Origin of the sequence: Bacillus sp. AFS098217, assembly GCF_002551815.1 — a bacterium.
Classification (GTDB): Bacteria; Bacillota; Bacilli; order Bacillales; family Bacillaceae_G; genus Bacillus_A.
Genome location: NZ_NVPR01000164.1, coordinates 1 through 57,671, shown reverse-complemented (window position 1 = coordinate 57,671; position 57,671 = coordinate 1). Strand labels below are relative to the sequence as shown.

Sequence of the window (57,671 nt, the reverse complement as noted above, 5' to 3'; positions counted from 1 at the left end):
ATAGAGAATATGAATCTAAAAGATTAACTAATTCAACTGCATGGAAATATATTTCTATTATCATTATTGTTGTAATCACATCATTTTATGGAGTACAGATTTATAAAAGTGCAACAAATTATAATGGCAAACTTGCATGGTTTATAGAAAGGGTAAAACATGAAAGATCAGTTAAATTTAAACATAATAATATATATGAATCTGGAGTAGAAGGTATTTTTGAAGATATAAATAAAAAATATACTTTGCCAAAGAAATTATATATGGCAACTGATTTTGATCTTACATTTCGTTCAGATGGAACAATCACAGTGTTTGATACATTTGTTTATGGGAAAAATGCTGATGGGAAAGAGGAAACTTATTTAATATCTTATGATAAGAAGAAATCAGAAGATATTACTGTAATACGAGACGGGTATGCAAATCCTGATTATGATGATGATAAACTAGTAGAACCTCTAATTAAAACGGTTAAGGCTATTCCAGTTAAGCAAACAGTTAGTAAGTGGAATGAAGGTAAGTACGGATTGATTTATTATGGGAAAAGGAATTGGGGATATAATACAGAGGGAGTTATTAATATTAATGAGGATGGTAAGGAGCATAATCTTGAAGAAGCGACTTCTGAAATCATTGGATATACGGTGTCTATATTTGTCCCTGGAAAAGAGAAAGAGGTAGTACCTGCTAGATATAACTTAATATGTGACGCAAATTGGAGTAAATCAAAGACTCCTCCAAATAAAGATAGGTCTAAAGAGAAGAAACAAGATTTAACGAATGATAAGGAACAGTTTTTCCTGTCAAAGGAAGTTGGTTATAAACTAAATATGACAGAAAAAGCATTAGGTAGCGCTTTTTATTCACTAAGCAAGACTAGTGATGGAGGTAAAACATGGGAGGTTATCAATACAGACCCATTCAACGGAGGAATTGGTAGTGTGTCAGGAATTACTTTTATAAATGGTAAACTTGGGTTTTTAGGAGCAGTTAGACCTTCTGGTAATGAGGGAGGGTTATATCGTACAGATGATGGAGGCCTATCTTTCAAAAAGGTAAATTATCCGCCGCATGAAGTGAAATTAGATCATACACAGTCTATAATAAGTCCTTTTGATTCTCCAGGTATGCCTTATGAGAAAGATGGAGTCTTTAATATGTTAGTTGGGCAAGGGGCAGATGGAGATTATAATGGTAATAGTAGCGCACTTTATCAATCAAAAGATAAAGGAGAAACATGGGGATATGTGGAGGAAGTTAAAAAATAGTTAAAGTTAGTACTAAAATTACATAATATATATTTATGTGTGCCAATGAAAATATCTAAAAAAAGTATTAACGCTAGTATTATGAAATAAATAATTATATATTGAAAAAATAAAATGACCTCTGTTGCAGGTATAACGGTGAACCGTATTATAAGTAAATGAGATTTAAAAATAAATACCTAATCCCTATTACAGTGAAGCAGTATATGTAACGGGGTGAGATGTAAATATAAAAAGAAGGGGTGCATGTTAATCATGCACTCCTTCTTTTTCATACTATCCCATTGTGGAAACTAATCCTGCAGGATATTTCCCCATGTTACATTGATCGCAGGAACGAACTTTATATGAAAAAAATATTTGAACACATAACGTCTATATTTTTTGTACTGTTTGCAAGTGTCACCACTGTTGAACTTCTTTTTGATTAGGGCTTTATTATTTTTTCCAACAGAATCAGTACAGTTTGGTGTTAATAATAGTAGTATAATAGTGAATGGGGTGTTAATAGAATGGAAGATATAACATTAGGCTTACTTCTAGATGTCGTTGGGGAATTATTTTCAGATGAAATTTCAATTGCCGTTTCTAATACAAAAGAATATATCTACTATCGGCCAAGTAAACGAATTGATTTAAAAATTAGTGTCGGGGACCCTATAAAGGAAGGAACGATTGCTCATAAAGCAATAGTGACGGAGCAAAAGGCCTCTGAGTTTATTGATCGGAATGTTTTTGGTATTCCTTATCATGGAATGGCCGTACCATTTTTAAATAATGGAAAGCTTGAGGGTTGCGTGACGGCAATTTATCCCGCTTTAACGGATGGAAAATCGGTCGTTACCTTAAAAACAACGGACGGCTGGATTCCACTTCCTTTTTCAAAGGTCATTTATTTAGAGGCCAAAGATAAAAAGACGTATGTGAATTCAGAAGAGTTATCAGGAACACATAAATACTCTCTGCAGGAATTCGAATACTTGCTTCCGAAGGATTCATTTATTAGATGTCACCGTTCATTTATTGTAAATGTTAATCATATTAAAGCGATTTATCCTGATACTCATTCTACCTTTTTACTTTCGATGAATAATAATGAGAGGATACCAGTTAGTCAATCATACGCTAGTTATTTTCGGAAGCTTCTAGGATTCTAGATTTTTTCTGCTTTAGAGTCCGGATTCGCTATTTTATCCGAATTTTCGGTATCGTATACCAAAAACCCTATTTTGATGGTGTTAATGTGTAAAATAATTATGAATATTCATTAAGAGAGGGATTAATTATGGAGAATAATTTGGATAGAATCAGGGACCATCGTCTAAAGGAACGGGTCGTTACACCTGAAGAAGCGGCTTCCTGGATTCAAAATGGAATGACTTTAGGCTTAAGTGGGTTTACACGTGCAGGTGATGTGAAAGCAGTTCCGTTTGCGCTGGTGAACCGCGTTAAGAATGATGAATCTTTTAAAGTAAATGTATATACTGGAGCTTCCTTAGGCTCGGATGTGGATAAATTATTTGCTGAAGCAGGAATTTTAGGAAAAAGATTGCCTTTCCAAGCCGATGCGACTATGCGAAAAGGAATTAATAATGGAGACTTTTTATTCGTGGATCAGCACTTGTCTCATACAGCAGAGATGATTCGTGCGGACGTTATGGATATAGATGTCGCTATTTTGGAAGCGATTGCAATAACTGAGGACGGAATGGTTATTCCAACCACTTCAATTGGAAATTCCATGGCGTTTGCTCTAAATGCTAAGTCCATTATTATTGAAATTAATATGGCTCAAGCTACACAACTAGAGGGGCTACATGATTTATATGAACCTGGGAAGCAAGGATCAAGGCTTCCAATTCCGCTTGTTAAAACGGATGATCGAATTGGAACTATCGGTATTCCGGTTGATGTTGAAAAAGTGAAGGGTATTGTGTTTACGAACCAGCTTGATTCGCCATCGACGATTGTTCCTCCAGATGAAGAAACGGTTATTATGGCACAGCATTTAATCGAGTTCCTTCGAAAAGAAGTGAAAGTAGGCCGATTAACGGAAAGTTTAGCGCCATTACAATCGGGAATTGGTTCAGTGGCCAATGCAGTACTGCATGGAATGTTAGATTCAGAGTTTCAAGATTTAGAAGTTTATTCCGAGGTGTTACAGGATGCGGTCTTTGATCTTATAGATGCTGGGAAAGTAAATTTTGCTTCCTGTTGCTCTATCACGCTTTCCGAAAAGAAAATGCAGCAGGTATTTTCTAACTTTGAAAAATATCGCAACAAATTAATAATGCGCCCGCAAGAGATTTCTAATCATCCTGAAATCATTCGCCGCCTTGGATTAATCTCGATTAATACTGCTTTAGAATTAGATATATACGGAAATGTTAACTCTACTCACGTTTTAGGTACGAAAATGATGAACGGTATTGGTGGTTCTGGTGATTTTGCAAGAAACGCACGCCTAGCTATCTTTGTTACTAAATCCATTGCGAAAGGTGGTAACATTTCAAGTATCGTTCCTTTCGTCTCTCATGTAGACCATACTGAACACGATGTAGATGTTATCGTTACTGAGCAGGGATATGCTGACTTAAGAGGACTGGCGCCAAGGGAAAGAGTAGAACTGATTATTGAGAATTGCGCACATCCAATGTATCGTGACCAGCTACGAGCTTATTACCAAGAAGCACAAACAAGAGGTGGACAAACTCCTCATGTGTTAGAAAAAGCTTTTTCTTGGCATACGAATTATGCTAAAAATGGAACAATGCTTGAAAAGGTATTAGAAACCGTATAGGTACGTATCACAAATAAAGAGAAAATAGAAATAGCCCATGAAGAAAACCTTCATGGGCTATTTATCTACTTATATAGTAAGGGCAATATTAATAGCTTGTATCAGCCTTAGGGTTTGTATCATTTTCTCAGTACATGAGCCTGGTAGCTCTCCAACTTCCGCCATTCATAATGATGAATCCAAAATTTTTTCAACTCATACACGTACCAACCTTTATTGCCGTTATTAAATTGAGCTCAAATAAAATATCCTCGGTAAATACCGTAATCATTTACTAGCTGCATAGGCGATCTATATAAACTCATTTTAATCTTTCAACATCTAAATCCCTGCTATGCAGAATAAAAAGTAACCTACACTTTTACTTCGTATGTGACAGAAAAAGGCCCTGACCGCTTCTATGCATGAATAGATGCTCTCTCCCATCTAAAAAAGGGGGTTATGTCGGTTTTTTAATTGCTGTATATATATTCATAGTATTAAGATTCCACTTTTCCCTCTTCTAGTAATATTGTAAGCTAGTATATACAGATTAATAAAAAGGGGATACGTATATGAAGTCCTTAATTAGAGGGGAAAAGGTCAAGTTATCAGATTACACTTCATGTAAAGAATTACAAGTTGAGATTTCGATACAATCTAGCTTAGAAATTGATATTACTTGTTTTGGATTAAATGCAGACAAGAAAATAGTAGATGATCGATTTGTCGTTTTTTATAACCAATTACAATCTCCAAATAGAGAAATGTGTCTTACATCACATGGTAATGGATACAGCAATTTTTTAATCGATTTATCACATGTTCCGCTTTCTACTGTCCAGAATTTAGTGTTGACAGCAACGATTGATAACAATGGAACAATGTCTATGATTTCTTCAGGATACATGCTAGTAAAAGCAAATGGACAGCCAATCCTAAAATACGAATTTACAGGAAATCAGTTTGAAAATGAAAAAGCGATCATTATTTCAGAAATTTACTATAAGTCAATGTGGAGACTTTCTGCTGTTGGACAAGGATTTAATGGTGGGTTAGCTACATTACTAGAGCATTTTGGTGGTGAGGTTGCGGATAAGCAAGAAGCACAAAATACCGTAAATCAACAGATGCCTATTCCAATCGTAAATAGTAAAAAAATTTTACTAGAGAAAAAAATGGCCAAGCAGGCTCCGAAATTACTCGATCTTTCTAAAAAGGCGAAGATTTCTTTGGAAAAGGTTGGGTTGCAAAATCATGAAGCGAAAGTGGCCCTTTGTTTAGATATTTCTGGTTCCATGTATGAGTTGTATAGATCTGGAAAGATTCAGGAATTTGCTGAAAGGATATTAGCACTTGGAACTAGGTTTGATGATGATGGGTCAATCGATATCTTTTTGTTTGGACAATATGCTCATGATGCTGGTGAATTAACGATTGATAATTTTGATGGTTTTGTTAATCGCATGATTCGTCGCTATCCTCTTGAGGGCGCTACCTATTATTCCGATGTTATGAAAATGGTTAGGGAACATTACTTTGGTTTCGCTCAAAGACGCAGGGAGCCATTATCCAAGGAAACTCCTGTATATGTTATGTTCTTAACAGACGGCGCAGCCTTTGATGAAACCCGTACGATTGGTGAAATAGAAAGCTCCTCATATGAGCCTATTTTCTGGCAGTTTATGGCGATAGGTGAATCAAATTATGATGCCTATGGTAACTATCAAAACGTTGGCAATTTTGGTTTCTTAGAAGAGTTAGATAACTTAACAGGGCGTTTCATTGATAACGCAAATTTCTTTCATGTAGCAGATCCTGCCGGGATACCTGATAATCAGCTATATGATTTGCTCATGACCGAATATCCAGGCTGGGTTAAACTTGCTAGATCTAAAGGATTGATCTTACAAAAAGTTGGAAGCAGAATGTAGTGAATTTATTCTTTATTACTTTAGATGATCTGCAGAATAAGGTAAATGAAAAAAGCTCCTTCAGGCTAAGAAGGAGCTCCTTCAAATTAAGCAGATTGTCTCTTTGCTTTTTCAAGCAAACTAGCCAACACATGCGTACGATAAGATTCTAGTTTTCTGCCTTCGTAGTAACGGATACCTAATTTCTTTAATTCGCTTACATACCAACCTTTGCTTCCGAAATACATATAATCTCTCCCCTTCATGTTTGGTGTAGTTTATTTGTTCTGATTGTTACTTGGAGGTACGGGAAATAGGCGAAGAAAATGAATTTCGTGTGAAAATGGTTAACTTCGGTGTAAAAGACATATATACTAAAGGTAGTATATAACGAGGTGGACAAGACGTGATTATAGAGAAGCACGAAATTCAAATTGACCAAATTACGAGCGGAAAGGTGAACATATTTACTTTCTACCGAAATAAAAAGCAAATTGACGATCCGTTTTTAAAATTGCAAGAACCATCGCTTACGGCAAACTACTTTTTCCATTTTCATTTGGATGCAGAAAGCCTTAGTCTTCTGCAGGAAGAGTTCCAGGGCGTATATCCGTACGACGGGAATGGAACCATTCACGACTGGACGGAAAAGATGAAAGATGAATTGCAGCGCCAAATTCAAGCTGGAGAGTGGAATCGGCGCGTGCGTCTTGGAAATCGTATTCTAGATGTGGTATTTACGTGGTGTGATGAAGATATGGAATGAAAAAGAAGCGGATGACGCTTCTTTTTTTAGCGCTGGAATAAAACAAGCTTTCCTGCTGAAGATGTGCAGCGATGTGTTTTTTCATACAATCCTTTTTCTCGTAAAATAGATTCACCCTTTGATTTCGCCTCTGCTTCTGTTGTGGCCTCGAATGATTCGTCTAATGCTTTTGAACCATCTTTTTCAAAGACTGTTAGAACGTATGCTCCCATAAAAAATCCCCTCCAAATTAAAATCAGAATCTTATAACTATTTTGTCATAAAACGATAGAATATGCAAAGAAATATGTGACATGATTGGTAATAAGTAAGATGGCTTTTGTATCTATTTTATTTTTGAAGGGAAAGAGGGGCTATGATTTCATTCTAATTAATTTGTATATATATCGGTTCTTTTTATGTTCTTTCTCGGTATTAAATGGTACAAATAATGGATACATTTCGCTTTATATGTAAGGAGATGAAGGTTCCCCCCCCATCTCCTTACATACAGCAAGTAAACACAAAAGCTGGCGGGATATTCCAGTTTGTTTTTTTAATTTCAATATTTGTAAAGAAAGATCGGAAAAATTGTTGTTTAAGACGTGTATATTGGAAAGTAATAAATTTTCCATCCTCCCCTAACAGTTCTTTTGTTACCTGTAATATCTTTTTAGACGTATCCAGGGATAAACTGGTAAAGGGTAATCCTGAAACAATATAATCTACTTGAGGAATTTTATATTGCTGAATATATTTTTCCGTATATTCGGCAGAGTCATGAATAATGTACACATTTTTCATGTCTGCATATTTATTTTGAAGTATATCGTAAAATTGTTTATTGCTCTCAATGATTAGCAATACTGTGTCATTATGTTTATGTTGAATGAGCTGCTTTGTAAACACTCCGGTCCCTGGTCCATACTCAATAATGCATTTTGCTTGTTCAAAATTAATAGGAGATATCATTTGTTTTGCAAGTTTCTTAGAACTTGACAAGATTGCTCCTACAGTTCGTGGGTGTTTTATATATTCGCTTAAAAAATGTAGTATATGCATCGTTTTCTTCCTCTTTCCTTGTAGGATACAAGGTATACTCTACTAAAAAAACATTAAAATACGATGAGAACAATATAAGATATTCTTAATGTCCCCCTAAATACAAAAGAAACTTATCCGAAAAATAACTTTCATGCTTTTTACTTTTAAAAGAACTTTATTATGTTTTAAACATCTTTTTTATTTTTTTACACCGTCAGAGTAAAGAATCAGAATGTTGTAGCTACTACGTCCAAAAACGAGCAATTATGCAAAAGAAATATGGGATATATCGTGCTAAAATAAAACTAAGTATGACGGAGAAAGGGCGTTACATTGTGAAAGAAGTAAAGTTTATTCATGCGGCCGATTTACATTTAGATAGTCCGTTTAAAGGGATGGAAATGAATGTGCCAGCAGCTGTTTGGGAAAGAATGAAGCAAAGTACGTTTCAGTCGTTTGAACGTATTATCGATAAAGCCATTCAAGAGCGCGTTGATTTTGTACTGCTTGCAGGGGATTTATATGATGGGGAAACGAGAAGTTTGCGTGCGCAGGTGTTTGTGAGGGAGCAGATGAAAAGGCTTGCGCAGTATGAGATTCCTGTGTATATGATTCATGGCAATCACGATCATTTAGGCGGAAGCTGGGCGGCAATTGAGTTTCCAGAGAATGTTCATGTGTTTACAGAGCCATATGTAGAAGAGAAGTCATTTTACAAAGATGGTGAACTTCTTGCATCGATTTATGGATTTAGTTACTTACAGCAAGCCGTAACCGATAATATGACGGCGCAATATACAAAAATGAGCGACGCGCCTTTTCATATTGGGATGCTTCACGGAAGTGTGGAAGGCGGCGATGCGGAGCATAATCGTTATGCACCGTTTCAAATTCGTGAGCTGAAAGAAAAACAGTTTGATTACTGGGCTCTTGGCCATATACATAAGCGCGAAATTTTAGCAGAAGAACCATATATTGTTTACCCAGGGAATATACAAGGGCGTCACCGAAAGGAAACGGGAGAGAAAGGGGCGTACCTTGTTGAGATAACAGAGCAAGGTACGAATTGTTCCTTTTTCGGTGCGTCGGATGTTATTTGGGGAGAAATAGAAATTTGTATCGATGAACTAGAAACCGTTGATGATCTTATGACAGCTTGTACGAAAGCGATCAATGAGCGGCGCAAAGCTGAGGAAGGAACGTTTTTAACAGTCGTGTTTACAGGGCAAGGACCGTTGTCTCCTTATTTACGTGATGAAAAGCGAGTGGAAGAGATTTTTCATATTTTAGCAGCGGGGGAAGAGCGAAGAGATTTTGTGTATGTCATCAAGTGGAAGAATGAGACGATTTCATTTGCGGAAATCGAGCGGTTAAAAGAGGAGAATCATTTTGTTGGTAATGTCCTGCAAGAGTTAGAATCATTTACGAATATGGATGCGGTGCTTCGAACGATTTGGTCATCTCCTGTTGCCCGTAATGTCATTGAGTCTTTTTCAGAAGAGGAGAAAGCAGAGATTCAAAAGGAAGCAGAAAATATTATATTAGAGCAATTATTCCAGCAAGAGAGGGATAAAAAATGAGAATTGAAAAACTCCATATTTATGGCTATGGAAAATTAGAAAATGTGGAAATAGATCTTTCATTGCTGACGGTGTTGTATGGTGAAAATGAAGCGGGGAAATCGACGATTCGTTCATTTATGAAGAGTATTTTATTCGGATTTCCTACGAGAGGACAAAAGCGTTATGAACCGAAAGAAGGCGGGAAATATGGTGGTGCGATAACGGTGATGACGAAGCAGTATGGACGCCTGAAAATCGAGCGTCTTCCGAAAACAGCTGCTGGGGAAGTAACGGTTTACTTTGAAGATGGAACAACAGGCGGCGAAGAAGTTTTACAAGATATCGTAAGCGGGATGAATGAGAGCTTGTTTGATTCTATCTTTTCATTTGATATGCATGGTTTGCAAAATATTCATCAGCTCGGTGAAGCGGATATTGGCAATTATTTATTTTCAGCAAGTGCAGTTGGAAGTGATGCATTATTACAGTTAGATAAAAAGCTGGAAAAAGAAATGGACCAGCGCTTTAAACCGAATGGCCGTAAGCCTGAAATTAATGTATCACTGCAAGAAATGAAGAAGCTTCAGGAGAAACTTAGCGAGTGGCAAGGAAAGATTGGTACGTATGAAAAACAAGTGAAGCAGCTAAAGGAAAGCGAAGAGCGCCTTCTTCATATTCGCACTGAAAAAGAGCTGGCAGAACAGCGAAAGCAAGATTATGAAATCTTATCGGCGCTTGAGCCTCTTGTAATTGAAAAACGAGCTTATGAAAAGTTATTAGAAGAGCAGAAAGGACATTTTCCTGTTCGAGGTACAGCGCGTTATGAAACGATAAAAGCAAAGATTGAACCGCTTGGTGTCCAGCTAGATACGCTTCAGAAAAAGATGGAGATGGTGCAATCGGAAGTGGATGCGCTTGAAATAGAAGAAGCGCTTCTGCAAAAAGAAAGCTATGTAGAAGAACTTCGCATGCAGCATATGTCATATGAAAATGCGCGCCAAGAAATGCGTGATATTACTGGAAGTATTGGTAATATAAAAGAAGAAATAGAAGAATTGCAGCATCAAATTGGTACTCGTTTTGAAAAAGAAAGTGTTCTGTCCTTTGATACAAGTCTTGCGGTAAAAGAATTGATTACGCAAACTGTGCAAAAAGCAAGGGAGCTAGAAACGCGAAAAGAACAGCTGGATGACCGTTTTAAGGCAGCCCAAGAGCAATTAGAAGAACAAGAAGAGAACGTAAGGCACATTCAGAAGCAAATGTTATCAGATGAAGAAAGACAGGCATTTGCCGAAAAGGAAAAAGCGTTTCAAGATAAGGGCTTTGTTGGTACAGGTGTTGAGCGGATTCAGCATAAATATGAAGAAAGAACGAAAGCCGCGCAGCAAAAGAAAAAGCGTTGGCAGAGAATTTGTCTTCTTTTGTTACTTATGAATACAGGGATTTTGCTGACGAGTTTATTTTTAGATAACCGCGCTTTGTTATTTACAAGTGTTATCGTTTTTGTCTTCATTGTACTGTCGCTTGTTTTGTATAAAGATTCTTCTACTGATGGTTTGCAAGCGGAACTGCTTACATTACAGCAGAGCGCTGGAGGACGTCAAAGCGAAGAGGCACTGTCCATTCGCTATCAATTAGAAAAAGATGAAGAGATGCGCAAAGTATTTGAGCGAGAGTCTTATAAATTGCAGCAGATGGAAAGAAGTTATGATAAAGTTGTTTCGGCATATGAAGAATGGGAGAGAGATACGTTTCGTATAGCGGAGCGCGTAGATGTATACAAGGGGCAATATTTATTTCCAAGCTTTTATACACATGCACACGTATTACCGGGGTTTGAACGTATTGAAAAAATACAGCAATTATATCGTGAATTAGGGAAACAATTAGAGCGAAAAGATGCATTATATGAAATGATTTCTCAGTTTGAACATAAACTAGAGAATGTTATGAAAGATACAGGCTTTGATACCCTTCATATGATTCGTGATCGCATTCAGCAGGAAAAAGAAAAGAGACAGCTATATAAGCAGTTGCAGGAAAAGCTTGCTGAGTGGCAGGAAGAATATGAATTATTACAGCACCAAATGAAGCAACTTTTGTCAGAAAGAGATGGACTATGGAAAATGGCAGGAGTTTTGGATGAAGAAAGATTTTTAGAAGCAGGGGTGCAGGCTGAAAAGCGTGAAGATGCAGAGAAACAAGTGCAGCGCTTATTACCGCAGATTGATATGCTAGAGCAGCGTTTAACAAGTTTATCATTAGCTGAGAACTACCAAGCAGAAGGCTATGAAGAGAAGCTGAAGCAAGAAGCGGGGCGTATACAAGGTTTTCTTTCCAAAGAGAAGGAACTAACTGAGCGTATCGCGGAGCACCGCGTAGAAATTGCGAATTTAGAAGAAGGTAGTACGTACGGTGATTTATTACATGAATGGGAAATGAAAAAATCGCATGTGCGTGAACAAGTGAAAAAGTGGGCAGCGTATGCAGCGGCAAAAACGGTGCTAACAAAAACGAAGCAATATTACCATGAAGTACAATTACCGCGCATTTTACAAAAAGCGGAAGAGTATTTTGTATACTTAACAGGTGAGAAGTACAGTAAGATTTTTTCACCGTCAGAAACAGAGCCATTTATCGTTGAACGCAGCGATGGTATTCGTTTTTACAGTCATGAGCTAAGTCAGGCGACAGCGGAGCAGTTGTATTTATCACTAAGATTTGCACTTGCTCATACTTTTGAACATGATTATCCCTTTATTATTGATGATAGCTTTGTGCATTTTGATGCAATAAGAACAGAACGAACAACCCAGTTAATTAAAGAGATTGCGAAGGATAGACAGGTTATCTTCTTTACATGTCATGCGCATTTATTATCGTTCTTTACAGAAAAACAGATGATAAAATTACCGCGTAGACATAAAGAAAATCAGGTGTAGTGTGCTATACTAAAAGTACTTAAGTTGGTGGAGGAATTAGGATGAAAAAGAAAATTGCAGAGTATGAAGTTGGTGAACAAGTCGATATCTTCTTGTTAATTAAGACAGCGACAAAAGGAATCGCGAGTAACGGGAAGCCGTTTTTAACAGTAATCTTACAGGACCAAAGCGGCGATATTGAAGCGAAGCTATGGGATGTATCGCCAGAAGTGGAGAAGCAATATGTAGCGGAAACGATTGTGAAAGTAGCTGGGGATATCCAAAATTATAAAGGACGTATTCAACTGCGTGTGAAACAAATTCGTGTTGCGAATGCGAATGAAGTGACAGATATCTCAGACTTTGTAGAAAAAGCACCAGTGAAAAAAGAAGATATGGTGGAAAAGATTACACAGTACATATTTGAAATGAGAAACTCGAACATTCAGCGTCTTACAAGACATTTATTGAATAAACATCAAAATGAATTTTTAGATTACCCAGCAGCAACGAAAAATCATCATGAATTCGTATCAGGACTTGCTTACCACGTTGTATCCATGCTTGATTTAGCGAAAGCAATTTCTACGCTGTATCCATCTTTAGACAAAGATTTACTGTATGCAGGTGTTATTTTACATGACCTTGGTAAAGTAATCGAATTGTCTGGCCCAATTTCGACAACGTATACGTTAGAAGGAAATCTACTTGGTCATATTTCCATCATGGTAAACGAAATTGGAAAAGCGGCAGATGAGTTAAAAATTGAAGGCGAAGAAGTATTGCTTCTTCAGCACATTGTTTTATCTCATCACGGAAAAGCGGAATGGGGTAGTCCAAAACCACCATTAGTAAAAGAAGCAGAAATTCTGCATTACATCGATAATTTAGACGCGAAGATGAACATGATGGATCGTGCACTTGGACGCACGAAACCAGGTGAATACACAGAGCGTGTCTTTGCGCTTGATAATCGTTCATTCTATAAGCCTTCTTTTCATAACTAACTAACTAAATAAAATCTTATGAGGCAAGTGGTTTTAGTGTATAGCTGAGATCACTTGCCTTTGTTATTTGAAAAAATCATTGTAATGATTGGTAGATGTATGGACATGTTGCTTAGAAAATAAAGACTATCGTAACCCACGATTTCAATTATATAAATGCATTTTCATTTTTCGACATCCAAGTTGCTGCTATGCAGAATATAACATGACCTCTTTGTTCACATAACGTTCAATTGTTTTGTGTAACCAAATATTATATAATTATAATAAAATTGGAAAAAATGAGCTATTATAACATAACTCCTGAGAAATTAGGAGTTTTTGCTATATAACTATCATGATTTGAAAATACAATAGGAATTTACGAATCAAAAATGATAACAACATTCCGCATATTCAGCGTTGTCGTATGGTTCATTTGGATAATTTCCTACATTACTGAATTTATATATGAATTTTATATAAATCCATTTTAATGTTTCGACATCTACATCCCTGCTATGCAGAATAAAAAGTAACCTACACNNTACACTCGTTTGCTCTTTCTGTGTTTACTTCGCATGTGGCAGAAAAAACCTGACCGCTTCTATGCATGGCCAGATGCTCTCTTCCATCTAAAAAGAGGATCTTTATGTCGTTTTTTTAATTGATGTATATATAAATACCAAGACATCAACATTAATCATTCTACTTTAGGAGGTATATGATGAAAAAATTATATAATGCATCGTTTACATATTTAATTATCGGTTTATTATCAGGTGTATTTGCTAGAGAATATGCAAAAGCAAAGGGCATTCTAGGATCTACTCTGCTGAACCTTTTACACACACATACGCTAGTACTTGGATTTTTATTCTTTTTAATTGCCTTAGCACTATCAAAATCATTTGCATTTCATGAAGTGAAAAGTTTTGATATGTGGTTTATCGTCCATAATATTGGATTAATTTTAACACTTTCTTCACTGGCAGCCCGAGGACTTCTTCAACTAAATGGGGCTGATTTTAAAGGATTAACCTACATAGTAGCAATCTCTCATTCTATCATCGGTTTCAGTCTTGTTTGGTTTATGATTCTATTAAAAAAATCATGCAAAGATAGCTTTATAAAATAGTGATGTTTTTGTGAAGGTAAATAAGGCATTTCCATTCTACGGATCACGAATTCAAATATAGTAAGGAAGCCGTCTCTTATGAGTCGGCTTTTTTGTTGTGCATTTAATCGTTAATATTCTGACAATTATTTCTCAACTAATTTAAAAGAGGAGGTTTATATATAATTTGTATAATTATGTTAATATTGAAATAATTACAAATAAAGGGAAAAGGGGGATGGATTGCTGTGAGTGCACATGTAGTAACAAAAGAACAACTTAAACATTCATTAGACGATTGGTATCGATCGATGTTGCACAAACAAGTGTTAAAAGCAACAAATTTAAAGCGGGAAGTTGATGAACAAATCAACATTTTTAAAACTAAAGAAAGCACAGAACTACAAGACTCAAATTTGCTATTGTACTACTATCTATTAGATTTCCGCTATAAGTTGTTAACAAATAGTACATGTATTTCTCTGGACGAACTTGAAACACTTAATAAAAAATCAATTGATAATGGTTTATCGTATTATTATCATTTTTATAAAGGAATTCATAATACTATGTTAGCTAACTATATGGAAGCTAGTGAACACTTTGGAAAAGCAGAACAACTTTTAATGCACGTTCCTGATGAGATCGAAAAGGCAGAGTTTAATTATAAACTAGGGGTGCTATACTACCACATTCACCAACCTTTATTAACAATTAAACATGCACTTAAGGCAAAAGAATTATATGAGAAGCGATCAAGTTATGAACTTAATCAGTTAGAATGTGACGTTACTTTAGGACTAGCAAGTATTACCTTAAATCAGTTTGAACAAGCTGAAGAATATTTTATAAAAAGTCTAGAATCGGCTAAGAAGCAAAATCATGAAAATTTAGTTATGTTGATTCGCTACAATTTAGGTTTTCTCTATGCAAAACAAAATTTATCAGAAACTGCTATCCGTTACTTAACAGATGTTTATAATAATGAAAAACCATACCATAAGACATTATTCTTGTTAGCGCAGGAACACTACAAGATAAATCAAATTGAGAAAGCTAAAACTTTTTTAGAAGAAGGTATTAAGATAGCCGATACGGAATATATACACCATTTCCGCATAATACAGGCTTTATATGATGTGGAATATAAGCAGAACCTAGAATCTGTTATTATTGCAGGTATTAGTTACTTTGAAACACAACAACTATATGGTTTTATTGAAGAATACGCAGGATATCTTGCAAAACGCTTCTACAATGAGGAGAATTTCGAAAAGGCTAGTAAGTATTTTAATACTGCATATGAAGCAAGACAAACACTTAAACAAAGGAGTGCATTGAAATGAAAAAATTGTTAGTTGGTACTGTTAGTTTTGTATCTGTTTTGGGGATAGGTCTTTTTACGAATTCATATTCATCACAAGCAGACCACGGACGCCCGCCGGCACCTAGCTATGCACCTGCATATGGACATGGGGAAACTTGGATTTCTGATGGACACACTGGTGGTATTGCAGTAGCAGACAGTCACGCAGACTTCCCAGCACCACAAGAAAATTAAGTAAATGTACAGCAAACAAAGAAGAACGGTTACCCTCACTAATAGGCGTTCTTCTTTGTTGTTGCTTCTTTATTCTTCATCTTCAAATTTACCACACTTATATTATTGTCAAAAGGCATTGCACTTGATTTTAAAATACGTACAAAAGATGTGTGAATTTTATCTCCACCGCCATGCGATAGCTGTATCTTCAATGTGAATAGCTGGAAGAGCGATTCCTAAGTATGTACCTTCATTTTCATCGAAAACTGACCAATTCCTTTCATCTGAAAATTCTGGATCTGTGCTTTCAAAATCAAATTCATGCTCTTCATCAATCATCCCGCGAAAATATTCTTGAAATGGCTTACTATTTTTGTTTAAGTGAATAGTCCCATACATCCACGGTGTATCTGTGTGCACTTCTGTAATTTCACCTAATTCAATATCTTTAAAGTAGAGTTTCATATGAGCACCTCTTTACTATTTATTGAAGATTGTTACATCCTCATATTCTTTCAAAGGTTTGTCCTCTAGAAATTCAATTATCATCTCATTAAAAATATCCCGGCGCATCGTATTTAATGGATCGAATGCATGTTTAAATAGTACGAGCTTAGCATTCTGAATATGGTTGAAAATAATGCGGGATCCCTTTCCTTCATCAACGCCAATCATTATTTTTCCCTCACCACCCATTACAAGTGTAGGCGACTGAATTCGATGCAGTTGATCGGTATGTGTTGGAAATGGCGCTTTCTTCATTGCAAGCAGCATGTTCTTATCAATCGAAAAAGAATTTCTTAAAATACGCTGTGTATAAGGGTCATCCTTATAATGTTTCATCATGAGATTTATAATCATACGGTATGGAAGCAGACTGAATATAAAATTCGATATCGACAGCACCCAATCGGCTGCCATTGTAGGCATCTCACTATAGCTATTAGATATGACAAGTTTATCTACGTATGCTGGATATTTTATCGCAAGCAGTGTAGCCAATTGACCGCCTTGTGAGACGCCTACGACATGAATTTTGTTGATTCCAAGTGCATCTAGAAAGCATTTGATGTCCTCCACGATAACGTGATGGTCATATTTGTTGTTTGGAAATTCCTTTGTCGTATCACCATGTCCTCTATAATCAGGCATAATCATATGATAATGTGAAGAAAATGCTTCGAATTGCGGCTCCCACATTTTCCATGATGATCCGCTACCGTGCAAAAATAGTATGGGAATTCCTTGACCTTTAACTTCGTAATGAATAGTGATACCGTTCGCAGTAACTTTTGGCATAATATATCCTCCTATTTTGTGTTACTACCTTTTCGCTCTTCCCACTGAACTAAAATTTGCTCCGTCTGCTGGATAACAAATTCAAAAAATTCGATACTTTCATCTATCGTTGATACAGCTTGATCCTTGAGTACTAGATTCTTAGCTCTACGCAAATATTGTGTCATCATGGCGCTCTGTGCAATACTCGTATGCAAAGTCGATGTCCATGCATCTGAATGCAGTTGGTAGAAATCTCGTTTGCTGCCAGGAACCCCAACCTTGCGAAATAAAGAAATTTGGACACCTTGTCGAACGGACAATGACGCCATACCCTTGCTAATGTGCAAATCGTTTACCATGTCATCAAGAGATTTTGGAGTACCTGATATCAATAAGTAGCCCCATATTTTGCCGAGGGACCTTGCACCGCCTGAAGATTCTATATAGGTTCCAAAATCCTCAATCAATAACTTCTGATCTTCGTTTAATATTAAGTTTTCCATTTTACAGCCCCTTATTGTTTAATGTGTTTAATATATATTAAACACATTAAACGTGTGTTTGCAAGAGAAGGGAAAAGAATCTTTAAAAAGAATGTTAAAATTTTTAATCATAAATCCAATCTTCCTTTCATACAGTGAAACTAACAAGGCTTGTCTTAGGAAAGGAAGGAAATCAAGTGGAAACTTTACCATGGTGGATTTATCTTATTATTATTGGGATTGTTGTAAGTGGCTACATGGTTTTATATACTTCGAAAAAAGAACAAGAGATGGATAATGAGTTTATCGAAAAAGAAGGAGAAGTATATATGAAGCGTTTAGAGGAAGAACGTGAGAGACGTAACCAAGATAGTGATAAAGACTCGGTTTTACTATAAGTACGGGGGAGTGGATAATATATTCGTTATCCGCTTTTCTATTTCCAAAAATATATCGGACACAACTTAGAATATATCGACGTTTCGACATGGAATATCGACTTACCGACACGAAACTGTTAAGTGACAAAAAAGTCGTTTGAAAAATAATAAAGTTGTTAAAAATGTTATTCAACAATCGGGCCAGATTCTAGAATAAGTGATTGTATAAATAATTAAATTTTGAGATAATTTTTTTAAGGGAAAGGGAGTTAAATGGAATAAGATTGCTCAAGAAAAGAAGTAATGAAAATATGACTTACAAGGGGAAAAGTTATGAAACATAAAACATCAGAAAAATTATTTAGGATAGATTGTGGAGATATTTATCTTCAAGAGTTTTCCATTAAAGATGCAGATAATATATACAGAATATCAAATCAACCAGAAATATTTAATTTTTTGCCAGACTGGAAATCAACAAAAGAACAACGGGTTGATTGGATTACCAATTACGAAATACCAGCAAATAAAGCGTTTCTTGATGCCGTTGAAAATACATCAAACATAGAGGGGCATTTTTTAAAACTAGGGATATTTATTAAGGAAACGGATAAATTTATTGGTTGGTGCTGTACGGGCATAAAAGATGAGCTACCTTCACCGAATAGAGAAATTATGTATGCCATTTCAAGTGAATATCAAAAGAAAGGCTACGCTACTAAAGCGTCTAAAGGATTGATTGACTATTTGTTTACAAATACAAATTTGGAAGTCATTAACGCAGTAGCTTTAATTAACAACGTTTCATCAAATAAAGTAATTGAAAAATGTGGATTTACTTATCTGAGTCAACAGACAATAGAAAACGAATTATATAATCACTATATATTAAACAAGTTAGAGTGGATGAAGAATCATTAAAAGAAAATGTTGTTGTTCCAGAAAAGGGCGCTATTTTTTGAATAAAACTTAGATTTTCAAACGACTTTATTGCTATATTTTTTAGTGTAGTGAAGTGTCTTATATCAAGATTGAACAACTATATTTTTAACCCCGTTCTAAATATGGAACAGGGTTATGTTTGTTTGGGCTTTTAAAATTAAATAACTTTATCGTCATTTAACAGAAACGACAACTTGGAAGCGTAAAAAATCCCCACACCCATGCTCAAATTGTGTACTATAAAGGATAGATAGGAAGGGGACTTTTGGAATGGAATTTCATGAACAAAGGATTTTGCCAGCTGTTCGGCAGATTAAGGATTTAGAAAAATTATTACATAGTTCGTATGAGTATATTGTGATTTTAGATATTCATATCGGTCAATTGAAGAGTGTTGTGGCACTAGCGAAGCAGCATTGTAAAAAAGTATTTTTACATGTCGATTTGATTCATGGATTGCAAAGTGATGGGCATGCAACAGAGTTTTTATGCCAAGAGTTTAGACCTTATGGATTGTTATCGACAAAAGCAAATGTCATTATGAAGGCGAAGCAAAAAGGTGTCGTTGCGATTCAGCGCATCTTTTTAATAGATTCTAGTGCGATGGAAAAGAGTTGTAATCTTTTAGAGAAGACAAGGCCGGATTATATCGAGGTACTTCCAGGAGCTTTAATCGGTGTAATTGCCGAGGTGAAAGAGCGGACAGGCGTGCCGATTTTGGCAGGTGGTTTTATTCGCAGTGTTGATGATGTAGAAAGAGCACTAGCAGCTGGTGCAACAGCGATTACAACATCGAACAAAGAGTTATGGAAATATTATCAAAAAAAGTGACAAAAATATGAGAAAATTTTATTGACACCGCTTTCAATTATGGTTTACATTATAGATAAGTTAATAAACGTGACGGAGAAAAGAAGAGATCCACATTTCATTGTTTCTATATTTCTATGTAGAAGCATGTAGACTGTGGATCTTTTCTTTTGAAAAAAAAACGAATGACCATTCATTTTATCTCCGTCACATTGAAAGTGCTTAAATCAAGTGGGGAGGGGTATTATGTCAGCATTTTTAGGAGAGTTAATAGGGACAGCGTTGTTAATCGTTCTTGGTGGCGGCGTTTGTGCTGGGGTAAGTTTAAAGAAGTCGTTTGCTAAGGATTCAGGCTGGATTGTTATTACAATGGGATGGGGCTTAGCGGTTGCTATCGCAGCATATGCAGTTGGATCGATTAGTGGGGCACATTTAAATCCAGCTGTAACAATAGGGCTTGCTTTTAAGGGAGCGTTCCCATGGAGCGATGTACCAGGATATATCGCAGCACAAATGATAGGGGCAATCATCGGTGCAATTATCGTATATTTACATTATTTACCTCATTGGAAAGAAACAGAAGACCCAGGTACAAAGTTAGGTGTTTTTGCAACAGGGCCAGCAATTCCGAACACATTTGCAAACCTTTTAAGTGAAATGATTGGTACATTCGTTTTAGTGTTTGGTATATTAGCAATTGGTGCTAATAAATTTGCAGATGGTTTAAATCCGTTTATCGTAGGTTTTTTAATTGTAAGTATTGGTTTATCATTAGGTGGAACAACAGGTTATGCAATCAACCCGGCTCGTGATTTAGGTCCTCGTATTGCACACTTCTTCCTTCCGATTCCAGGAAAGGGCGGATCAAACTGGAAGTATGCATGGATTCCGGTTGTAGGACCGATTTTAGGTGGATCACTTGCAGGTTTATTCCACCAAGTTGTATTTGAAGGGAAACAAAATGCAGCGCTTATTTATGTGATAATTGCAACTGTGATTGTACTAGCAATCTCTTATATGACAAGCAAAAAGAGTGGAAAAGATGCAAATAGTAGAAAAATAGCGTAAGGGGGAACTGAATATGGAAAAATATATTCTTTCATTAGACCAAGGAACAACAAGTTCACGTGCAATTCTTTTTAATAAAGAAGGTAAAATTGTTCATGTAGCACAAAAAGAATTTACGCAACACTTTCCAAAGCCAGGTTGGGTAGAGCATAACGCACAAGAAATTTGGGGATCTATTCTAGCTGTTATTGCAACTTGCTTAAGTGAAGTAGATGTAAAACCAGAACAAATCGCTGGAATCGGGATTACAAACCAACGTGAAACAGCGGTTGTATGGGACAAAGAAACTGGGAAACCAGTTTATAACGCAATTGTGTGGCAATCTCGTCAAACGGTTGAAATTTGTGATGAATTAAAAGAAAAAGGCTATAGCGATATGGTTCGCGAAAAAACAGGTCTTTTAATTGACGCATATTTCTCAGGTACGAAAGTAAAATGGATTTTAGATAACGTTGAAGGTGCAAGAGAAAAGGCAGAACGCGGCGAATTACTATTCGGTACAATTGATACATGGCTTGTATGGAAATTGTCTGGCGGTAAAGTGCACGTAACAGACTATTCAAATGCATCACGTACATTAATGTATAACATTCATGATTTACAGTGGGATGATGAACTTCTAGAAATGTTAACAGTACCAAAAAGCATGCTTCCAGAAGTACGCCCATCATCTGAAGTGTATGGTCATACGGTTGATTATCATTTCTTCGGCCAAAATGTACCGATTGCAGGTGTGGCTGGTGACCAACAAGCAGCGTTATTTGGGCAGGCTTGCTTCGGTGAAGGTATGGCGAAGAACACATACGGAACTGGCTGCTTCATGTTAATGAATACAGGTGAAAAAGCAGTTGCTTCTGAGCATGGTCTATTAACAACAATTGCATGGGGATTAAATGGTAAAGTTGAATATGCATTAGAAGGAAGTATTTTCGTAGCGGGTTCTGCAATTCAATGGCTGCGTGACGGAATGCGCATGTTTAAAGATGCAAGTGAAAGTGAAACGTATGCGTCTCGCGTGGAATCAACTGATGGTGTATACGTTGTTCCAGCATTTGTAGGACTTGGAACACCATATTGGGATAGTGAAGTACGCGGAGCTGTATTTGGCGTAACGCGCGGTACAACGAAAGAGCACTTTATTCGTGCAACCCTAGAGTCATTAGCATATCAAACGAAAGATGTATTATGTGCAATGGAAGCAGATTCAGGTATTGAACTGAAAACATTACGCGTTGATGGCGGAGCGGTTAAGAACAACTTCTTAATGCAGTTCCAAAGTGATATGTTAGATGTTCCAGTAGAGCGTCCAGAAGTAAATGAAACGACAGCTTTAGGGGCAGCATACTTAGCGGGTCTTGCAGTTGGATATTGGGAAAACCAAGACGAAATTAAGGCGCAGTGGAATATGGACAGAAGCTTTACACCAGCAATGGAAGCGGAAACAAGTGAAGAGCTATATGCTGGATGGAAAAAAGCAATTGCAGCAACAAAGGCTTTTAAATAATCATAACCAGTGTTATAATGATGTTAAGTTAATAATTCGGTAGGAGATATGGAGAGACCACAACACGCTATAGAGGCGATTTCTATAGTGATGTTTGTGGTCTCTTTTTTATATCAAAGGGAGGAATTACCATGGAATTTTCAAGTAAACAACGTAAAGACGTATTAAACGAGGTAAATAAACAAGAGTTAGATGTGATCGTAATTGGTGGAGGTATTACTGGTTCAGGTATTGCATTAGATGGGGCAACACGCGGGTTATCAACAATTGTGTTTGAAATGCAAGACTTTGCAGCAGGTACATCAAGTCGTTCAACAAAACTTGTACACGGTGGTTTACGTTATTTGAAACAACTTGAAGTGAAGATGGTAGCAGAGGTGGGGAAAGAGCGTGCAATCGTATATGAGAACGGTCCCCATGTAACAACACCAGAGTGGATGTTACTTCCGTTCCATAAAGGCGGTACATTTGGTTCATTCAGTACATCAATTGGTCTTCGTGTATATGACTTCCTTGCGGGAGTAAAACGAAGCGAACGCAGAAAAATGTTTAGCCGCGAAGAAACAATGAAAAAAGAACCGCTTGTAAAACAAGAAGGATTAAAAGGCGGCGGTTATTACGTAGAATATCGTACAGATGATGCGCGTTTAACAATCGAAGTAATGAAAGAAGCAATTGAACACGGTGCGAAAGCAGTTAACTATGCAAAAGTAGACGGGTTCTTATATAAAGATGGTAAAGTATGCGGTGTGCGTGTTATTGATTTATTAGACGGAGAAGTATATGAAGTATACGGGAAGAAAATTGTAAACGCAGCTGGTCCTTGGGTGGATACACTTCGTGAAAAAGATAATTCGAAAAAAGGAAAAGTACTGCAGTTATCAAAAGGTGTGCATTTAGTTATTGATCAAAAACGTTTCCCGCTTGGGCAAGCGATCTATTTTGATACACCAGATGGACGTATGGTCTTCGCAATCCCGCGCGGCGGGAAAACATATGTAGGTACAACAGATACGTTCTATGATAAAGACGCAGCAGTACCGCAAATGACAACAGAGGATCGCACATATATTATCAATGCGATTAATTATATGTTCCCAACAGTTAAAATTACAGAAAAAGATATTGAATCAAGCTGGGCTGGTGTACGTCCATTAATTTACGAAGAAGGAAAGAGCGCATCTGAAATTTCTCGTAAAGATGAAATTTGGACATCTGACTCTGGTTTAATTACAATTGCTGGCGGTAAATTAACAGGATATCGGAAAATGGCAGAAATGGTAGTTGACTATGTAACATCTTTAATGCAAAAAGAGGGGCATAGCGCATATCCAAAAACAAAAACGAAACATATGCCAATCTCTGGCGGACATGTAGGTGGTTCTAATGGGTTTCCAACATTTATTGCGAAAAAAGCTGTGGAGGGAACAAAATATGGTTTAACGACAGAACAAGCAGAACAATTTGCGAAATTCTATGGTTCTAACGTCGATATTCTCTTTAACTTAGCAAAACAATTGAAAGAAGAAGCGAAAGAGTATAACATGCCGTTAGACGTGCTTGTACCGCTCGTATACGCGATGGACTATGAAATGACAGTAAAACCTGTGGACTTCTTCGTACGCCGAAGAGGGGCTGTATTCTTCAACATTCACTGGGTATATGATTGGAAAGAATCTGTGATTACGTATATGGCTGCAAAATTAGGTTGGAGTAAAGAAGAACAACTGAAATATACAGCTGAATTAGAGAAAGCATTAAGAGATGCCGTAGTGCCTGTAGATCAGCAAGAACACGCAGCTGCATTAGCTTAAGATCAGCAATAAAAAGCGCCTAAAGGGAAGAGAGAACCTTTAGGCCTTTTTTTTAGGTGGGAGAGAGNNGAGCAAACGAGTGTAGGTTACTTTTGGTTCTGCATAGCAGGGATTTAGATGCCGAAAAATGAAAATGGATTTATATAGCTTTGAGAGAAAAATATTGTAGAAAAGTTCCATATACAATGAGTATTTAACAACAATATCATTTAAAAAAGAGCAATACGAAAATAAGCTGTCAGGAAAGGCCTGACAGCTTATTTTATATGAATTATTTTTTCTCTGTGTCTGCTTTTGGAGTCTCAAAGATATCTTTTAAGTCTTTATCTTCAATCTTCACATCAGCTTTTTTCACTTCTTTTGTGATAAGGTCACTCATAAATTGAGGATCTTGAGATTTTTTCGCAACAAGATCTTTTTTAATATCGCCTTTTGCTTGATCGAAAGTTTTTTCTTGTGGTTTAATATCTGTTACTTTAATGATGTGGTAACCGTATTGTGTTTTCACAGGGTCACTTACTTCATCTTTTTTCAATTTATAAGCAGCATCTGTAAATTCTGGTACCATTTTACCTGGTCCGAAGTATCCAAGATCTCCGCCTTTATCTTTTGATCCTGGATCTGTAGAGTATTCCTTCGCTAAATCTTCGAAAGATTTACCTTGTGCAAGTTCATCTTTCACTTTTTTCGCAGTTTCTTCATCTTTTACAAGAATGTGGCTTGCTTTAATTTCAGGTTTATAATTATCTTTTAATTCTTTGTCAGTGATGCTCTGTTCAATCGCTTTTTCTGTTGCTAATTGAGCGCGAACACTATTTTTTAAAGTATCTTCTTTAATACCTTGTTGCTTTAATAGTGTTGCAAATTGGTCACCGTACTGTTTTTTGAATTCATCATATTTCTTGTCGACTTCTTTGTCATCGACTTTGTAATTTTTAATCATTACCTTTTCGACAACCATATTACGTAAAACTTGTTTACCTGCTTGTTGCTTCATTGTTGTATAAAGTTCTTCTTTTGTGATGTCACCAGCTTTAGAAGTTACAATTTTATCAGATGTTCCACATGCTGATAAGGCAAGTACACTGGTTGCGGCTAAGGCAAGTATAGCTTTCTTCATTAAATAAACACTCCTACTATTATGTATTTTTAATTTATCCCGCACAAATGAACAGTTTCCTCATTTTAGATGATATTTTGTCCAAAAGAGCCCGATTAAGTCTCACTGGTCTTCTGCCTTCTTATTATGTAAAAGCATACTTAACAGGGCCTACCGAGGCTGAGGATAAAATGTAGATAAAGGTAATTTTATTTTATAGTATGGGCAATATGTACAAAATTTAATATATCATATTTTGAAGCCTTTTCCTATTGATAAAGAAAAATTGCCCATTTATTGAGGGGAATTGTCAGATTGAGAAGAGAGTACCTTATTTAGGCGAATGTGCATATAAAGGAAATAGGAGGGGATAGGGGAATGAATTCATCGCTTATTTTATTACTTGTACTGTTTATTTTATTGGTTATAGTAGGTATAATTTGTTTATAGAGGAAAAAAGTGAGGAAGGAGCTTCCCTTCCTCACTTTCCGTGAAATATAATTTCTATATAACTAGAAATTAATAGAATCGTAATACATACATTCATCATCCGAAAAACGCCCGGTTGGCGGCTCGCGGATATTTGCTTTCGCTCACACAGTGTGTGCGTCATGAAATTCGTGTAGAATAGAACAATAAGTGCAAATGTGACGAAAATGATTTCTATAAGAGTCACGAGGAGATACCTCCTTTTGGCCAAAATACATATGCTTTATATATTGTATCATACGATATTTTGTTCGTGTTATAAAATTCAGAAATAGAAGACTTTGGTTAGAAAGAGAGGGAGAAAATGGACGTTGTAAAAAGACTAGAACAAGCTGAATATTATGTAGAACTTCTTTTTCAAATGATCGACGAAGATAAGTGTCCATTTTATTCTTTAATTATAAAGAAAAAGGCACGTAAAAAGGATATCGAACGCATACTAAATCTTTGCGAACAATTGAACGAACAATACATAGCAGAGAAAAAAGAGGGCTTACTTTTGTTTGATGCTCTTTTGGATCAATTTGAAAAAGCGCTTCCACATCAGCTCGAAGTAAACGAAACTGCGGAAGCGCTAGCAAAACAAGGCTTATTTCAGCCAATTATGGAAGAATTTATACGCATGATAGCGAAAAGATAATCTGTATTATTTTTTAATTAATTTTTGATCGTGTTCCGTGAAATTTTCCTCAATACTATCTAGTGATTTCTCAAAAATATCGATAAAGTCTTGACCATAAACATTTCTCAAAATTGCGATTAATTCGATATTTTCTGGAAATTTCCCATAAAAATTGCGAAGGGCAAGAGCGCCATTAAAGACCGAATTACTTTCAGGGTTATACTCCTCCATTAATTGCAGCAATAATTCTTCCCCTTTTTCAGTAATTTCAATATACGTATTTCGTTTATCGTCTTCTTTTTTTGAGAATACAAGATACCCACGCTCTTCAAGTTTTTTAGAAAAGTTAAATGCCGTTGATACGTGCATAACGCCAAACTTTGCAATCTCAGAGATAGAAGCCCCTTTTAAATGATAAGCGATTGATAAAATATGATGCTCATTAATGTTTAAATCATATGGCTTAATCCACTGTTGCCAATCTTTCTCTACACATTTCCATAACGCTTTCGATAATTGAGCAATGCGTTGACTAAAAATCATTGCTTCTTTTACCGTGTAATCTTTTTCTCCATTTTTCATATACTCACCCACTTTTTACATTCTTATTCATTAGTATCTATTATGCCAGTAAAATAAAAATTAATAAAGTCTTTTTGTGAGAATTGTGAAAATTTTTCGGAAAAATAACAATTGGCGGTCAATAAAGAAAATTTGTAAACGCTATATGATAAAGTGTAGTACTGTGTATGGGGGATATGAAGGGGTGAAAAAAGATAGAAGAAAAATGCTGTAAATGAATAATTTTCACGAATCTCTATTTTTCCACGTAATAGAGAAGATATAGATATAAAATGTTTCATTACAAATTATGAGAAATTATGTATTTTATTTATCATTTATTGAATATAAATTGAATAAAATTACAAGCGATATATCTTCATATTATGGGGATTTATTGAAGAGATAGGGAATGGAGAGGTATTTGAAAAATCGTCTTCTCTACAGAATATAAGAGAAGACGACTTCAATTTTAATGCACATGTAACTTCTGATTTCGAATCGCCTGCTTTCTAGGATTTACATCGCTGAATAAGGCAAATAAAACGCCAAGTGCTACAATCCAACTTGCAAATTTAAACGTATAGCTAAAACTAGTATTTACATGTTTTTTATATAAATGAGCTATTTTATCTTTTACAATCATTGCTTCCTCTTTTTGCTTTTGAAAGCTTTGTTTTACTTTTTCTTTATAAGCGTCTGGTGTGTTGGCAAGGATTTCTTTCTCTTTTTTGTCGATCTGTTTTAATAATTCATTGTTTTTAGGCTGCGAAGTACCATTCGCTGTTTGTATGTTATGTATGATTTCTTTTTTTGCATTGTCGTCAAACACTGTGTTTTGTTCAACCATTTGAATGGCCTCTTTTTTTGCAATCTCGACATTATTTGTCATGTTTGTACTCAATATAGTTGTCAATATGGCAATTCCTAATGCTTGACCGACGGATCGCATCATATTGATAATGCCAGATGCAATTCCGACTTTTTCGTTAGGGACTTGTCGTATAGCTGACCCCATAGCAGGGCCCATAATAAGACCTAATGATAGTCCTGTTGCGCATAATAAAATGATAACCTCAGAAACAGAGGAATCAAAATGAACATTCCCGTACAAATACGTTGTCATCATTAATCCAATCATACCTACAGTAGAAAACCATGTACCACCATACCGGTCGGAAAACTTACCTGAAATAATAGAAGTAATCATTGAACTAAATGCTAATGAAGATACAATGAGTCCAGCTTCTAACTCTGATTTTTCCATTAAGCTCGTTAGCAATAAAGTAATAAGAAGTGTACCGCTCGTTAAGCCAAGTCCTACTATAAATAATGTTAAGGAACTAAAAGAGAAAGTTCTTATTTTTAAAAGTTTCAGTTGTACCATTGGTTCGGAAGTTTTGGATTCTATAAACAAAAACCCTATTATAAATATAAATGAAACAGCAAATAAGGTTAGGATATAAGGTGAAGTCCATCCTTTATCGGCTGCTTTTGCAAAAGCAAAGGTTAGACAAAATAAAGCGATGGATAAAGTAATCATACCTAGGAAATCTATTCTTTTACTTGCAGTTTTATCGCAAGTCTCTTTCATGAAAATAATAGCTAAAATAACGGTCAATATTCCGATTGGAATATTGATGTAAAAAATAGATTGCCAATTTATTTTATCTGTTAATACCCCTCCTAATAGAGGTCCTAAAGCCGCTGCTAAACCAGAGAAGGCACCCCAAATTCCAATTATTAAACCTTTCTTTTCCTTTGGAACAATATCTAAAGCAATAGGCATTGTTACGGGCACGATACATGCAGCTGAGGCGCCTTGAATTGCTCTAAATAATAGTAATGTTTCAATGGATTGGCTCATTCCTGCTAGGAGTGAAGTGATTGTAAATAATATAATGCCAAAAATAAATATTTTTTTTCTTCCAAATTGATCGGCAAGCCTAGAAGCGGTTATTAATAATACTGCGAAAGATAAATTATATCCTGTAGTGACCCAAGAAACGACAGATAAAGAACAAGAAAAATAATCTAATATCTCTGGGATTGCAATGTTGACAATGGTTGTATCCATTAAAGCGATGAAAGTTCCCAATAATAAAGTAATTAAAACAATAATTTTTTTACAATCCATTTAAATCTCCCCTTTGTTTTTGTGTATATCTAAAGTTATTTTAGATATACATCTAAAATAACTTTAGATAAGTATTTGTTTTTTGTCAATTGTATATAGGAATTTTTGTTCATGTAGCAGGGGGATTTTAGTGATTGATTCGACTATTTGAGGGGGAGGGATCAACTGGGGGAGCGTCAGGGAAATGCAGATTTCTTTATAAAAAAACCTAATTTCACGCTAAAATAACGAGAAATTAGGTTTTAATTATTTCATAAAAAGCCCTTAGGCTACTTCATACAAGTTAATAACTTATTTATTGAATTTAGATCACTCAAATCACTAAGTCTTTGAATTAGAAGATTTTCTATATCCTCACTTAATGAAATTTTTTCAGATGAAAACGGTGCTAGTTGTGAATTTTCACCAATCATAACGGAATACATTGCATGTTGAAACATTGTAATATCATTCGCATCATTTCCAAATGCTATATATCCACCTTCTTCTACGCCCAATTGCTGCAATCCACTCCATTTATCTATTCCGTTTGGGCTTATGTCTAAAACTCCTTCATTCCCATGAGAGTGAACAACAACATTCATCTTGCTAAGTTGTTCTGCAACTTCTTCCATGTTATCTGAAGTAAGCATTAAAATTTTCACGATTGGCTGTAGTGTATCCAATTGAACGTTTTTAGCTCGTCTTAGTGGATCGAGGTTATTTAAAATTGGATGTGTAGCTGGCCCTGTATAGGCATAATCCCAATCACCATCTATCAAATAAGAAACATTATAAGTACTTAGTAATTGAAAAATATTTGCGAGCGTTTCTTCATCAAAGCTGACCGTTGATATGATTTTTCCCTTTATTGCAACCATTGAGCCATTGCCACCAATCATTGGATATTGATGAAAACGCTTATGTAAGACGGGGAGTAAATCGCGTACTGGTCTAGCAGAAGCGAAAATGACTTCATGTCCTTGCGCTACTAAATTTTCTAATGCTAGTAATAACTTTTCAGAAACAGGCTGACCTTTAAAACAAATTGTTCCATCTAAATCAAATACAAATTTCATTCTATGTCGCTCCTCCACCTTTTAATTGTTCTTATCATATCAATTTATCTTATAATGAAAAGGACATATGTCCCAAAAGGAGTTTTATATGAAATATATTCAAGATCCGAAACTACTTGAAACGAAATTACAAGAATATAATATTAGGGGAATGTTTGATCAAGCAAAGCAACTCCCATTTTCATTGCAACAGTATGAGCCAAATGAAATTATTTCACTAGAAGGAATTGAACTGGAATCACTGTTGTTTTTAGTAGAAGGAAAAGTGAAAATAACTTCAAGTATTGAAAATGGGAAATCACTTTTACTACGATTTGTTCAACCTTTGTCCATTATTGGTGATATTGAATTAATTCGTGATGTTCCCGTTCAATCGCAGGTTCAAGCAGTAAATGAATGCTTATTGATTGGGCTTCCTTTTGATTATATAAAACAACATGAAATGGATAATCCAAGGTTTTTACATACCCTTTTAGAACATATAAGCTATAAGCTCCAAACTTGTACAGCAGCTTCTCGTGTGAATTTATTAGCATCTGTGGAAAATAGATTTGCAAGCTATCTTATGTCCACGAGATCATCTGAACCTAATAATGATTTTGGAATTGAGATAAAGACTTCCAATATTAAAGAGATTGCAGATTTACTTGGTACAACATATCGTCATCTAAATCGAGTGATTCATTCTCTTTCCAAAAAGAAAATTATTGAAAGAGACAAGAATTTTATTCGTATATTAAATTGGAATGATTTAGAAAAAATGTCTAATGGAATTAGATATAAGTAAAAAGTAACCTCCACTTGTTTGTTCTTTCTGTTTTTCCTTCGCATGTGGCAGAAAAAGGCCTGACCGCTTCTATGCATGGTCAGATTCTCTCTCCCACCTTAAAAAGAGGGGTTTTATGTCGGTTTTTAATTGATGTATATGTAGAATATAAAATTATTTCTTATGTACAAAAGGGTATGTATACAGAGGAAAGGAGTATGAAGTTGAATTTAGTTATTAATGACAAAGTATCAGATTTCTTAGATAAAGTGTATTCGTTATTATTTTTAAAGCATGAGGAATTTTTCGGAAACTATTTCAATAGTATGGGTTTACATTTAGATAAAGAATACGATGTATTACGAAATAAAATAAAAAAAATTAAAGGCTTAGATAGTGGTTTTTTAGATTTATACTTTGAAAGTTTTTGCGAATACGAAGAGGTGAGCAATGGGAATGTTTTCTGTTTAGCTACTTCTTTTTATAAGATACCTGAATTGTTTGATAAAAATTCGGAGGAGATTGTGGAATATCTTTCGCAGTGTAGTAAGGAAAAGATTCAAATAAACATTATTCAATCTTTAGTGTATCTGAATAAAGTGACAGAACATATTGATGTTGAAGAAATGATTATGGATGATAATAAAATATTTGATTTCTTGAATGATTTACATATGAAAGCGGATTGTAAGTGGAATGTATTTACAGTTTTAAAGGATCCTAAAAAATATGTGGACATGTTTTTAAGAAAATTGCTGGAAGTAGATAAAGATTTAGATAAAGCCCTGGAAGTTTTACATACAGTAAGAGAAAGCTGGGTACAACAACTAGAGACATATGAAATGAATTTTTCTATTCAAATTATTGAAACATTAAAAGGTAACGAGTATATCCAGGAAAAAAATATTTATGTTTTTCCAACGCTTATTCCTTATACAGCCATTATATCCAAAGATAGAAATGCTGTGTATGTAGGCCTAGGAATTAAAGTTGATTTGTTTTTTAATGTAATGAAAGGAAATGATGATTTAGATTATATAACCAATATGCTTAAATCATTGTCTGATAAAAGTAAGTTTAAAATTTTAACATTATTAAGTCATGATCAACTATATGCAAATGAAATCGCTGAGAAGTTACAACTTACAAATGCGACAATATCTCATCATATGAGGACGATGACAATACAAGGAATTGTGAAAAGTATGCGTTCACAAAATAGAACGTATTATTATTTGAATAAAGAAGTAATTGAAGATCTAATTGCTCGGATGAATAAGGAATTGTTACATAAGGGCGAGTAAGGTGTAAATAAAAAACACGCCACAGTATAAGTGTGGCGTGTTTTAGGCTTGTTTTACGCTTTTTCTGGAACTGCTTGTTGCAATTTTTCAATTGATTTTTGAATGTCTAAAATCTCTTGTTCAATGTGGCGTTTGTTTTGAGAAATATCTTGCTTCCATGTAGAAAGTGTATCTTGCATATCATCTTTCAGTCCTTGAAAGACTTCTTTGCCTTCTGAAGCTGTTTCAACAATTTGACGTTTTAATAATTTTGTATCAGCCGTAATATCAGCTAGCGTCTTTTTAATATCATTTCCTTTTTCTTTTAGTTTGCTACGCATAACTTTACCAGAAGAAGGAGTAGAAAACAGAACGGCTAGTCCAGCGACAGCTCCGCCGCAAATTATACCTGTTACAAAGGATTTAGCTTTTGACATAAAAGGAAACCTCCTTATTTTTTGTTCATATTCATGATGTATAAAACAGTGCATATGCTTAAGACAAGGGGGGAGAAAAGTGAAAATCATGACGACCATTTGTTTTGCCCTAAGTCTTTTCTTTCTTGCGCGCGCTATGCATTTACTGTTATTTGTAAAGCAAAAAAGATCATATCCTCCAGCATTTTGGGTTAAGAAACAAGCCATGCAGTATATTGCATTTGGAGGAGTAGGCCTGTTATGTACATTTGTTTTTTATATGTTTCGATAGTGCTGTGTACAATTTGTACAAAATAGAGAGTATTCTTACTCTTAATCTTATTTTACACTATTTGCAATGGTACTTGCGATATTTTGTAAATTGTCCATCGTATATTCATTTTGGTTTGATTTCCAAACGAGTCCAAAACTATCGTTTTCGCCGTAGCGTGGAATTAAATGAAGGTGGAAGTGGAATACAGTTTGTCCAGCTTTTTCACCATTGTTATTTAATAAGTTAAAGCCGACTGGATTAAATTCCGATTTAATCGCATTGGCGATTTTAGGAACGACAGAAAAAATATGGGATGCAATTTCTGGCGTTAAAGCAAAGATATCTTGCTTGTGTACTTTTGGAATAACAAGTGTATGTCCTTTTGTTACTTGACTGATATCTAAAAATGCAAGCACATGTTCATCTTCATATACTTTTGAGCAAGGAATTTGTCCTTCAATGATTTTACAAAAAATACAATTATCTGCTGTATGATTCATTGTTCTCATCCTTTCAAGTAGTCTTAGCCGTATTTTACCATAATTACATAGGAGAACAAACACGAAAAACAGGAAGCTGGCTCAGCTTCCTGTTTTCTGAAGAGGGATTGAAAAAGCATTTTTTATAATTTACCGTTCACAGACACCTCATTTATTTAAGAAATGCATGGTAATTCGGCTAGTATTCTGCCGTAGACACCCCATTTTCAATGAAATGAAATTGCAATCTTTTATAAAATGAAATTGTTTATTTTATAAAACAGTATATACTCTCCTCGAGACACCCCGTTTCTAAAATAAAACAAATGATCTGACTTCGTGTAAATGTTTTTTGTCCATTATGGACACCCCATTTCATGATGATTTGACTAAGTTGTATTCATCAATTTGGTGGCTGCTTTTTCAATGTGTTCCTTCTTCACTCATTATGATGTCCCGTTTTGCAGGAGATATGTAAAGAAATTAATTTTTTTTTGAAGAAATTCGATACTATGAAGGATCTTTTATTTTTTGGTAAGATGAGTATATACATTTTATTGAAGTATACGCTTTTCTAAAAGTGAATGAATATAACGAAGAAAGTGGTGTCATATGGAACAGTTATTACGTGTGGAAAATGTCACAGGAGGATATACGAAGCGGCCTGTCCTGCAAAATGTTTCATTTTCTGTGAATAAAGGAGAACTTGTTGGTTTAATCGGTCTAAATGGAGCAGGAAAAAGTACAACGATTAAACATATCATTGGTTTAATGGAACCGAAAAAGGGCAGTGTTACAATTAACGGGAAAACGATTCAAGAAGATATGACCGCATATCGCTCTAGCTTCTCATTCATTCCTGAAACACCTGTATTATATGATGAATTAACGTTAGAAGAGCATTTAAAGTTAACAGCGATGGCATATGGTGTAGATGAAAAACAATATGAAGAGCGTGTCGGGCAATTATTACAAGAATTTCGAATGAAGAATCGTTTGAAATGGTTTCCCTCTCATTTCTCAAAAGGGATGAAACAAAAAGTGATGATTATGAGTGCGTTCCTTGTTGAACCGTCGCTTTATATTGTTGATGAGCCTTTTGTTGGATTAGATCCGTTGGCGATTCAGTCACTGCTTCAAATGATGGACAAGATGAAAAAGAATGGTGCTGGTATTTTAATGAGTACTCATATTTTAGCGACAGCAGAGCGCTACTGTGATTCCTTTATTATTTTACATCAAGGTGAAGTAAGGGCGAAAGGAACATTATCGGAATTGCAGTCACAATTTCATATGCCTGGTGCAACGCTAGATGACATTTATATTGCGTTAACAAAGGAAGAAGATTATGAATAGCAGCGTATTATGGAAAGAACGATTTAGGCATTTTTTAAAAGAAGTTCGTACATATAGTAAATATGTGTTTAATGACCATTTGAAATTTATTTTCGTATTCATTATCGGAGCCGGTGCGTATTATTATCAGCAATGGTTACAAACGTTAACACCTTCGTTTCCGGCCGCGCTCGTTATGGCAGTTTTACTGGGGCTTGTATTAACGACAGGATCTATTCAAACATTATTAAAAGAAGCCGATCTTGTGTACTTGCTTCCAGTTGAAGAAAAATTAAAGCCGTACTTTACGAAGGCATTTCTCTTTACATTTATGATTCAGCTATATGTGATAGCAATTACAGCGGCTGCACTTGCCCCGTTATACTTCCAGCAAATGAAGCAAACGGGCGGGACTTACATATGGATTGTGACCGCGCTTGTTTTAGTCAAGGCTTGGAATTTATTTGTAACATGGGAAAAATCATTTTTAACAGACCAAAGTGTGCAGCGAGCTGATTGGTTCATTCGTTTCATCTGTAACGGATTATTTGTGTATTTCCTCGTAGAACGTATGCCAGTCATTTATATGGGAGTTATTCTGCTTGTTATGGCTATATATATTGGTGTGATGCACCAAAAAGTAAAAGGAAAACCGATAAACTGGGAATACTTAATTACTGAAGAAGGCAAGAAAATGATGCTCCTGTACCGAATTGCGAATATGTTTGTTGATGTACCAGCATTAAAGGAGAGAGTATCACGCAGAAAGTGGCTTGATTTTGTGCTTTCGATAGTTGGTGAAAAACGCACATATTTATATTTGTATACACGTACCTTTTTAAGATCGGGTAATTATTTTGGATTGTATATTCGCTTACTAGCTATTGGCGGTGTCATTCTTTACTTTATACCGTTTTTATACGGGCGTTTCATTGTAAGTATCGTATTTTTATATTTAATTGGTTACCAATTATTAAGCCTTTGGAAGCATCACCGCCTGAAAGTTTGGCTTGATCTATATCCAGTGGCTATAGAAGAAAAGAAAAAGGATTTCCTTAGCCTTTTAAATGCAATTTTATGTATAGGTAGTATTGTATTTACAATCGTATTTGCTTTGGCAACAAAAGATATGATCATGGCTTGTGTTGTATTTGCTGTCAGCATCTTATTTAGTATTGGTTTTGTCTATCAATACGGTGCAAAACGTATCGAACGTTTAAATTGAAAGGAATGAATTTATGACTGATTATGAAAAGAAGGTCATAAAAGAAGTGCAGCAGTGGAAACTTACAATCATGAAAAATTCTTCTATGATGACGCGGCTTTCCAAAAAGGTGCAAACGAAAGTGCAACAATTGATTCCAGAAAAAGTGCAAAATGTATTGACGGAAACAATTAAAAAGATGGTCCAAGGTATTAGTATAGGATCTAACTTTATCAGACCAAAGTTAAAAGAAACAGATTGGTCATTGCAAAGAAGAGATGAAGAAGTTATGAAAAAAATGGATGAATATAAAAAGATTGGGGCAGCAGAAGGAGCGGGAACAGGGGCAGGTGGTTTCTTACTTGGCCTTGCAGATTTTCCTCTCTTACTCAGCATTAAAATTAAATTTCTATTCGATGCAGCTACTGTTTATGGATTTGATACGAGTAAAGAAGAAGAGAGGCTTTTTATTCTCCACGTATTTCAGCTTGCTTTTTCAAGTGATGATCATCGTAAACAAATATGGAAAGCAATTGAAACATGGGACACGCAGAAAGAAAACCATATGGACTGGGAAAAATTTCAGCAAGAATATCGTGATTATATCGATTTAGCAAAGATGCTCCAGCTTGTACCAGTGATTGGTGCCCCGGTTGGCGCATACGCAAACTATCAACTATTGCAACGGCTCGGAGAAACGACGATGAATTGTTATCGCATGCGGTTACTTCAGCAAAAGGGAGTATCGATTTGATAAAAGCTTTCACATTTTGTGAGAGCTTTTCTTTCGTTTTTTATCAATTACAATTTACTTAAACTATATATACATCAATTAAAAAACCGACATAAAGCCCCTCTTTTTAGGTGAGAGAGAGCATCTATTCATGCATCGAAGCGGTCAGATCTTTTTCCTGCCCCATGCCAAGTGAAAACAAAAAAGAGAAAACGAGTACAGGTCACCTTTTGTTATTCATAGCAGTGACTTATATGTTGGAAATCAAAATGGATATATAGGGGTCACCATACATCACCATCAACTTAAGAATATCAACTACCCCCAAGTGTAAAAAAACGTTATTGGATGTTTTTTTCACTCCTCCGAAAAGGGGGAGTACCTGCTACCCTGTCACCACCCCTATTTCTCAGTTCAATAGGTTGTATCTAGGAATAAAAGTAAGACTATGACCTATTTCTACACGTTATCTTAACTCGAAAATAGAAAACCTTTGTCTATCAATGGTTTATTCATTACATCGAGGGATGGTATAACCACAAGAGGATTCATAGTAGTATTGGTTATAAAACTCCCCAAGCAATAGAAGATCTAGCTAAAAAAGTAGCTTAGATTTAACTTTTTTGTGTCCAAAATATTGACTCAAATCCAAAATCACGCAGGTATGAATTATGCAGTTTGATCTTTCATGATATTCCTGAAAGCATTTTGTTATATTTTTGCAAGAAAGTTGAAAGGTATTTAAGCTAAGATGTGTTTACTGATATTAGTTTTATTTTACAATAAAGGATATTTGAGATGCCTTGTATTACAAAAAACATTTTAAATATGTATTCTTACGTTCTCGAATTCTTCAACAAATTTGGGAGCTTGGATACGAGCAGATTAAGACAGTAACTGTGTTAATGAATCATCTATATGAAGAGTTAGAGAAGCACAGATTATTGGTTTGAGACAACTGGGGGGAATACAATATGAAATTACGAAATCAATTGTTATTGATGAATCTATTAAGCACCGGCATTATGCTGGTTGCTATCTGGTATAGCGAAATGAAAATGTTACTTAGGCCGGAACAAACACAGTTATTTATAGGAATTGTAACCGTAGCAATGGCGTTTTCAACGATTATTTATTGGCTATTAACACGCCCTATTACGGAATCTATTCAAAATTTAATTGCATTAACAAAAGAATTTAGTGATAGACAATTTGAGACGATGCATAGAATTGGACAAGGACCAAAAGAATTTAAAGAATTAGCAACAGCTTTTCAACAAATGGCAAAAAAATTAAAAGAAGGGTTTACGAAGTTAGAAGAAGGAGAGAAAGCACGTACAGAGCTCATTGCGAATATTTCACATGACTTACGAACACCTCTGGCTAGCATGCAATTGATGATTGAAGCATTACAAGATGATGTAATTGCAAATCCCGAAATGAAAATGCAGTACTTAACGACAATCCATAAAGAAATACAAAGATTAAGTGGATTAATTAATGACTTATTTGTTCTTTCTAAGTTAGAACTTGGACAAGAAGATTTTTATCCAAGTTTCACACATATGGATCGTATTCTATTAGAAGTACTAGATTCACATTCTATTTTATTAGAAGAAAAACAGATCCATTTGCAATTACAAGTTTCTGATACATTGCCTAAGCTCTGGATTATGCCTTGCAAGATAGCACGGGTTATCAGTAATTTGTTACATAATGCAATTCAATATTCTCCAGTATCTGGAACGATTGAGCTAATTATAGAAGAAAATAAGCAGAAACATCACGTTCAATTCATCGTACGTGATGAAGGAGAAGGTATTGCTTATAGTGATCAACTGCGCATATTTGAACGCTTTTTTAGAACAGATCCATCAAGAAGCTCACAATCTGGGGGATCTGGGCTCGGATTATCCATTGCACAATCATTAATCGAAATGCACAAAGGCGAAATTGGTGTACGAGATCGTTCAGATGGTAAACAAGGGAGTGAATTTTGGTTTACCCTTCCCGTTACAGCAGCAAAGAAATGAGATGATTGCAAGACTTTTGTAACATTTATGAAAGCAAATTGAAAGAAATATATAATAAGATGAATATATCAAAGGTGATTTCATTTTAACTCAGAAGTAAAAAGTATAGGCAATGTACAATATAATCTTATGTTTTATAGTTTCATCTACCTCAACAAGTGCAATTAAAACCTATGCTTTAAAATTAATTTGCTCAGATGTGCTAGAAAAATAAGCTTGAGAAATCCCTTTCCCCTTATTTTCGAAATCACTTTGAAAAATGACATGGAATTCATATTCTATGTCATTTTTAGTGTAATTAATAAAATTTTTGTTTTCACATCATTGTATTGTTATATAAAGTTATACTTATTTAGTTATTTCTTACCTATATAAATCCATTCTCATTTTTTACATATAGGTTTCTAATATGCAGAACAAAGTATGACATGTACTCACATTCTCCCTTTGTTTTAACCCTCGTATGTGGTAAATAACCTCTCAAATGCGCTTAGATATTCTGGTCTTCTTAAAATGAAAGCGGGGTTTTTATGTCACCTTTCTCCATAAATACTTCTATTTATTACAGATTGTGTAATATAACAAAACTACTGAAAGACTTTTGTAACATTTATGAAAGTCTTTTGAAAGGTATTTAAATTAAGATGGAATTCCGAACATGAAATTCGGATTAATAAGTAGATAAAAAAACAAATAAAAAATGAGGAATGACGTTATGAAAAAGAAATTTAAAACAAATGGAATTGGAAAGAAGGTAATTCCTGCAACAGCAGCATTAGGTATTCTATTTTCTATGGCACCTATTGCAGAAAATAGGGCTAGTGCAGGGATAGGTGCAGTAGTAGATATAGGTATTACTGTATTAGGTGCTGTAGCAAACACTTATCAAACACTTGGACTAGAACCAGGGGATATAGCACCAAGCACTACCATTGATGTATATGCAGAAAATCTAGCTTATCAGGCTCCTAATTTTAAATCTGGGGAATTTAATATTTCCATGTATCATACACAAGGTGATATGAATTTTACTAAGTCAGTTAAAGTGCGCTATCCAAATGGAAGAATTGAAAATCATCAACTAAAATCTGGGCAGCAGCTTAAAATTACTGACGCAGGAGCAATTATAGATTTAAATCCTAATGCAGCAAATATCTCAGAACACGATCTTCTTTACATTACACAAGCACAATTAAACGAAGGAAAGACCGGAGTTGTAATGAATCAAGATCACACTGCATTTGTAGAAAAAGCATCTGGTAAAAACCCAAGAATACTTAATCCACTTTATAAAAAATATTCAGGCGATTCGTTTCAAGACTGGAGCGTGATTACTTATAGTCAGGATACCCTATTTGATTATATAGCAAATAAATTATCAGATGAGCAAAAACGATTGGTAACATTGACTTCAAAGCCAGTAGATAAAGATGTCCTTGACAACTATGTTAATAATGATCCTAAAGCTCGTGCAGATTTTTATGATCGATTATCTGATGTATTGGCGGAGCGTACGAATGTCATAGAGACATCTCTGGAACTGCCATTCATTACACTAAATGACGGTAAACCTTATCAAATTATCCCTTATAAAAAAGGAACGAATAAAGTAATCGTAAAAACAGGTCCAAAATACCTTTCAGGAAAAGAAGGAAACGAACTTCAATATTCCGATTCGCTTAGCGATGATGAAGTGTTTGAACTTGTTCAGATAGGAAATTCTAACGATGGTAAATTTCAGTTCCGTTTGAATAACAAAAATGGAGTAAGTTTAGCTGGTAATCAGTATATTTCTGGATTCGCTACGGATTGGAGTTTCAAATCTGAAATTCGTTTCTCTGATAAAAGCAACAATGAAATTAACAATTGGTTAATAGAGTGGTATCCGGGTAAAGAAAATGAGAGACAGAAGTATGATAAAGTACAGGCTGTAGCTGATGAAAAAGATGCTACGAAATGGATTGCAAAAGATTCCTCTGGAAACGTGATAAAGAACAGTTGGATAAATCGAGGTGATGGGTATTCCTTTACAGATGCTGAAGGAGTCATTTTGACAGGCTGGCAAGAAATTAAGGGGAAGACTTATTATTTCTCATCGCCTTATGGCTACATGGTTGCTGGAAATTCAAGTGATGCACTGATTGAGGATAAATACTACTACTTTAATGATGACGGTGTTTTACAACGATCAACCTGGCAGGGAGATTCCTATGCCGATGCTTCTGGAGCATTCGTTAAAGAAGGTCTAAAAGAAGTAGATGGTAAAATTTATTACTTCCAAAATTACAATGTAAATAAAAAGGAAGTACGTATAGAAGATCGAGGGGTTATCCTTCACTTTTCCGACAAAGGTGTGCTTGAGAGAGTTTCTGATCTAAATGGAAAAGTTATAGACAGCGTTGTTAATGTTGAGTTGGACAACAAAATATTATCATTTAAGCATGACGGTTCGCTTTATAAAACAGGGCTCAACAAAAGTGAGAACCTACTAGAATATTATAGTCTAGAAGATGGAGTTTTCTATACCGGTTGGAAAATGATAGACGGTAAAAGATATTATTTCACAAATGGTCGCAATTACACGTTCAATGCTTATGAAAACATTGACGGAAAAAAATATTATTTTCATGAAGACGGATCAGTTAACCGAGCAGGATTTGAAAAAATCGACGGTAAGCTATACCATTTTGACAATAACGGCGTAGCACAAACGGGCTGGCAAACGATCGATAATAAATATTATTACTTCGACGAAAATGGGGCAGCTAAAACAGGATGGTTCCAAGTTGGTGGTGGATATAGACCTTGGCCTCTTGCATACGGATACCTTTGGTACTGTGCTAGAGAAGATGGTTCACTTTATGCAGACGGTTGGTTTAAAATCGACGGTAAAGACTATCACTTTGACCAGTGGGGACATAAAATGTAATAACATGGTGATAGTTTGAAGAGTTAATCTATACGTATAAAATGGGTCATGACATGGATGGAGTTTATTTTCCATGTTATGATCCGTTTTAGTTTTTTCGGGTATACTTCCTATGATTGTTTGTCAATTCGGTTCTTTGAGACTGAATAAAGCATAGATGTTTTTACTCAATTGAAATCATGCTACGAAGCCTTGAAGATTCTCTACTGTACAAAAATGATCACCATTAAAAAATAAGACATAATTAAATTTGCATGGTATCGGAGGTGTAACAAAATGAAACAACTACATATAAGATTATCTCTCATACAATTATTTCTTTTAGTTTTGAATCTATTTATATTTTCTTCAGCCCTGCCATTTTTACCTTGGTTTGTTGAAAATGCTTTGGGATGGTTAGGCATCTTGGCTACCACTCCTTTCCTATTAATTATCGGTAGAATAATGCCTCAACTTAAACAAAGTGAGGAAATTTACGTAACAAGAACAAGAGCGGTTGTTCCTTTTATTGCATCTATTGTTTCACTATGTATTATGTTATTACCTACTATGAAATTATCGATTGTAATAGTTCTTATAATGAATGGTCTAATGGCTCTCATAACAATTGTATATTTATTGCAGGATTTCTGGAAAATGAATGAAAAATATAGATAAATAGCACCTTTAATTGTAAGACGTACTAACAATTAAAGGTGCTGTTTTTTTATGAACAAATATTCTTTAAAGACCGGATGCATAGATAGCATATAGATAGGATTAAGTAATTGGTAGGAAGGAGGGGGAAGATGAAATTTCGCAAAGATTGGTGGCTTGGTTTTCTTGGGCTAATTGGAGTGTATAAGTTTCCGGACGTAATGGATGCATTTCATGGTGAGAAGGGATGGACAGCGTGCATTGGTCTTATTTGGTTCATTTGGTTCGGTTATTTCATTCCAGAGAAGAAAGATGATGAAAAGAAAGAATCGTAACTACTCAGTCACTCTATGAAAAACCGAAAGAAAAGCATTTTTTAAATGGTCGAGAGGGACTGGCTATGTATAGGAGCGGTCAGGGCCTTTTCCTGCCACGTGCAAAGTTTTAAAACAAAGAAAGGTAGCAAGGTGTAGGTCCATTTTTATCTTCATGGCAGCAATCCATATGCTAAAAAATGAAAATAACTTTCTATAGGTAATAAGGGGTGTATTTTCATTGGAATCATACTCCTTATCAAACTTCTAAATGAAATGGATGGCTGAGTAATTACAAAGAATCTTAGTAAAAATACTTCTATTTACATGTAATTTTCTGTAAGATGGTAGAATGAGAGAATTCATATATTAGATTTTTAGATTTGGAGTGATAAAATGCAGCCATTGGAAAATGAAATTCATCCCGATATGGTCAAAGTTTGGAAAATTCATGCTTTGATTGAGACAGGAATTGAGCTCCTTGTTGTTATTGCGTATTTTGTATGCATGATTAAGTTTAATTGGTGGGAGTGGCTTTTTTGCGTACTTTTCATCGGGGCAATCGTGTATATACCGTTTGATTATTTTATATTCCCTAAATTACGTCAACGTTATCACAGTTATCAACTAAATGAAGAAGAGATTGAGATTCAACATGGTATGTTTATGGTAAAACGTGTATTAGTTCCGATGATACGTGTACAGCACGTAACAATTGAGCAAGGTCCAATTATGAGAAAACACGGATTAGCAGAATTGAAAATCTCTACTGCGGCTACTTCTCATAGTATTCCAGGCTTACCAATGAGGGAAGCTGAGCGATTAAAGCGCCAAATTGGAGAACTCGCGAAGGTGAGTGATGAGGATGTATAAGAGGCAACATCCGATCACGATTTTACTAGAATTAAAACTCTCTCATCTATTACCAGGGATTATTCCTTTAATTAGTTTAAAAGGGAAGTTTCCTTTTTGGTATATGATCCCGATTGCGTTTTTTGTTGTAACCATTTTATTTGCCATTATCCATTGGTATTACAAAGTATATTGGGTGAAAGACAATATATTGCATATAAAACAAGGGATGTTTGTGAAAAAAGAGAGTTACTTAAATAAAGAGCGTGTACAAACGATAAATACAAGTTCGAATGTTTTATATCAATTATTAGGATTAACGAGACTAAAAATTGAAACAGCAGGCGGGGGGAAGGAACCAGAAGTAAGTTTAGCTGGTGTGACTCTTGAAGAGGCAAAAGCACTTATTTCTCTATTGAATGAGGAAACCGCTGTAAAAAGAGAAAATCAGGAAGAGATAACAGATTCTATTTCACAAGAAGAACCGAAATCATCCGAATACAAATTAACATGGAAAGAAATTATCTTTGCTTCCATCACTTCTGGTGAATTTGGAATTGTGTTCTCTGTACTATTGTTTATTGCTTCAAAAGCACATGACTATGCTCCAAACTGGATGATAGACAAAGCGGAAAAATATGTGAAAGGTTTTGATTTTGCTGTTTCCACTTGGCTATACGGCGCTGCAGTATTACTTGTTTTATCGTGGGTCTTATCAACGATTCGCTATGCAATGAAGCATGCTAATTTTACTATATACCGAAAAAATAATGAAATACGGATTTCACAAGGGCTTTTTGAGAGAAAAGAAGTTGTGCTAAAAACACATCGTATTCAAGGGATTACAATAAAAGAAACGTTGTTACGTGAATGGTTAGGTTATTGTTCTATTCATGTAGAAGTCATTCAAAATGCTGAAAAAGGGGAGAAAAGTGTAACGATACATCCTCTTATGAAAAAAGCACATGTAACGGGCTTACTAGAGCAGTTAGAACTTCCTTATAAAATGGAAACAAGTCTTATCGGGTTACCCAAGGCGGCATTAAGGCGTTACTTACTTAGAAGTTGGATCTTCTTTATTATTTTAACAATCCCAATCGCAGGAGCAGCAATATATTTTGAGAAATATATTGCACTGCTAGTATTACTTCCGCTATTTGTTTTCTTGACATGGTTAGGTTACATATCGTTTACAGCTGGTGGCTATGCATTACATGGTGAACAGTTGACAATTGTATCTAGAGGCATTGGAAAGCGGACAGGTTTAATTCGTAGAAGGCATATACAATCATTATCGAAGACGCAAACGTTCTTGCAGCGTAAAGACAAGTTATGCACATATATATTTATTATTGCTTCATCAGAGCATGGGCATCATTACGAGTTGAAACATACGACGATGCATGATGCAGAAGCGATGCATGATTGGTTTAAGCAAAAAAATAAAAAGATCACCCTTTCGTAAAAGGGTGATCTTTTTTATGCCTGTACATCAAATGTCGTTACAAAAGATGGTCTTGAAAAAATGCTTTTTTGCGGCTCTGCATTCGTTTGTGCAGGGCGTTTTTTATGTGCATGTTCAAATGATTGTGATTCTGTCCAATCTTTGAAGTTTTGTTCTGTTTCCCACATTGTCATAATGACATATGTATCGTCACTTAATGGGCGTAGAACACGGATCGCTTGGAAGCCAGGCTCGTTTTCAATAAGCCCTGCACGGTTTTTAAAACGATTTTCAAAAACGGGACGACCTTCTTCTGTAACAGAAATATTGTTACAAACAATGAATCCAGGTTGGCCTTTAAATTCTCCAACTGCATCTAGCACGTCATACCCAAGTGAGCCAGCTACAGTTTCCTCGGTATTTTCTTTATAAAACATATTTTTTTTATCATTTTTTGCAGTGAAATGTGGTTGTTCGAGAGGTGTTTCGTATGAAATAATTGCTTTCATTTGTAATGCCTCCTTTATCAATTTGATTTCATTATATCAGCTCTTGTAAAAAACTTCGAAGATTATGTACATAAAGCTGATTCTTTTTCAAATAATAAATATACCATCATTTGGAAAGAAGGGCGATGCATGAGGAAAATAAAGTGGACTGTAATAAGCGGCGTGGCAGTGCTTGTAGTTGCGATTGTACTCTATAAACTCATTGTGTTAGCTGGCAGTTATATGATGGATGAAAAGCAGCTGGTTTTCCACTCTTCATCACGTATCGTTGATCAGCAAGGAAAAGAAATTACAAAGTTATATGTAGAAAATAGGGAGCTTGTACCGATTGAGCAGATTCCAAAGTATGTGCAGCAAGCATTTATAGCTGTAGAAGACGCTAGGTTTTATGAGCATTATGGAATTGACTATCCTTCTGTATTTCGCGCATTGTATAAAGACATTTTAGCCAGAGAGAAGGTGGAGGGCGGTAGTACAATTACGCAGCAACTAGTCAAAAATGTTTTTTTAACTCATGAAAAAACATTTACACGTAAATTAAAAGAAGTAGCGATAGCCCTCCAATTAGAACAAAAATACACGAAAGCGCAGCTTCTTGAAATGTATATGAACCATATTTATTTCGGTCATGGCGCCTATGGAATTCAGGCAGCGGCAAAATTGTATTTTAATAAAAATGTAGAACAATTGACAGTTGAAGAAGGAGCGATGCTTGCGGGGCTTCCGAAAGCGCCAAATGGGTATTCTCCATTTCTGCATCCAGAAAAGAGCAAGGAACGTCGTGATTTAGTGCTGTCTCTTATGCATAAACAAGGGTATGTATCAGCGGAGGAAAGCGTTCGCTATCAAGGGAAAACAATTGCTCTTTATAAAAATTTAGATGAGCGGGAACTTGCTTATATGCCATATGTAGATATGGTGGTAGATGAGGCGGCGCGTGTATATGGTTTGTCACATCAAGAAGTTCTCCGCGGGGGCTATACATTTGTTGTATCGATGGATGAAAAAATTCAAAAAGTAGCCTATGACCAATTTCAAGATGCCCGGAATTTCCCAGGTAAAGACAACGGAGTACAAGGTGCGTTTTTATTGATGGATAATGCGACGGGAGGAATTAAAGCCGCAATTGGTGGAAGAGAGTATGTTCCAAGAGGATTCAATAGGGTATTTGCGAAAAGGCAGCCAGGTTCTGTCTTAAAGCCGCTTATTGTATACGCACCAGCGCTAGAGACAAAAAAATATAATCCGTATTCCTTATTAACAAATGAGCAAACAGCCTTCGATGGATATGAACCCCGAAATTATAATCATAGGTATACAAAAGAAGTAACGATGTATGATGCACTCTTAGAATCAGCAAACGTACCAGCTGTGTCCTTATTGCATGAACTCGGGGCGGAGGAAGGGAAGCAATATTTAGAGAAGGGGAATATTCACATTGCAGATTCTGGCTTAAGTATGGCACTTGGCGGATTAAAAGAAGGGGTTTCTCCATTTGAACTTGTTAAGATGTATCGTGCTTTTTTAGCGAATGGAAAGATTATTGAGCCGCATGTTATTGAAAAGGTATTGGATCGGCACGGAGCAGTAATTGGAGAATCACCTAAAGGTGAAACGAAAATTTTTTCAAAGCAAACAGCGTGGTATATGACAAAAATGTTAGAAGGTGTTGTAGAAGAAGGGACAGCCAAAGCAGGTATATATAGCGGAGCATTAGCTGGGAAGACAGGTACGACGTCAATTTCAAATCAAAGTGAAGGTACCAGAGATGTTTGGTTTGTTGGATACACTCCGAGTTTAGTAGGTGCTGTCTGGATTGGATATGATCGTACGGACAAAGAACATCAATTACAAGATGGAAAGCTATCCGCAACAGTGCTATTTAAAAAGATTTTAACGAAGGCAAATATACAAGATAATATGAAGTTTAAGCAGCCAAAAGGTGTTGAAACAATTGGTAAGCCAATCCGCTTAAGTAAAATTGAAAATATAGAGGCGAAATTATCTTTTAGTCCTTTTGGTTTATTTACCACGAAATTAAGTTGGACACCGCTGTCAGATAAAAGAGTTGTATATCGAATTTATAAGATTGAGAAAGGAGTCCATACTCATGTTGGAACAGTAACAGGAATTGGCGAATATGAAGACAAATTTACGAATATATTCGCTAAACCAAGTTTTTATATTGTTCCATATAACCCGCAAACAAACCAAGAAGGAGAAAAGACAAAAGTAGCTAAACCGTAGTTTTGCTTATGATATAATATGAATGTTGTGAAAATAGTAAGCGGTTTTACGAACGTTTGTGTCAATTTCATGAACAACGTACATAATGCTATGCATTTTGTTTTTACAACCTGTATAGTAAAAAAAGATAAATATAGGATAGGATTCGTTAGAAGTGTGAGTAAGGAAGGGAGCAAGGGTCTTGGGAAGAACTATAAATGAGACATTTTTAAAAGCATGTATTGGGGAACGAACAGAATATGTGCCAGCATGGTATATGCGACAAGCCGGTCGTTCGCAGCCTGAATATAGAAAAATAAAAGAAAAGTATTCTTTATTTGAAATCACACATAACCCAGAGCTATGTGCTTATGTTACAAAGCTTCCAGTTGATCAATACAATGTAGATGCGGCGATTCTTTATAAAGATATTATGTCACCGCTTCCAGCGATTGGTGTTGATGTGGAAATTAAATCTGGAATTGGACCAGTTATTGATAATCCAATTCGTTCTTTACAAGACGTGGAAAAGCTTGGAGAAATTCATCCAGAAGAGGATGTACCATATATATTAGATACAATTCGTTTATTAACATCAGAAATGTTAGATGTGCCATTAATTGGTTTTTCGGGAGCGCCATTTACATTAGCGAGTTATATGATTGAAGGGGGACCTTCTCGTAACTATCACAAAACGAAGGCATTTATGTATGCGGAGCCAAAAGCTTGGTTTGCTTTAATGGATAAGCTAGCGGATATGGTCGTTACATATGTAAAAGCGCAAATTAACGCAGGAGCAAAAGCAGTTCAAATCTTTGATTCTTGGGTTGGAACAGTAAATGTAGCAGACTATCGTGTGTTTATTAAACCAGCAATGGAGCGTATTTTTGCAGAAGTTCGTGAAATGGGCGTTCCGATGATTATGCACGGTGTTGGTGCAGGACATTTAGCGAATGAGTGGAATGATCTACCTCTTGATGTAGTAGGGTTAGATTGGCGCCTGCCAATTGAAGAAGCGCGTGCACGCGGCATTCATAAAGCTGTACAAGGAAATATGGACCCGTCTCTATTACTTGCACCTTGGCCTGTTATTGAAGAACATGTGAAAGGTATTTTAGAGCAAGGAATGAAGCAACCTGGTTATGTATTTAATTTAGGTCATGGTGTATTCCCAGAGGTAAATCCAGATACATTAAAACGCTTAACGGCATTTATTCATGAGTATTCTAAAGGATGGTTAGCAAAGTAAAGGAGAACAGGTGTATGAAAAAGAAAATGGGTTTGCTTGTAATGGCATACGGAACTCCATATAAAGAAGAAGATATTGAACGTTATTATACGCATATTCGTAGAGGACGAAAGCCAAGTCCTGAAATGTTAGAGGACCTAACAGAACGTTATCGTGCGATTGGTGGTATTTCTCCTTTAGCTACTATTACGTTAGAACAGGCAAAAAAATTAGAAAAGCGTTTAAATGAAATGCAGGATCACGTGGAATTTCATATGTACCTCGGTTTAAAGCATATTGAACCTTTTATTGAGGATGCTATACAAGCTATGCATAATGATGGAATTGAAGAGGCAATTGCCCTTGTTCTTGCCCCTCACTATTCTACTTTTAGTGTGAAATCATATATCGGACGAGCACAAGAAGAAGCGGAGAAACTCGGGAATTTAACAATTCATGGTATTGATAGTTGGTACAAAGAACCGAAATTTATTCAGTATTGGGTAGATGAAGTGAAAAAAATATACGATAACATGACAGAAGCTGAACGTGAAAAAACAGTTTTAATTGTGTCTGCACATAGTTTGCCAGAGAAGATTATCGCGCTTGGTGATCCATATCCAGAACAGTTACATGAGACAGCGGATTATATTGCACGCGGTGCAGAAGTTCGAAATTATGCGGTTGGTTGGCAAAGTGCGGGAAATACACCAGATCCATGGATTGGACCGGATGTACAAGACTTAACGAGAGAGTTACATGAAAAGTATGGTTACAATTCGTTTGTATATGCACCAGCTGGATTTGTTGCTGAACATTTAGAAGTGTTATACGACAATGATGTTGAATGTAAAGTTGTTACAGAAGAAATTGGGGCAAAGTATTATCGCCCAGAAATGCCAAATGCATCAGAAGCGTTTATTTCTTGTTTAGCAGATGTCGTTTTAAAGAAACAAGCAGAAATTTTGTAATACCTTGGGGAAGGAGGGAACGTTTTGAAGAAGAAAGTTGTTATCATCGGTGGTGGAATTACAGGCTTAACAACAGCGTATTACTTACAAAAAGAAATTCGCGAAAAAGGATTGCCGATTGATACATTGTTAATAGAAGCATCGGGCAAACTTGGAGGGAAAATTCAAACCGTTCGAAAAGATGGATTTACAATTGAGCGTGGTCCAGATTCTTTCTTAGAAAGAAAAGAAAGTGCAGCTAGATTAATCAGAGACTTAGGGATTGGAGATCAACTTGTAAATAATGCAACTGGTAAGTCATTTGTTCTGGTGAACAACCGATTACATAAGATGCCGAATGGATCAATGATGGGAATTCCAACGCAAATTACCCCGTTTCTATTTTCAGGATTGTTCTCTCCAATTGGTAAATTAAGGGCTGGTTTTGATTTTGTATTACCGCGTTCAAGACCAGTTTCTGATCAATCACTTGGTCAATTTTTCCGTCGTCGTTTAGGAAATGAAGTGGTTGAAAACTTAATTGAACCGTTGCTATCTGGTATTTATGCAGGGGATGTTGATCAAATGAGTTTAATGGCGACATTCCCGCAATTTTATCAAGTTGAGCAGAAATATCGTAGTATTTCACTTGGTATGCGTACGTTAGCACCGAAGCAGAAAAAGGATGTAAAGCCAAAAGGAATCTTTTTAACATTAAAACAAGGGCTGGAATCCTTGGTTGAAGCAATCGAGGAGAAGCTTGATAGTAGCAGTGTTATGAAGGGAACGCGCATTGAAAAAGTTGCAAAACTTGGCGATGGCTATGCGATTACTCTTAGTAATGGAAAAGAGATTGAAGCAGACGCTATCGTAGTTGCGGTGTCACATAAAGTATTACCATCTATGTTTGCTCAGTATAAGCAGTTTCGTTTCTTACGTAATATTCCATCCACATCAGTTGCGAATGTAGCGTTAGCTTTTCCGAAAGAAGCAATCAAGCGTGATATTAATGGTACGGGCTTCGTTGTATCTCGAAATAGTGATTTTACAATCACTGCGTGTACGTGGACACATAAGAAGTGGCCGCATACAACACCGGAAGGAAAAGTATTGCTTCGTTGCTATGTTGGACGTCCTGGTGATGAAGCAGTCGTAGAACAAACGGATGAAGAAATTGTTCAATTTATATTAGAAGATTTACAAAAAACAATGGATATTACAGCTGATCCAGACTTTACTGTTGTAAGCCGCTGGAAAGATGCAATGCCGCAATATACAGTGGGGCATAAAGAGCGAATGAAAAAATTAACCGCATTTATGGAGCAAGAATTACCAGGTATTTATCTAGCAGGTTGCTCTTATGCAGGTACTGGTCTTCCTGATTGTATTGACCAAGGTGAGGCAGCCGTAAAGCATGTATTAGCTCATTTGGAAAGAATAACAGAAACAGAATTCGTTACGCAATAATCAAAAAGCATCCTTAACGCATAAGGATGCTTTTTATGTTATAGATCAATTGATTTTCCAATAGCTTTTTTGCATCTCATTCTTTTTTGAAGTCTGCGCACATATATTTTTTTATCTTTTTGTACGCCCTTTATATACATAAATAGACTAATGATCCCAAATAACGTACATTGTACAGTTAGAACGTAAGGTGACATTCCTTGCAGCGGTTGTTTCGGGTCATATAAATGAATAGGTGCTCCGCCAACTGTAGGAAATATCATATTTAAAACTACATAGGGGAGCGAACTAACAGTAAACGGAAATAAAATGGCCATGTAATCTTTTTGTGACCATATAGAGGCAGCTAAACCTAAAACGGCCATTAAACCAGCAAATAGGAAATTAATAACAATATATATAGATATATAATCGATAGGAGAATCATAATACAATGATGCAAACATACCATTGGTGTTTATAATACCCGAGGTTAATGATGGAATGCCATCTGGGATTGTCAGTTTACAAAGTAATAAGGACAGCAGGAACGGAAAGATATAAAGAAGTCCGCCACAAAAAAAAGTAACAATATATTTTGTACATAGATAAGAGAACATAGGAATCTCTTTACTTATAAATGGTTTAAAGCCATCTGATTTATCAGCGTTATAACTTGTACTAAATGGTATAGAAGCGATAATAGGCATTAATAATAAATAAACATCCATTTCATCATCACGAAAGCCAATCCATTTATACGATGTTGTTAAAAGTTCGTTTGGTATGACACCTACATATTGTAAGACGTAGTAATAGTGATAAATGAAAATAAGAACGAACATACTACATAAGAAACCTACGGAAACACGATTTAAAAAAGCTTGCTTTATATTTAAACTTAGTGCACGCATCATGATTGGAATAGCCCCCACTACTTTAATGAATGTATCTATGTTCTATATTACTATTAATTGTAAATATTTTCTTGTTTTTTCATTTAATAATTGAAAAAAGTATATATGCATCAATTAAAAAACCGACAAAAAACCCCTCTTTTTAGATGGGAGAGAGCATCTGGCCATGCATAGGAACGGTCAGGGCCTTTTCCTACCACATGCAAGGGTGAAAACAAAGAGAGAATGTAAGTGCAGGTTATGTTTTATTCTGCATCGCGGGGATTTAGATATTGAAAAATTAAAATGGATTTATATATATACCCTCTTTTTAGGCGGACAAGAGCATCTGGCCATGCATAGAAGCGGTCAGGGTCTTTTTCTGCCACATGCGANNGAGCAAACGAGTGTAGGTTACTGTTTATTCTGCATAGCAGGGATTTAGATGGCGAAAAATTAAAATGGATTTATATAGCAATTTTATTTCTAAAATATGGTTGACAATCTAAGATTACATTTGTAATCTTAGATAGTAGATTACAAATGTAATACAAGAGGAGAAATGTAATATGACAAATAAATTACCTAAAATATCTGAAGCTGAATTAGAAATTATGAAAGTTCTTTGGTCAAAATCTCCCCAAACAGCAAATGAGATCATTGAAGAGCTGGAGACAACAATGGATTGGAAACCAAAGACCATTCGAACACTTATTAATCGACTGGTTCAAAAGGAAGCGGTTTCTTATCATCAAGAAAAAGGACGTATGTATGCCTATTATCCGTTAGTATCACAAGATAATTACTTGCAAGTAGAAACAAAATCTTTACTTAAGCGTTTCTGCGGTGCAGCATTCAAACCATTACTTGTGAATTTCTTAAAAGAAGAAAAACTATCTTCAGAAGATATTAATGAGCTGAAACGTATTTTGGATGAAAAGACAGAAGAGAACGAGAGGAAAGGTAGATCATGAAGATAGATATGGTTGTAAATATCTATCTTCCCCGCTTGTTTGATTGGTTGATAGAAACATCACTTATGGCGAGTGTATTAGTTGGCATCATCTTATGTGTCAAAGTTGTACTTAGAAATAAGTTAACCCCTAGATGGCAATATATGCTGTGGATGATACTGATTGTAAGGCTTATCCTGCCGTGGTCACCGGATAGTTCTTATAGTATTTATTCGCTTCTTTCATATAGCTCTGGCGTTTCTGAGATTTTTCAAAAGACTCCTCCTCCTGCAGCGTCACAAGAAGCTGTACAGGGAAATAAAAATATAGCAAATACTACAGTAAGTACAAAAGAGGATCATTCGGTACATGCCGCGAAAGAGAGTGAACAAACATACGAGAATAAAAAAGAAAAAGATACTACATTTTCAGTTTATAAAATTGCTATGTATATTTGGCTGTTAGGAGCCAGTATATTAGCGATTGTAACTTTCATTATGAATGGACGGCTACACAATTACATAAAAAAGCAACCTAATATTACAGATGAAAAAATCGTTAGGATATTTGAGAACTGTCGGAAGTCGATGGCCATTAAGCAGCAAATTCCATTGCGGCTAGCTGGGAAAATTCCAAGTCCAACTGTATTTGGCTTTTTTCGCCCAAGAGTACTATTGTCAGGTAAACATATGAAAGTACTCAATGAAAAGCAACTCCAATATATTTTCTATCATGAGTTAGCACATATTAAACGAAGAGATGTCACGGCGAATTGGCTGATGTACGGTTTACTTATCTTAAATTGGTTTAACCCAATTCTTTGGTATGCCTATTCATGTATGCGGGAAGATCAAGAACTAGCCTGCGATGCATTTGCACTTACCTTTATAGATTCAGAGGAACAAATCGCATATGGACATACAATTATTACTCTTTTAGAACGTTATTCAAGTTATTATCAAGCACCGAGTCTAGCTAATTTAAGTAGAAATAAACGTACGCTAAAAAGGAGAATTCTCATGATCAAGAAATTCAAAAAGAAATCATATCGCCTGTCTGCACTTGGAGTAATTGCGATCGTTGCTGTTGCGTCTGTTTCTTTATTAAATGCACGTACGACGGAAGGAGAGGAAAGGAAGAAGGGGCAAGCGATAGAAAAGAAGGAACAATCTAAAGAGGCTTTTGAAAATGCTATAGAAACAATACTAGGTACACCAGAAAATGCAAGTAGAGAGTGGGGCATGTCAATACGGTCGTATAAAAGGGATACGGATTTTTTGTATTTGGCTGAAAAATGTTTAACAAAAGAGGAATTTGAACAGTACGTACAATGGTTCAAGGAAACTCGTGATATTCAGAAAAAAGCAATGGTCAAGAAAAATGTACAGGAGAATTATGACGGGGATACAAAAGAATTTAAACGGGAGCGTTTGAGTCAAGCTGATAATGAAAAATTAACTGTTATAGAGAAGAAATCAAAACCATTTGAAGATAGGGTAGCTGAATCTTTAACATATACTGTAGACGAAGCGCAAAATCATGTTAAGTTTCCAATTAAGAAACCGACTTATACGGTTGATGGCTATGAACTGAAGAAAGAATGGGCGGATTCATATTTTGGGAGGGATATAGAATTAGTTGTTAAATCAGAATATAGGAAAGGGAAATATGGCTATACAATTTATCAATCAAGGGTTTATACGGAGAATAAGGACCCACTTCATCAAATACTTCCTTGGAAAGACAATATGAAAAATTATGAATTAGAAGGGAATCAAATGCTCTTTGTTACGCCGCCTTCTGATAGTCGTAGTAAATTAAAAGGTATGAAGATGTTTGTCTCTGAAAGTGGAAAAAATAGAGCCTATCAAATTGTGATAGTTAATGGTATTTTTACTAGAGATGAAGCTGAATACAAAGAAACAATTGATGATGATTTAAACAAGAAAGAAATGGAGAAGATACTGCTTTCTATGTCGAAATAAAGGACGGTGTTCTTAAGATGTGTATCTTAAGAACACCGTTTTATTTTTAGAGTTCTATCGTGCTTCTTCTTAAAATAAAAGTAGAAGCTTAAATGATGTAAAATAGTATAATTATGAAAGAAATACACCCTCTTGCTATATGATGATGAATGTGGATCTTACCGTAAAGATGATATCCATTTCGTATTGTTAATATGTGTATAGTAATGAGAGAGAAAATTAATAGAAATAGCATAGATGGAATGAAAAAGATTAAGCTACTTGATATGAGTAGGATTATACCTGATATTGTAATACCGATAGCAGAATATGTAGGAATGCTTTTTCTTTCACTGTTTTTTCTGATACACTATGACAGTATTATGTTGATGGACTGGAAAATTTTATAATGGGAATAACTAAAAAGAGAACTTGTATAGAATGGAAGACTGTGGTAATATCAAATGTGTGCTAATTGACTATATTATCCAATTGGTCATTTTTGGAGGTGAAGATGTGGCGGTAGATCGAAAACGTTCTATTATTGAAGCTGCAACAAAGTCTTTTTCGGCATTTGGTTATAAGGCGACGACAATGGATCAAGTTGCAAAATTAGCGAATGTAGGAAAAGGAACAATTTATACTTTTTTCAAAAATAAAGAAGAATTATTCGGAGAAATTATTTCTAATTTAATTACAGAAATGAAGCAAGTTGCAAAAGAAGCAATTCGTTCAGATGTTTCATTTTTTGAAAATGTACATAGAGCATTATACAGCATCTTAGAATTTAGAAAAGAACATCAGCTTATGATTAAACTCATTCAAGAAGAGCGAGATATGGGAACGAAAGAAGTACAAGAAGTTATGCAACAAGTAGATGTTGAAATTGTATCTTTTATTCAATCCTATTTGGAAAGCGCAATTGCAAAAGGTGAGATTAGTAAATGCGACCCAGAAATCACAGCATTTATTATGCTGCGACTATATGTATCACTTATTTTCGATTGGGAAAAAAATCATGAACCATTAGAAAAAGAAAGAATTGCAGAATTATTTGAACTTTATTTACTGAAAGGATTGTCAAACTAAGATAATCCTTTTTATATTTATGGATTTTCTCCTTAGACATGTTTAAAAATAAAAATTGAGCGAATCTATTGTATAGAGAGAATAAAGATGTTTAACCTTGATATAGAAAAATAAGAGCCTTACTACACTTTATATGCAGCAAGACTTTTTAAAATTGCTTAAATGTAATCTGATTATGCTTGCCTTCAAAAATAGAGAATAAAGATGTTTAATTATAAAATATTTAATAAATCCTCTTACTCTATAAGCAACACTATACCGTCTTTATATTCAAATAAATAATCATCTGCCTTTTCTAATAGAACAGGTAAATACTGATTTACCATTTCAGCAATCCCTAAATTATTGGGGTTCATTATCCAATCAATGTGTTTCCAATCGAGAATACCTTCTCTTGTTTTTTTCATAGATTCATTACCTAATGTTTCATCTACTTCAAATAAGTACACATATAATCCATCTTTTTTTCTATCACTTGTATCCCATGTAATGACACCTTTTGAGTAATACTGATTTACTTTGAAGCCTGTTTCTTCAAACACTTCACGAATTGCACCCTCATCAGCAGTTTCACCTACTTCATTTTTACCGCCAACACCGTTCCACACCCCCATGATAGGCGACTTTTCACGATTCAGCATTAAGATTCTATCATTACTTTTTAAAAAACATACATTATATTTAAACACTTAATCAGCCCCATACTTAAATTAATTCTTTATTCATCTAAGTATACAATACTGTCTAAAATTTAAATATGCCGAGTACCATTAGGAGAGAATTTATCATTCATGGATTTATGGACAGAAATGAGAATATTTACAGTGTGAATTCTAGGGAAGAGTGGACGAAGTGGAAGGATTTATAAGTTTTGAAAACCCTGTTTTTTAGTAACAGGGGCTCTTTTAGTTGTAGTAGGTCATGGAAGTTCACATAATGTACAAAAAATAACCATTTACACTATGGTAATATTAGTAATGTAATCATATTAATTAACGGAGATGAGACAAGATGACGACATATTTTATAGTTATGTTAATTATTATCGGTGTTCTTAAAATAATAGTGACGAGTCTTCCAAGTCCTGTTGTGAGATCGCTTGCCAGCAAATTTGAATTGCATCCAAAACTTAGTGATGCGGCTGTTACTGTAACCATCGACGGAAAACAAATGGAAGGTGAAGATAAAGCTCAAATCATCGATCAATTTAACCAAGCGATATTTCTAGAGAAATATTATTTTCCTCCACAGACCAGTGGGACTCCAGTAGTTATTAGTACGAAGAAAGGAAAAAACGATGTTCGTTTTTCTGTGTACAGTTACGACGATCACGTTGATGTAATCAAACAATACAAGAAAAAAGTAATCGGGTATAGTCTGCGTTCCAAAGACCTTCAAAACCGTTCTATGTTAGTAACTGGGGACTTAGCCTAAAAGGATTAGTACTGTCTGCTAATGCAGGATAAATATTGCTAAGTTAATATTTAAGTAAGTTTACTAATTTGCTTTTGTTCCAAATATATATACATCAATTAAAAAGACGACATAAAATCCCTCTTTTTAGGTGGGAGAGAGCATCTGGCC

General features: G+C 35.4%; 54 protein-coding genes and 2 pseudogenes (1 of these 56 running past the window's edge). 39 read left to right on the top strand and 17 right to left on the bottom strand.

Translation table 11 applies throughout. From position 1 onward, the window contains the following. The 3 genes from COO03_RS25220 to COO03_RS25210 form a co-directional block, all read left to right on the top strand. A protein-coding gene (locus COO03_RS25220) for a WD40/YVTN/BNR-like repeat-containing protein (protein WP_373605266.1) crosses the window boundary here: on the top strand, window positions 1–1,271 show its 3' portion. 169 nt of this gene lie to the left of the window's left edge; only the last 1,271 of its 1,440 coding nucleotides appear in the window; its start codon lies off the left edge, out of view; its stop codon occupies window positions 1,269–1,271. 512 nt (window positions 1,272–1,783) lie between these two features. Then, window positions 1,784–2,428, top strand: coding sequence for a LytTR family DNA-binding domain-containing protein (locus tag COO03_RS25215; protein ID WP_097899705.1), 645 nt, complete (start codon window positions 1,784–1,786; stop codon window positions 2,426–2,428). A 128-nt stretch (window positions 2,429–2,556) separates the two neighbouring features. Further along, window positions 2,557–4,071, top strand: a complete 1,515-nt coding sequence (locus COO03_RS25210) for an acetyl-CoA hydrolase/transferase family protein (RefSeq protein WP_097899704.1) — start codon at window positions 2,557–2,559, stop codon at window positions 4,069–4,071. 119 nt (window positions 4,072–4,190) lie between these two features. Here COO03_RS25210 and COO03_RS25205 read toward each other — a convergent pair. After that, window positions 4,191–4,292: pseudogene (locus tag COO03_RS25205) on the bottom strand (DUF2639 domain-containing protein); the annotation flags it as partial. Window positions 4,293–4,625: 333 nt separating this feature from the next. On the opposite strand from COO03_RS25205, the gene COO03_RS25200 reads away from it, so the two are divergent. Beyond that, on the top strand, window positions 4,626–5,984 hold the full coding sequence (locus COO03_RS25200; protein ID WP_097899702.1) for a VWA domain-containing protein: 1,359 nt from the start codon (window positions 4,626–4,628) through the stop codon (window positions 5,982–5,984). A gap of 86 nt (window positions 5,985–6,070) precedes the next feature. On the opposite strand, the gene COO03_RS25195 is transcribed toward COO03_RS25200, so the two are convergent. Then, window positions 6,071–6,211: a YflJ family protein gene (locus tag COO03_RS25195; RefSeq protein WP_097899701.1), complete on the bottom strand. Its 141-nt coding sequence runs from the start codon at window positions 6,209–6,211 to the stop codon at window positions 6,071–6,073. Window positions 6,212–6,369: 158 nt separating this feature from the next. On the opposite strand from COO03_RS25195, the gene COO03_RS25190 reads away from it, so the two are divergent. Continuing rightward, window positions 6,370–6,729, top strand: a complete 360-nt coding sequence (locus tag COO03_RS25190) for a hypothetical protein (protein WP_097899700.1) — start codon at window positions 6,370–6,372, stop codon at window positions 6,727–6,729. Between the two features lie 26 nt (window positions 6,730–6,755). Here the strand turns inward: COO03_RS25190 and COO03_RS25185 are convergent, their stop codons facing one another. Then, window positions 6,756–6,941 carry a YhzD family protein gene (locus tag COO03_RS25185; protein ID WP_097899699.1) on the bottom strand — a complete coding sequence of 62 codons (186 nt, stop codon included), beginning with the start codon at window positions 6,939–6,941 and terminating at the stop codon, window positions 6,756–6,758. Window positions 6,942–7,212: 271 nt separating this feature from the next. Beyond that, window positions 7,213–7,770, bottom strand: coding sequence for a class I SAM-dependent methyltransferase (locus COO03_RS25180; protein ID WP_097899698.1), 558 nt, complete (start codon window positions 7,768–7,770; stop codon window positions 7,213–7,215). Between the two features lie 317 nt (window positions 7,771–8,087). Here COO03_RS25180 and COO03_RS25175 point away from each other — a divergent pair, with 317 nt between their 5' ends. The 6 genes from COO03_RS25175 to COO03_RS25150 all read left to right on the top strand — a co-directional run bounded on the left by COO03_RS25175 (window position 8,088) and on the right by COO03_RS25150 (window position 15,899). After that, a complete protein-coding gene (locus COO03_RS25175; protein ID WP_141523204.1) occupies window positions 8,088–9,332 on the top strand; it encodes a metallophosphoesterase family protein in 1,245 nt (414 codons plus the stop codon). After that, complete coding sequence (locus COO03_RS25170; RefSeq protein ID WP_097899696.1) at window positions 9,329–12,256, top strand: ATP-binding protein; 2,928 nt, start codon at window positions 9,329–9,331, stop codon at window positions 12,254–12,256. Before COO03_RS25175 ends, COO03_RS25170 begins: the two co-directional genes overlap by 4 nt. Before the next feature lie 41 nt (window positions 12,257–12,297). Beyond that, window positions 12,298–13,242: a 3'-5' exoribonuclease YhaM gene (yhaM, locus tag COO03_RS25165; protein ID WP_097899695.1), complete on the top strand. Its 945-nt coding sequence runs from the start codon at window positions 12,298–12,300 to the stop codon at window positions 13,240–13,242. 706 nt (window positions 13,243–13,948) lie between these two features. Next, window positions 13,949–14,359 (top strand): DUF2871 family protein, encoded by a 411-nt coding sequence (locus COO03_RS25160; protein WP_097899694.1) that lies wholly within the window; start codon window positions 13,949–13,951, stop codon window positions 14,357–14,359. Window positions 14,360–14,586: 227 nt separating this feature from the next. Then, window positions 14,587–15,684: a tetratricopeptide repeat protein gene (locus COO03_RS25155; protein WP_170958158.1), complete on the top strand. Its 1,098-nt coding sequence runs from the start codon at window positions 14,587–14,589 to the stop codon at window positions 15,682–15,684. After that, on the top strand, window positions 15,681–15,899 hold the full coding sequence (locus tag COO03_RS25150; RefSeq protein ID WP_097899692.1) for a hypothetical protein: 219 nt from the start codon (window positions 15,681–15,683) through the stop codon (window positions 15,897–15,899). Before COO03_RS25155 ends, COO03_RS25150 begins: the two co-directional genes overlap by 4 nt. A gap of 159 nt (window positions 15,900–16,058) precedes the next feature. Here COO03_RS25150 and COO03_RS25145 read toward each other — a convergent pair whose 3' ends face one another. From COO03_RS25145 to COO03_RS25135, 3 genes are read right to left on the bottom strand one after another with little or no spacing between them, the layout of a single operon-like run. After that, window positions 16,059–16,346, bottom strand: coding sequence for a hypothetical protein (locus COO03_RS25145; RefSeq protein WP_097899691.1), 288 nt, complete (start codon window positions 16,344–16,346; stop codon window positions 16,059–16,061). Between the two features lie 15 nt (window positions 16,347–16,361). Further along, window positions 16,362–17,180: an alpha/beta fold hydrolase gene (locus COO03_RS25140; RefSeq protein WP_097899690.1), complete on the bottom strand. Its 819-nt coding sequence runs from the start codon at window positions 17,178–17,180 to the stop codon at window positions 16,362–16,364. Between the two features lie 11 nt (window positions 17,181–17,191). Continuing rightward, on the bottom strand, window positions 17,192–17,665 hold the full coding sequence (locus tag COO03_RS25135) for a GbsR/MarR family transcriptional regulator (RefSeq protein WP_097899689.1): 474 nt from the start codon (window positions 17,663–17,665) through the stop codon (window positions 17,192–17,194). Between the two features lie 176 nt (window positions 17,666–17,841). Here COO03_RS25135 and COO03_RS25130 point away from each other — a divergent pair, with 176 nt between their 5' ends. The 6 genes from COO03_RS25130 (at window position 17,842) to glpD (ending at window position 24,162) form a co-directional block, all read left to right on the top strand. Then, complete coding sequence (locus COO03_RS25130) at window positions 17,842–18,042, top strand: sporulation YhaL family protein (RefSeq protein ID WP_097899688.1); 201 nt, start codon at window positions 17,842–17,844, stop codon at window positions 18,040–18,042. Window positions 18,043–18,357: 315 nt separating this feature from the next. After that, a complete protein-coding gene (locus COO03_RS25125) occupies window positions 18,358–18,945 on the top strand; it encodes a GNAT family N-acetyltransferase (RefSeq protein WP_097899687.1) in 588 nt (195 codons plus the stop codon). A gap of 291 nt (window positions 18,946–19,236) precedes the next feature. Continuing rightward, window positions 19,237–19,797: a glycerol-3-phosphate responsive antiterminator gene (locus COO03_RS25120; protein ID WP_097899686.1), complete on the top strand. Its 561-nt coding sequence runs from the start codon at window positions 19,237–19,239 to the stop codon at window positions 19,795–19,797. A 225-nt stretch (window positions 19,798–20,022) separates the two neighbouring features. Then, on the top strand, window positions 20,023–20,844 hold the full coding sequence (gene glpF, locus COO03_RS25115; RefSeq protein ID WP_097899685.1) for a glycerol uptake facilitator protein GlpF: 822 nt from the start codon (window positions 20,023–20,025) through the stop codon (window positions 20,842–20,844). A gap of 13 nt (window positions 20,845–20,857) precedes the next feature. Next, the gene (gene glpK, locus COO03_RS25110) at window positions 20,858–22,348 is read left to right on the top strand and encodes a glycerol kinase GlpK (protein WP_097899684.1); all 1,491 of its coding nucleotides are present in this window, start codon (window positions 20,858–20,860) and stop codon (window positions 22,346–22,348) included. A 131-nt stretch (window positions 22,349–22,479) separates the two neighbouring features. Continuing rightward, window positions 22,480–24,162 carry an aerobic glycerol-3-phosphate dehydrogenase gene (glpD, locus tag COO03_RS25105; protein WP_097899683.1) on the top strand — a complete coding sequence of 561 codons (1,683 nt, stop codon included), beginning with the start codon at window positions 22,480–22,482 and terminating at the stop codon, window positions 24,160–24,162. Window positions 24,163–24,433: 271 nt separating this feature from the next. Here the strand turns inward: glpD and prsA are convergent, their stop codons facing one another. After that, window positions 24,434–25,282 carry a peptidylprolyl isomerase PrsA gene (gene prsA, locus COO03_RS25100; RefSeq protein WP_097899682.1) on the bottom strand — a complete coding sequence of 283 codons (849 nt, stop codon included), beginning with the start codon at window positions 25,280–25,282 and terminating at the stop codon, window positions 24,434–24,436. A gap of 324 nt (window positions 25,283–25,606) precedes the next feature. On the opposite strand from prsA, the gene COO03_RS28210 reads away from it, so the two are divergent. Next, a complete protein-coding gene (locus COO03_RS28210; RefSeq protein WP_328287636.1) occupies window positions 25,607–25,711 on the top strand; it encodes a YjcZ family sporulation protein in 105 nt (34 codons plus the stop codon). 31 nt (window positions 25,712–25,742) lie between these two features. On the opposite strand, the gene COO03_RS25095 is transcribed toward COO03_RS28210, so the two are convergent. Next, complete coding sequence (locus COO03_RS25095) at window positions 25,743–25,937, bottom strand: hypothetical protein (RefSeq protein WP_097899681.1); 195 nt, start codon at window positions 25,935–25,937, stop codon at window positions 25,743–25,745. Window positions 25,938–26,054: 117 nt separating this feature from the next. Between COO03_RS25095 and COO03_RS25090 the strand changes: the two genes are divergently transcribed. Beyond that, window positions 26,055–26,390: a DUF1878 family protein gene (locus tag COO03_RS25090; RefSeq protein ID WP_097899680.1), complete on the top strand. Its 336-nt coding sequence runs from the start codon at window positions 26,055–26,057 to the stop codon at window positions 26,388–26,390. Between the two features lie 6 nt (window positions 26,391–26,396). Here COO03_RS25090 and COO03_RS25085 read toward each other — a convergent pair whose 3' ends face one another. The 3 genes from COO03_RS25085 to COO03_RS25075 form a co-directional block, all read right to left on the bottom strand. Then, the gene (locus COO03_RS25085) at window positions 26,397–26,954 is read right to left on the bottom strand and encodes an HTH-type transcriptional regulator Hpr (RefSeq protein ID WP_097899679.1); all 558 of its coding nucleotides are present in this window, start codon (window positions 26,952–26,954) and stop codon (window positions 26,397–26,399) included. 451 nt (window positions 26,955–27,405) lie between these two features. Beyond that, entirely contained in the window at window positions 27,406–29,070 is a 1,665-nt protein-coding gene (locus tag COO03_RS25080; RefSeq protein WP_097899678.1) for an MFS transporter, read from the bottom strand. 269 nt (window positions 29,071–29,339) lie between these two features. Further along, window positions 29,340–30,128 carry an HAD-IIB family hydrolase gene (locus COO03_RS25075; protein WP_097899677.1) on the bottom strand — a complete coding sequence of 263 codons (789 nt, stop codon included), beginning with the start codon at window positions 30,126–30,128 and terminating at the stop codon, window positions 29,340–29,342. 88 nt (window positions 30,129–30,216) lie between these two features. Between COO03_RS25075 and COO03_RS25070 the strand changes: the two genes are divergently transcribed. Together COO03_RS25070 and COO03_RS25065 are read left to right on the top strand one after the other, a co-directional pair. Beyond that, on the top strand, window positions 30,217–30,915 hold the full coding sequence (locus COO03_RS25070) for a Crp/Fnr family transcriptional regulator (RefSeq protein ID WP_097899676.1): 699 nt from the start codon (window positions 30,217–30,219) through the stop codon (window positions 30,913–30,915). A 197-nt stretch (window positions 30,916–31,112) separates the two neighbouring features. Beyond that, window positions 31,113–32,198 (top strand): ArsR/SmtB family transcription factor, encoded by a 1,086-nt coding sequence (locus COO03_RS25065; protein WP_097899714.1) that lies wholly within the window; start codon window positions 31,113–31,115, stop codon window positions 32,196–32,198. A 53-nt stretch (window positions 32,199–32,251) separates the two neighbouring features. Here COO03_RS25065 and COO03_RS25060 read toward each other — a convergent pair whose 3' ends face one another. After that, the gene (locus COO03_RS25060) at window positions 32,252–32,614 is read right to left on the bottom strand and encodes a YtxH domain-containing protein (RefSeq protein ID WP_097899675.1); all 363 of its coding nucleotides are present in this window, start codon (window positions 32,612–32,614) and stop codon (window positions 32,252–32,254) included. A 318-nt stretch (window positions 32,615–32,932) separates the two neighbouring features. Next, on the bottom strand, window positions 32,933–33,367 hold the full coding sequence (locus tag COO03_RS25050) for an HIT family protein (RefSeq protein WP_097899673.1): 435 nt from the start codon (window positions 33,365–33,367) through the stop codon (window positions 32,933–32,935). A gap of 591 nt (window positions 33,368–33,958) precedes the next feature. Here COO03_RS25050 and ecsA point away from each other — a divergent pair. From ecsA to COO03_RS25005, 9 genes are all read left to right on the top strand, one after another. After that, window positions 33,959–34,702, top strand: a complete 744-nt coding sequence (gene ecsA, locus COO03_RS25045; RefSeq protein WP_097899672.1) for an ABC transporter ATP-binding protein EcsA — start codon at window positions 33,959–33,961, stop codon at window positions 34,700–34,702. Further along, complete coding sequence (locus COO03_RS25040; RefSeq protein WP_097899671.1) at window positions 34,695–35,906, top strand: ABC transporter permease; 1,212 nt, start codon at window positions 34,695–34,697, stop codon at window positions 35,904–35,906. The genes ecsA and COO03_RS25040 overlap by 8 nt, the downstream gene beginning before the upstream one ends. 13 nt (window positions 35,907–35,919) lie before the next feature. After that, window positions 35,920–36,639: an EcsC family protein gene (locus COO03_RS25035; RefSeq protein WP_097899670.1), complete on the top strand. Its 720-nt coding sequence runs from the start codon at window positions 35,920–35,922 to the stop codon at window positions 36,637–36,639. Window positions 36,640–37,592: 953 nt separating this feature from the next. Further along, on the top strand, window positions 37,593–38,651 hold the full coding sequence (locus COO03_RS25030) for a sensor histidine kinase (RefSeq protein ID WP_097899669.1): 1,059 nt from the start codon (window positions 37,593–37,595) through the stop codon (window positions 38,649–38,651). 715 nt (window positions 38,652–39,366) lie between these two features. Next, window positions 39,367–41,580, top strand: a complete 2,214-nt coding sequence (locus COO03_RS25025) for an N-acetylmuramoyl-L-alanine amidase family protein (RefSeq protein WP_097899668.1) — start codon at window positions 39,367–39,369, stop codon at window positions 41,578–41,580. Window positions 41,581–41,856: 276 nt separating this feature from the next. Further along, window positions 41,857–42,237: a hypothetical protein gene (locus COO03_RS25020; protein ID WP_097899667.1), complete on the top strand. Its 381-nt coding sequence runs from the start codon at window positions 41,857–41,859 to the stop codon at window positions 42,235–42,237. 131 nt (window positions 42,238–42,368) lie between these two features. Next, window positions 42,369–42,551 carry a hypothetical protein gene (locus COO03_RS25015; protein ID WP_097899666.1) on the top strand — a complete coding sequence of 61 codons (183 nt, stop codon included), beginning with the start codon at window positions 42,369–42,371 and terminating at the stop codon, window positions 42,549–42,551. Between the two features lie 375 nt (window positions 42,552–42,926). Further along, on the top strand, window positions 42,927–43,403 hold the full coding sequence (locus COO03_RS25010; protein ID WP_097899665.1) for a PH domain-containing protein: 477 nt from the start codon (window positions 42,927–42,929) through the stop codon (window positions 43,401–43,403). Further along, window positions 43,396–44,847: a PH domain-containing protein gene (locus COO03_RS25005; protein ID WP_097899664.1), complete on the top strand. Its 1,452-nt coding sequence runs from the start codon at window positions 43,396–43,398 to the stop codon at window positions 44,845–44,847. The genes COO03_RS25010 and COO03_RS25005 overlap by 8 nt, the downstream gene beginning before the upstream one ends. 14 nt (window positions 44,848–44,861) lie before the next feature. On the opposite strand, the gene COO03_RS25000 is transcribed toward COO03_RS25005, so the two are convergent. Further along, window positions 44,862–45,335, bottom strand: a complete 474-nt coding sequence (locus COO03_RS25000) for an antibiotic biosynthesis monooxygenase family protein (RefSeq protein WP_097899663.1) — start codon at window positions 45,333–45,335, stop codon at window positions 44,862–44,864. Between the two features lie 129 nt (window positions 45,336–45,464). Here COO03_RS25000 and COO03_RS24995 point away from each other — a divergent pair, with 129 nt between their 5' ends. The 4 genes from COO03_RS24995 to hemY all read left to right on the top strand — a co-directional run bounded on the left by COO03_RS24995 (window position 45,465) and on the right by hemY (window position 51,206). Continuing rightward, complete coding sequence (locus COO03_RS24995) at window positions 45,465–47,582, top strand: transglycosylase domain-containing protein (protein WP_097899662.1); 2,118 nt, start codon at window positions 45,465–45,467, stop codon at window positions 47,580–47,582. Between the two features lie 181 nt (window positions 47,583–47,763). After that, a complete protein-coding gene (gene hemE / locus COO03_RS24990; protein WP_097899661.1) occupies window positions 47,764–48,810 on the top strand; it encodes a uroporphyrinogen decarboxylase in 1,047 nt (348 codons plus the stop codon). A gap of 14 nt (window positions 48,811–48,824) precedes the next feature. Continuing rightward, window positions 48,825–49,760 carry a ferrochelatase gene (gene hemH, locus COO03_RS24985; protein ID WP_097899660.1) on the top strand — a complete coding sequence of 312 codons (936 nt, stop codon included), beginning with the start codon at window positions 48,825–48,827 and terminating at the stop codon, window positions 49,758–49,760. 24 nt (window positions 49,761–49,784) lie between these two features. Continuing rightward, entirely contained in the window at window positions 49,785–51,206 is a 1,422-nt protein-coding gene (gene hemY / locus COO03_RS24980) for a protoporphyrinogen oxidase (RefSeq protein ID WP_097899659.1), read from the top strand. A 38-nt stretch (window positions 51,207–51,244) separates the two neighbouring features. Here hemY and COO03_RS24975 read toward each other — a convergent pair whose 3' ends face one another. Next, window positions 51,245–52,102: a hypothetical protein gene (locus COO03_RS24975; protein WP_097899658.1), complete on the bottom strand. Its 858-nt coding sequence runs from the start codon at window positions 52,100–52,102 to the stop codon at window positions 51,245–51,247. A gap of 548 nt (window positions 52,103–52,650) precedes the next feature. Between COO03_RS24975 and COO03_RS24965 the strand changes: the two genes are divergently transcribed. The 3 genes from COO03_RS24965 (at window position 52,651) to COO03_RS24950 (ending at window position 56,087) form a co-directional block, all read left to right on the top strand. Then, entirely contained in the window at window positions 52,651–53,055 is a 405-nt protein-coding gene (locus COO03_RS24965) for a BlaI/MecI/CopY family transcriptional regulator (RefSeq protein ID WP_097899656.1), read from the top strand. Next, window positions 53,052–55,019: a M56 family metallopeptidase gene (locus COO03_RS24960; RefSeq protein WP_097899655.1), complete on the top strand. Its 1,968-nt coding sequence runs from the start codon at window positions 53,052–53,054 to the stop codon at window positions 55,017–55,019. Before COO03_RS24965 ends, COO03_RS24960 begins: the two co-directional genes overlap by 4 nt. Before the next feature lie 495 nt (window positions 55,020–55,514). Next, a complete protein-coding gene (locus tag COO03_RS24950; RefSeq protein ID WP_097899713.1) occupies window positions 55,515–56,087 on the top strand; it encodes a TetR/AcrR family transcriptional regulator in 573 nt (190 codons plus the stop codon). A 236-nt stretch (window positions 56,088–56,323) separates the two neighbouring features. On the opposite strand, the gene COO03_RS24945 is transcribed toward COO03_RS24950, so the two are convergent. Then, window positions 56,324–56,776, bottom strand: a complete 453-nt coding sequence (locus tag COO03_RS24945; protein WP_097899653.1) for an NUDIX hydrolase — start codon at window positions 56,774–56,776, stop codon at window positions 56,324–56,326. Window positions 56,777–56,853: 77 nt separating this feature from the next. Here COO03_RS24945 and COO03_RS27910 point away from each other — a divergent pair. Both COO03_RS27910 and COO03_RS24935 read left to right on the top strand, forming a co-directional pair. Further along, window positions 56,854–56,955: pseudogene (locus tag COO03_RS27910) on the top strand (DUF2087 domain-containing protein); the annotation flags it as partial. Window positions 56,956–57,098: 143 nt separating this feature from the next. Next, the gene (locus COO03_RS24935; RefSeq protein ID WP_097899652.1) at window positions 57,099–57,521 is read left to right on the top strand and encodes a YfmQ family protein; all 423 of its coding nucleotides are present in this window, start codon (window positions 57,099–57,101) and stop codon (window positions 57,519–57,521) included. The last annotated feature ends 150 nt before the right edge of the window (window positions 57,522–57,671 follow it).

Excerpts from the sequence above, each read along its gene's own strand:
- hemH (WP_097899660.1), top strand. The coding sequence starts at position 48,825 with ATGAAAAAGAAAATGGGTTTGCTTGTAATGGCATACGGAACTCCATAT.
- COO03_RS25170 (WP_097899696.1), top strand. The coding sequence starts at position 9,329 with ATGAGAATTGAAAAACTCCATATTTATGGCTATGGAAAATTAGAAAAT.
- COO03_RS25000 (WP_097899663.1), bottom strand. The coding sequence starts at position 45,335 with ATGAAAGCAATTATTTCATACGAAACACCTCTCGAACAACCACATTTC.
- COO03_RS25120 (WP_097899686.1), top strand. The coding sequence starts at position 19,237 with ATGGAATTTCATGAACAAAGGATTTTGCCAGCTGTTCGGCAGATTAAG.
- COO03_RS25200 (WP_097899702.1), top strand. The coding sequence starts at position 4,626 with ATGAAGTCCTTAATTAGAGGGGAAAAGGTCAAGTTATCAGATTACACT.
- COO03_RS25135 (WP_097899689.1), bottom strand. The coding sequence starts at position 17,665 with ATGGAAAACTTAATATTAAACGAAGATCAGAAGTTATTGATTGAGGAT.
- ecsA (WP_097899672.1), top strand. The coding sequence starts at position 33,959 with ATGGAACAGTTATTACGTGTGGAAAATGTCACAGGAGGATATACGAAG.
- COO03_RS25210 (WP_097899704.1), top strand. The coding sequence starts at position 2,557 with ATGGAGAATAATTTGGATAGAATCAGGGACCATCGTCTAAAGGAACGG.
- glpK (WP_097899684.1), top strand. The coding sequence starts at position 20,858 with ATGGAAAAATATATTCTTTCATTAGACCAAGGAACAACAAGTTCACGT.
- COO03_RS25005 (WP_097899664.1), top strand. The coding sequence starts at position 43,396 with ATGTATAAGAGGCAACATCCGATCACGATTTTACTAGAATTAAAACTC.
- COO03_RS25025 (WP_097899668.1), top strand. The coding sequence starts at position 39,367 with ATGAAAAAGAAATTTAAAACAAATGGAATTGGAAAGAAGGTAATTCCT.
- COO03_RS25160 (WP_097899694.1), top strand. The coding sequence starts at position 13,949 with ATGAAAAAATTATATAATGCATCGTTTACATATTTAATTATCGGTTTA.
- COO03_RS25145 (WP_097899691.1), bottom strand. The coding sequence starts at position 16,346 with ATGAAACTCTACTTTAAAGATATTGAATTAGGTGAAATTACAGAAGTG.
- COO03_RS25075 (WP_097899677.1), bottom strand. The coding sequence starts at position 30,128 with ATGAAATTTGTATTTGATTTAGATGGAACAATTTGTTTTAAAGGTCAG.
- glpF (WP_097899685.1), top strand. The coding sequence starts at position 20,023 with ATGTCAGCATTTTTAGGAGAGTTAATAGGGACAGCGTTGTTAATCGTT.
- COO03_RS25185 (WP_097899699.1), bottom strand. The coding sequence starts at position 6,941 with ATGGGAGCATACGTTCTAACAGTCTTTGAAAAAGATGGTTCAAAAGCA.
- COO03_RS24975 (WP_097899658.1), bottom strand. The coding sequence starts at position 52,102 with ATGATGCGTGCACTAAGTTTAAATATAAAGCAAGCTTTTTTAAATCGT.
- COO03_RS25015 (WP_097899666.1), top strand. The coding sequence starts at position 42,369 with ATGAAATTTCGCAAAGATTGGTGGCTTGGTTTTCTTGGGCTAATTGGA.
- COO03_RS25010 (WP_097899665.1), top strand. The coding sequence starts at position 42,927 with ATGCAGCCATTGGAAAATGAAATTCATCCCGATATGGTCAAAGTTTGG.
- COO03_RS25140 (WP_097899690.1), bottom strand. The coding sequence starts at position 17,180 with ATGCCAAAAGTTACTGCGAACGGTATCACTATTCATTACGAAGTTAAA.
- COO03_RS25040 (WP_097899671.1), top strand. The coding sequence starts at position 34,695 with ATGAATAGCAGCGTATTATGGAAAGAACGATTTAGGCATTTTTTAAAA.
- prsA (WP_097899682.1), bottom strand. The coding sequence starts at position 25,282 with ATGAAGAAAGCTATACTTGCCTTAGCCGCAACCAGTGTACTTGCCTTA.
- COO03_RS25060 (WP_097899675.1), bottom strand. The coding sequence starts at position 32,614 with ATGTCAAAAGCTAAATCCTTTGTAACAGGTATAATTTGCGGCGGAGCT.
- COO03_RS25065 (WP_097899714.1), top strand. The coding sequence starts at position 31,113 with ATGAAGTTGAATTTAGTTATTAATGACAAAGTATCAGATTTCTTAGAT.
- COO03_RS25070 (WP_097899676.1), top strand. The coding sequence starts at position 30,217 with ATGAAATATATTCAAGATCCGAAACTACTTGAAACGAAATTACAAGAA.
- COO03_RS25030 (WP_097899669.1), top strand. The coding sequence starts at position 37,593 with ATGAAATTACGAAATCAATTGTTATTGATGAATCTATTAAGCACCGGC.
- COO03_RS24935 (WP_097899652.1), top strand. The coding sequence starts at position 57,099 with ATGACGACATATTTTATAGTTATGTTAATTATTATCGGTGTTCTTAAA.
- COO03_RS25090 (WP_097899680.1), top strand. The coding sequence starts at position 26,055 with ATGGACGTTGTAAAAAGACTAGAACAAGCTGAATATTATGTAGAACTT.
- COO03_RS25080 (WP_097899678.1), bottom strand. The coding sequence starts at position 29,070 with ATGGATTGTAAAAAAATTATTGTTTTAATTACTTTATTATTGGGAACT.
- COO03_RS24965 (WP_097899656.1), top strand. The coding sequence starts at position 52,651 with ATGACAAATAAATTACCTAAAATATCTGAAGCTGAATTAGAAATTATG.
- COO03_RS25180 (WP_097899698.1), bottom strand. The coding sequence starts at position 7,770 with ATGCATATACTACATTTTTTAAGCGAATATATAAAACACCCACGAACT.
- COO03_RS24960 (WP_097899655.1), top strand. The coding sequence starts at position 53,052 with ATGAAGATAGATATGGTTGTAAATATCTATCTTCCCCGCTTGTTTGAT.
- COO03_RS25150 (WP_097899692.1), top strand. The coding sequence starts at position 15,681 with ATGAAAAAATTGTTAGTTGGTACTGTTAGTTTTGTATCTGTTTTGGGG.
- glpD (WP_097899683.1), top strand. The coding sequence starts at position 22,480 with ATGGAATTTTCAAGTAAACAACGTAAAGACGTATTAAACGAGGTAAAT.
- yhaM (WP_097899695.1), top strand. The coding sequence starts at position 12,298 with ATGAAAAAGAAAATTGCAGAGTATGAAGTTGGTGAACAAGTCGATATC.
- COO03_RS25035 (WP_097899670.1), top strand. The coding sequence starts at position 35,920 with ATGACTGATTATGAAAAGAAGGTCATAAAAGAAGTGCAGCAGTGGAAA.
- COO03_RS25215 (WP_097899705.1), top strand. The coding sequence starts at position 1,784 with ATGGAAGATATAACATTAGGCTTACTTCTAGATGTCGTTGGGGAATTA.
- COO03_RS25125 (WP_097899687.1), top strand. The coding sequence starts at position 18,358 with ATGAAACATAAAACATCAGAAAAATTATTTAGGATAGATTGTGGAGAT.
- COO03_RS25020 (WP_097899667.1), top strand. The coding sequence starts at position 41,857 with ATGAAACAACTACATATAAGATTATCTCTCATACAATTATTTCTTTTA.
- COO03_RS25050 (WP_097899673.1), bottom strand. The coding sequence starts at position 33,367 with ATGAATCATACAGCAGATAATTGTATTTTTTGTAAAATCATTGAAGGA.
- COO03_RS25195 (WP_097899701.1), bottom strand. The coding sequence starts at position 6,211 with ATGTATTTCGGAAGCAAAGGTTGGTATGTAAGCGAATTAAAGAAATTA.
- COO03_RS24995 (WP_097899662.1), top strand. The coding sequence starts at position 45,465 with ATGAGGAAAATAAAGTGGACTGTAATAAGCGGCGTGGCAGTGCTTGTA.
- COO03_RS25085 (WP_097899679.1), bottom strand. The coding sequence starts at position 26,954 with ATGAAAAATGGAGAAAAAGATTACACGGTAAAAGAAGCAATGATTTTT.